Here is a 57,671-nt window from a genome sequence, read left to right on the forward strand (position 1 = left end):
GCAATCCAATATACGACTGATATTAACCTGTTTAGTAATTTGGTTTGTGGTGTCGTTTGGCTGTGGCATTTTATTCGTCGAAGAATTGAATGAATTTAGACTCGGTGGATACAAGCTTGGTTTCTGGTTCGCACAACAAGGTTCTATTTATACCTTCGTTGGTTTGGTTTTTTGGTATGCCGTACAGATGAATAAGCTGGACAAAAAACATAATGTTGAGGAAGAATAAATGAGCGAATTAAAACTCTATACCTATATCGCCGTATTTGGTTCATTTGCCATTTATTTTGCTATTGCCTGGTTCGCTCGCGCTAAAACAACCAGTGATTTCTATGCTGCTGGTGGTGGTATTACGCCATTACAAAACGGTATGGCGATCGGCGCCGATTGGATGAGTGCAGCGTCATTCTTATCAATGGCAGGTCTTATCGCTTTCATGGGTTACGGCGGTTCCGTCTTCTTAATGGGTTGGACAGGTGGTTTTGTACTCCTTGCGACCCTACTTGCTCCCTACATGCGTAAACATGGTAAGTTTACCGTTCCCGAGTTCATTGCCGACCGTTATGACTCCAAAACGGCTCGTGTCGTGGCGATTGTCTGTTTAATTGTAGCGTCAGTCACTTATATCATTGGCCAAATGAAGGGTGTTGGTGTTGCCTTCTCTCGCTTCTTAGAAGTTGATTACGACCTAGGTTTAGGCATAGGTATGATTGTGGTATGGGTTTATGCCGTACTTGGTGGTATGAAAGGGATCACATATACGCAAATCGCGCAATATTGTGTCCTTATCTTTGCTTATACCATTCCAGCAGTATTTATTTCATTACAACTCACAGGTAATCCCATTCCTCAACTTGGTTTAGGCAGTACCCTTGCTGATGGTAGTGGTGTGTATCTACTCGATAAAATCGATATGGTTGTTACCGACCTTGGGTTTAAAGAATATACCACTGATAACATGGGTGGCACATTAAACATGTTCGCTTACACCATGTCACTGATGATCGGTACAGCTGGTTTACCCCATGTAATTATGCGCTTCTTTACCGTACCGACAGTGAAAGATGCACGTGCATCAGCAGGTTATGCATTAGTATTCATCGCGTTACTTTATACTGTAGCACCAGCGGTAGGTGCAATGGCACGTTTCAATCTAATGAATACGATTGAACCAAGCGCTGGACAACCGCTCGAATATGAGAAACGTCCACAATGGTTTAAAGACTGGGAAAAAACTGGTCTATTGAAATTTGAAGATAAAAATGGCGATGGTAAAATCCAATATGTTGCAGACCCAGTCAAAAATGAAATGGTTAAAATTGACCGTGACATTATGGTACTGGCAAATCCAGCCATTGCAAATTTACCAAACTGGGTGATAGCACTAGTTGCTGCGGGTGGCTTAGCGGCTGCACTATCAACAGCTGCGGGTCTATTATTGGCTATTTCATCGGCCATATCACACGATTTAATGAAGGGCATATTAGTCCCGAATTTATCGGAAAAAAGTGAGTTAAAAGCCAGTCGTATCGTCATGACGATTGCCGTCATTATCGCTGGTTACCTCGGGCTCAATCCGCCTGGATTTGCCGCGGGAACGGTTGCCCTCGCCTTTGGTTTAGCGGGTTCATCTCTGTTTCCAGCGCTCATGATGGGTATCTTCTCGAAGAAAATTAATGGTCAAGCCGCTGTTGCAGGTATGTGCTCTGGTTTAGGTGTCACTATGATGTATGTATTCCAACATAAAGGCATTATGTTCATCCCAGGTACATCATTCCTCGGCGGTATGGAACAAAACTGGTTCCTTGGCATTTCACCAAATGCATTTGGTGTGGTTGGTGCAATTGTTAACTTCTCAGTTGCTTTCATTGTCACCAAAGTAACAGGTGATGCACCATTACATATTCAACAACTGGTTGATAATCTGCGCTACCCGCGTGGATCTGGTGCAGCGTCTGATCATTAAACTCTAACATAATAAAATTAAGGTAATAAAAATGCCGTTCAGATATGAACGGCATTTTTGTATTTACACTGTTTAATTCCAGCTATAGTTATCTACAAACCGATAGAGTTATCCACAAATAGCAATAAAACCAGTTTGTTACAATACTATTAACCAGTTATAGCTTGCTGTGCACTCACAATATTACGAACAACAACAAGGTCTTCTGGTGTATCAACACCTGCAGCAGGTGCTTCAAGCGCTTCTTCAACATGAATTTTCTCACCATGCCAAAGTACACGTAACTGTTCTAATGATTCGATCTGTTCAAGTTCAGTTTCTGCCCACTGAACGTAATCACGAATGAAACCAGCACGGTAAGCGTAGATACCAATATGACGTTGGTAAACTGGCTTAATCTCTGTCACCGGCTCGTGCATAAAATTATCACGATGATAGGGAATTGGCGCACGACTGAAATACAGAGCATAACCTTGCTTATCCGTCACCACTTTTACCGCATTCGGATTAAAGACTTCTTCAACATCGGTAATAGCAACAGACAAGGTAGCCATCCGCGCTTCGCTTTGTTTACCTAGGTTAGTTGCTACTTGTTCAATAATACGTGGCGGTATAAGCGGTTCATCACCTTGAACATTGACAATAATATCATCATCATTAAAGCCTAGCTTACTGCATACTTCAGCTAAACGTTCAGTACCTGAGTTATGTGTAGGTGACGTCATACACACTTCATAACCGAGTGCTGTTACCGCTTGTTCAATACGCTCATCATCAGTAGCAACAACAACACGTGAAGCACCACTTTGCAAAGCTTGCTCGGCAACGCGTTGGATCATTGTTTTACCACATATATCAACTAGCGGCTTACCCGGTAAGCGACTTGATTGATAACGTGATGGGATGATGACAATAAAACTCATTTAGCTAACTCTTCTGAGGTTAACTGGCGCGCTTTAACTTGAATTAATACTGGGATACCTTCCGTGATAGGGTAAGCAAGACGGTCTGCATTACAGATAAGTTCGTTATTGCTTTTGTCAAAATGTAATTTACCTTTACATACAGGACAAGCAATAATTTCAAGTAAGTTATGATCCAGAGTCATGGGTTAATTCCTTTAATTTTAATAATAACTGCGGTAAAAAATCGCTATCTAAACTTGCGTTTACCGGTAAATAATACCAATTATCCTGAGCAAAAGACTGACACTTAACAGCATCTTTTTCGGTCATAATAACGGTTCGCCCTGCTGCAAACTGTTCAATTTCAGCGGCAGTAAAAGCATGATGATCAGGAAATGAGAGATGTTCTTCAATCACATAATCGTGTTGTGCTAACGTAGTATAAAAACGCTGCGGATTACCAATACCGGCGATTGCAACCATCGATATAGACTTATCCGATGTCGCCACTGCATTATTTGTTACTTTACGTAATGGCGCAGCCACTAATAACATATTGAGCTCACCAGCCAAGCCGTTACCACCATTACAGATCACAAAATCAGCCGTATCTAAACGCCACGGACCTTCGCGTAACGGCCCCATCGGTAATAAATGTCCATTACCAAGCCGGCGTTTTCCATCGATGACGATTAATTCGATGTCTCGTTGCATGGCATAATGTTGCAAACCGTCATCAGTAATAATAACGTCTACATCAAAGTTGGCTAATAAGTGCGCAGCAGCATCGGTACGCACAGGGCTAATAACTAATGGACACTGCGTACGTTGCTGCAACATGAATGGTTCATCACCACTATGCGCAACAGGTGAATCCGAATTAACAATATAGGGATATTGTGGCGCTTTCGAACCATAACCCCGACTAATAATACCGGGTTTATAGCCAGCCGCCGTCAATTTCTCACACAAATAGACAACCAGCGGCGTCTTGCCCGTACCACCAACCGTAATATTACCCACCACAATCGTCGGTACGCTTGGTTTTATACTGGCTTTAATGCCCGATTTAAATAGCGCACGACGACAGCCAGTTATCGCTGCAAAAGTAATACTAAGCGGTGCCAGTAACCATTTTGACCAATGGTTACCATACCAAATATCCTCTTCTATTTTCACGTATAGACCTATTTGCCACCAAGTTGTAAGCGATGAAGTTGAGCATAATGATCACCTTTAGCAAGTAACTCGCTATGTGTACCACTTTCAACAATCGCGCCCGCTTCAATAACCAAAATACGATCTGCCGCTTCAATTGTTGATAGACGATGTGCAATCACTAACGACGTTCTATCTTTTTGCAATGTTTCGAGTGCTTGCTGTACTTTTTTCTCAGATTCCGCATCAAGTGCAGAGGTCGCTTCGTCTAAAATTAAAATCGGTGCGTCTTGTAATAGCGCACGGGCAATGGCGATACGCTGGCGTTGACCACCTGATAACATAGCGCCGTTTTCACCAACGATCGTATCAAAGCCATTATCAAAGCCTTCAATAAATTCTACTGCGTTAGCTTTACTCGCGGCCTCAATGATCTCCTCACGTGTCACTTCGTTAATACGGCCATAAGCAATATTAGCGGCAATCGTATCGTTAAATAAATGTACATGTTGCGATACTAAGGCAATCTGGTTACGTAACGATTTCAATTCATAGTCATGAAGAGGTCTATCATCAATACTGATCTCGCCTTTCTCTATTTCATAAAAACGCGTAATCAAACTAGCCAATGTTGATTTACCACTACCCGAACGACCAACAAGAGCAATCATCTCACCAGGTTGTGCGGTAAAATTCATATTTTCAATTAATCGCTTAGCTGCTGTCGGATAAGTAAAATCAACATTTGAGAAGGTGATTTTACCTGCTACACGTTCCGGTATATAGGTGCCTGTATTCTTCTCTGCTTGGAGGTCAAGAATATCAAATAAGCTGTTACACGCCGAAATTGCTTTTTGGATTTCAGAGTTAACGTTAGTGATGTCACGTAATGGACGTAATAACGCCATCATAGAACCGACAATAGCTACGAATTTACCCGGTGTAAGTTCCGCACGAATGGATTCAAAAGACGCAAGGTATAAAACAACACCGAGTGCAAATGAAGCTACGATTTGTACTAACGCATTACTTGCTGCACTGGTTGTTGCCATTTTCATTTGTTGTTGACGAATATGATTACTTACAGAACCAAAACGTTCGCGCTCTGTTTCATGTCCTGCAGACATTAATACGTCTTTATGACCATGTAACATTTGTTGCGCTGTTGATGAAACATTACCCATTGCTTCCTGTAGGCGTCGACTGATCACACGGAAACGACGACTCACAGAACCAATAATGATACCGACCAGTGGTGCAATAAATAATAAAACAAGGGATAACTGCCAGCTTTGGTAGAACATCCAAATAAGTAAACCAAAAATAAACGCACCACTACGGAACACATTCACGATTGTTTTAGATGCTGCGCCTGAAACTTGGGTCGAATCATAAATAATTTTTGATACTAATTCGCCCGATGGGGTTTTATCAAAAAAGCTCACCGGTAAATGCATTAGATGATCAAATAACTGACGTTGTAAACGCATTACCACGGTATGACCAGCTTTCGCCATGCAATAGCTTGAGCCAAACGACGCTAAACCACGTAAGGTTACCATGCCGACCACAAATAATGGCATCCACTTTAAGAATGCTGACGTTTCAGCGTTAAAGCCATCGTCGACAAGCGGCTGTAGAATATTAAGTAACGTTGCATCGACAATACCGTAACCAAGCATTGCGAGAACACCAAAACCTAAGGTGGTTTTTAAATCGAGGACATAAATAGAAAATCGCTTAACTGTCTGCCAAGCTGTACGCTGTTGATCCATGAAAACTGTCTTGTTATTGAGATAGACGGACATTTTAAACCTAGGTGAGCTAAAACGCCAAACTTTAAAGCATAGATCCAACGAATAACTGTTTTTTAACCATTTAAACGAAAAAAGGTTAACCCAAATGGATTAACCCTTTTCATGACAACAATTTAATTAATATACGTCTGCAGTAACTTGGGTATAAATCATAACTGACATGATTTTATGCCGCGTTACTTTTTTCTTCTTCCAATTTAGCCAGTTCCGGTGACGCGACAACTTGCGCATTGCCACCAATTTTTAACAACCAGGCTAGTGCAGGTAAGAAACACAATGCCCCAAGCATATTCCAAATAAACATGAAGGTGAGCATCAAGCCCATATCCGCTTGGAATTTAATTGGGGATAATACCCAAGTACATACACCAATGGCTAAAGTGACACCGGTAAACGCAACCGCTTTACCTGTACTTGATAATGCATATTTATAAGCATCTTGTAAGTTATCACCCATTTTCAAACGGGCTGATAATTGGCTGTAAATATAGATACCATAATCCACACCAATACCCACGCCAAGCGCAATCACAGGTAAGGTTGCCACTTTAACACCTATGCCTAATGTCGCCATTAATGCTTGCCCTAAAATAGAGGTCAGTGCTAATGGTAAAATTATACATATCAAGGTTTTAACCGAGCGGAATGTAAGGAAACACAGTAATGCCACGACACCATAAACCCACATCAACATTTGGTATTGGGCTTTTTCAATCACACTATTGGTTGCCGCTTCAATACCCGCATTACCGGCTGCCAGTGCAAAATTAACACCTTGTGTTTTATTCGCGGCAGTATAAGCAGTAATATCCGCAATCACAGTTTCTAAGGTATTGGCCTTATGGTCATCAAGATAAATAATCAGCGGTAACATACTGCAGGTATTATTCATAAACGCTGCAGGTGCACGCCCTACAGCAGCATTTAGCACCAGCTGATTAGGACTTAAACCTTGCCATTTAGGGTTACCTTCATTCATACCGACAATGGCTTTTTTGGCAATTGTCGCCACTGATAATGTTGATTGAACCCCAGGAATACCTTCAATATGTGCTTGCAACTGATTCACCGCATTTAATGTATGGTAACTACTACATTGCTCCGCAGGTGTTTCAACCATTAATACCATAATGTCGGTACTCGCTTGGTAATTATTTACCACATAAGCATTATCTAGATTATAGCGACTGTCAGCACGTAACTCTGGTGCACCCGCATCCAGGTCGCCAATTTTTAGCGATTGGCCTTGGTATAAACCGACCGCAAGGCAAACCACACCAAATATCAGCGCCGACTTAGCCCATTTCGCATCTGCAAAACGACTAAATACAGTCACGATTAACGGCGTTTTAGATTGTTCGGCTATCAAGTATTTTATGCCAGCGGGAGATACCCCCGTCCAAGACATCAAAATAGGTAGCAGTATCAAGTTAGTTAACAAGATAACCGCGACACCAACACTAGCCGCAGTGGCTAAATCCTGAATCACCTGAATTTCAATCACGTTTAAAGTAATAAAACCAAGTCCATCACTTAATAGTGCAATCAAACCAGGAACCGCTAACGCTCGAAACCCAAGACGCGCAGCCTGTTCTGACTTATTGCCTGCCGCCATATGCTGACCAATCGCACTAATTAACTGCACACCATGACTCACGGCAATCGCAAACACTAAAAATGGCACTAACATAGAGTAAGGATCAAGTCCCTGCCCCATTAAATTAAGCAGACCTAATTGCCAAATAACCGCGACTAGCGCACAGGTCACAGTAACAATCGTGCTTCTTAAACAACGACTATATAAATACAGTAATACAAAAGTAATGACGATAGCAGTTAAGAAAAAGATAACCACTTCAGCGGCACCAGCAATTAAATCGCCCACCACTTTAGCAAAACCAGTAATGTGAATCTTAACGCCATTCACTTCATACTTACTGCGAATTTCTTCTAATGTGATAGACAGTTGATTGTAATCTAATGGTTTACCAGTATCAGGGTTTATGCTCATTAACGGCAATATGAATACTGCCGATTTAAAGTTATCACCGACTAAATAACCAACTTGACCAGATAACATCACATTACGACGTAATCGGTCTAGGGTACGCTGACTACCGTCATAATCACTCGGGATCACAGTGCCACCGACAAACCCGTCTTCAGTAACTTCAGCCCAAGTTACATTTGCCGTCCAAATTGATTTCATCCCCGAACGGTCCACACCAGAGATAAAAAATAATTCATCATTCAATGTTCGCATCTGTTCTTGAAATTTGGCATTAAAAATATCACCATTCTCGTTTTCAATAACAACACGCACGCTATTGCCTAAACTGGCTAACTCTTGCTTATAATTTAAGTAGTTTTGAACATATTCATGCTGCACTGGGATCATTTTTTCAAATGACGCACTGGGTCTCACTAAACTCGCGTTATACGCCAAAAAAGCGGTAAGCAATACGATCACTGCAAACACAATATATTTAAAACCAAATAACTGTTTCTCGATCCAAATAGTAAGCTTTTCCATATTACTTCAGACCTCCCTGACCTAATTTACTTTTGCTACTGGTTTGCCAACCACGTAATCCTGTCGTGATCACATTATCATCGACAATTTTAACTGACGTGATATCAATACGTTGATTACTTTTTGAAATATTTTCGAAGGTATTGCCGTTATAGACTAGCTTTAATCCACCAGCACCAACTAATAACAGTTCTTTGTTATTGAGCCAATCTGCAGAAAAAATATGATTAGTCACACCAGTATCGAGGTGCTGCCAAGTCTCGCCTTGGTCTTGTGAAGCAAACATATTGCCTCGTAATCCATAACTATAAAGCGACGGACCGTTAACTTCGATACCAAATAAAGAACCAAGATAATCGATGTTTAATGAACGCCAGCTCTGGCCTTGATCTGAGGTTGCCATGCCCAAACCAGCTTCACCGACGATATAAATATTATTGTTATCATCTATCGTTAACGAATTAAGGTGAAACCCTTCTGGATTAGGTACTTGAAAACCTATATATTCCCAGTTATTACCACCATCTTTAGTCTCCAACATCGCGCCATAAGCACCAATAACAAGACCATAGTCTGCAGCGTTGAAGAGCACATCAAAAAACGCAATTTCAATACCCGAAGTAGCCGTTAAATCTTCTAATTTATACGACGCATCATCGAGTTGCATTTCAAGTTCATCAAGACTATCTTCATCGATACTGGCACTCTGAACCTGTTCAAACTCAGCCGTTAATAAAGTAACTTGAACCTCTAAACTGGTTTTAAGCAAACTGGTTAATTGGATACCATCAAACACCTTACTCCAATTATATCCACCATCTATGGTTTTTAATATGACCCCTTGATGACCTACTGCCCAAGCCACTTTATCATCAATAAACTCCACAGCCGTAATTGTCGTTTGCACGGGAACGTTCGCCTGAATCCAAGCTGAATCAGCATTCTCACGCACTAGAATACGACCGTATTCACCGACCATAACCTGACGCTGCAGGAAATGATCAATCTCTAAAAACAAACTTTTCTCTACAAGGTTATTCATTTCTGCTGCAACCTGTAACACATTATTGTTAACATAGCTGGTTGCTTTATTTGTCGCTTGTTCTTCACTGGCACTATGCACTAGTAATGGTACTGGTAAACTTAATGCACATAACAGCGCAAGCGATTTTTTATCCATACTTGGCATTCTTATCACCCTAATCCCTTAAGTTTACGAAGGTCTTCTCACTAAGACCTAAATTTTGTCATCAAATGGCAATCCATTTACCGCTTGGTATAACCAATTCTATCGTGCATATTAACGGCTATTTACGAATGGCAATGTTCTCCTCGATAAACGCCGGGAGTCACGCCTTTCCAACGTTTAAAAGCACGTGAAAAATTAGCCACATTAGAAAAACCTAACAGGTAGCTTATTTCCCCCAGCGATAAACGATTTTGATTTAAGTGTTGCTCAGCGGTTGTTTGGCGAATATTTTCTACTAAATCTTTATAACTTGTACCAGAATCATTCAGTTTACGCTGTAAACTACGTTGACTAAAGTTCAACTTCTCCGCCACAAAATCAATATTGGGTACACCCGTCGCCATTAAAGATACCACTTCTGAACGAACTTGGCTGACCACATTATTACAATCAAGACTAGCAAGATAATCATCAGCCGCTTTATCACTAAGCGAAATAAGGTCAGGTGCAAAATTTGGTAGTCGTTTTAATAGCAGTTTACGATCCATCACTAACATAGATTTACTTGAGCTAAATTCAATCGTACAGCCCGTATGGGCTTCAAATTGTTCAACACAGCGAGCATCAGCGGTAGTATACATTTTGACTGGAGAAAAGCCCGGATTAGAAAGATCTCGGCATATTTTGATGATAGATAGCAACATAGTTAATTCGAGTTGCGAGCCAATACGATTGATACTATCGGCAGACTCATTGAGGTTTAACCCAAGGTAACAGTACTGCTCATCTTCAGTTAAATTAATCCGACAGGTACTACTAAGCACCCGGTCATAATGAACTAAACGGATAAATGCGTCTTGTAATGATGAGGATGCTTGCAGTGCATAGCCTAACGCATGAAATGTGGTCGCTACGATGCATTGACTCACTTTAATCGGTAAAAGTGGATCATCCGTCAGTGTGACGGATTGTTCGAAGAGTTTATTACACAGGCTAACAGGGACACGACTGCCTACGTTGGTTATTTCATCAATGCAAACATCTGATTTTGATAGCAGTTCGAAAGGTTCTATGCCCTTCCACAATAGCGCCTTATATAAGGCAACTAACCAGCCTCCAATAACATCCCCTTGACCATCCATTGTCTGCGCTCCTTTGCTTATATTCCTGTCAATTCATTAATAATGGCTTAAAAATAGGACATACATCTTGATTAAACCAGAAGGCATAGAACAAATATTTCACATGAACAACATCTTAGCAACAAATTTAATGCAAAAGTAGGAGCTTCGCATCATAATAATTCAAACGTTTAATTGAATTGCCATAAAGTATTAAATACTGATTAGATTTAATCCCGTTATTTACATTAAATAACTAAAGGATCTCGCTAAATACATCCGCCGCTTCAATATCAAGAATACCAGAACGGTTCACTGTTATCTTATGACGTTGATAAACAACTTTAGCGCTGTCATCGTGCAAACCAACAACGACATTAACTTGATAACGTCTTTCAATCTGTTCTTTGCTTATTTTACCGTCGTTTTCTGCATATACAGCGCCTGTACCGCGTTCTAGAAAACGGATCAAAGGTCTAACACTAAAATAAATCTGTTCTTGAATGCGATCATAACCCGCTTGGAAACCTTTATTACTTACCTTCGTATCTAATCGATAGTGTAACAAAATTGATTCTTGCTTATTCTGCGGTCGACGACGATACAAAACGTCACGCACAACCGCAGGTAAATTACTCTGCTTAATATAATCAAGCCATACACGTTGCTTTGAGATAACCTGCTTATTTGATGTATCAATTAGCAACCTTGACCACTTTGGTCGACCTTTACGGATCCAACGCCATAACGTATTGTTGAATTCATCTTTAAAGATCTCCCTGAAGCCATAAATCACCGACAACACGGCAATCAACGCATAGGTCAGTCCTTTTAACTCACCTTGAGCAAAAAGTATGAGCGTTAATACGATCACCATCACCAAGGACGTTGCTGCACCTTTAACGATTTTTTTCTGATGTTTACCCAACTGTTGAGTTTCTTCTTTAAAAATCACGCCATGCTCGATCAATCGACGTAACAAACGCATTTTATTAGCGATTCGATTTGGGTCTAATACGGTATTTGCAGAATTATAACCATGTTCTAAGCGATACTTAGCTTCACCTCGACAAAAGCCAATAACTTCCGCACGTTCATCAAGAAAATCATTGCTCTTTTTACGCTTGGATAATGCCTTATAACAACACTGCTCGCTGAACCATGAAAGGTAGTTGTCAACGTTGTTAAAGTAAGCTCTTAGTTTTTCATCGGCAGGTGCATTACGGCGAAATTTTTTGATAATTGATTTAGCGACTTCAATTAATTCGATCAAGGCTAAATAAAATAATTGCGGCTCAATTTGCTGCTGAATATTTTGGATGTCTTTTTCAAATGCTTTAGCAAATTGATAAGCAAACAAATTCAAATTAACACGATACTCATCAGGAGAACGTTTCATTCGACTGGCAAAACGGCTTTGCACTAATGGCAGGTGTAAACCCTCTGAATAATACGCCCGCTTACCTTGAATTCCACGGTAAAAATAATCTTCTTCCGTTAACGTTTGCGGATTAATGCCCATCTCGTTAGGTAACAAAAAATACACGTCTACACGACGATAATCACCTTGTGGGATAAGGTGATTAAGTTTAAATGATAATTTATCTTCTTGTTTTAAAACAATCTTAGCCACGCCTTGTCTGTCCTTTAATTATTACACGTACTCCCTGCATTACGTCATAAATACCCACTAGTAAATATAGCTTGGGTATCTAAGTATTATGGGACATGTTATGACTAAGTATATTATCCCTTACAACGACAAATAAGAAGTTAAATCCAAATAGTTAGCTGAATTTTCATTTTTCTCATCTATTGATGAAAAATAAGGCATTTCACCCATTAATGGGGCTGATAATGCCACCGTTAATGTATCGATCATTTCATCATAATTAGCAATATCCGCGGTGAGACTGTTGGCAATCCAACCAACAAAATTTGCGTTTGAATGCAGGATCGCTTGTGCTGATAATATCGCATGGTTCAAACAACCTAACTTAATCCCTACTACAAGAATAACATCTAACTTATTTTCAGCTACCCAGGATGAAAAATAGTTCCGGTTATCAATAGGAAGGTGCCAGCCACCAGCGCCCTCGATCACCGTTACGTCAATGTCATCTGGCACTTGATTAACTGACGCATCCACTAACGCCAAATCAATAGACTCACCACGTTTAAGTGCGGCGATATGGGGGGCAATCGGTTCTTGATAAGCAATAGGGTTAACAATTTGATAAGCTAATTGATGCGATGCATGCTGTTGTAATAACAATGCATCTTCATTCCGTAATCCCGTCGATGTTAATTCACACCCCGCAGAAATTGGCTTCAAACCAACCGTTTTTAGACCTAAATTATTCGCGTAGTCCAGCACGGCACAACTAATCACTGTTTTACCAACATCAGTATCTGTACCGGTAATAAATATTTTCTTTGTCTTATTTGTCTTATTTGTCATCAATGACCTTTATACTATTTCTTAAGTTCAAATTTTATGTCTTAAATTCAGCGGTGTTAACGTTTACGCAGTAAGCAATAAGCGAGTTTATAGCTAAGTGGTAACAAGCCTTGATTGTCACGCAATGTTTCATAGTGAGCTTTAAATTCTCTTAGCTCACCTTGCGTCGTCGGTTTTGAATTTTTATCATGTACGTGATTAGCGCCAATACCTTTAAGGCTGTGCATGACTTCTTTTACACTGGAGTAATACATAGTTTGTATTTCCACGTGGAAGGTTTCAACACTTAGACCTGATTTTAATAACGCCGCTTTAATTTCGCCTTCCGACAGAAAACGATTTACATGGCGATGTGCGTTAACCGTTGACCACGATAGTGTTAATTCATCAAGGCTACCCGCAACTAAGGTGCTAAATAGCATTAAGCCCCTTGGTTTTAAACAACGCGATACTTCAATTAACGGCACAGCTAAATCATCACACCACTGCAATGCCAGATTAGAGACACACAAATCAATACTATTCGACGGTAATGGTAACGCCTCTGCATCACCATTCAACCAATAAGTCGGTGTCGTTAATTGATGATGTGCTTGAGCGTGAGCAAGCATGCCAAAGGACAAATCAACAGCAATTAACTGCTTACTACACTTCGCTAATACGGGTAATAATGCGCCGCTGCCACAACCGAGATCGACCGTCGTGTTATAAGCACGATCATTAACACTATGGGGTAAATAGTGTAATAAATTATCACTGGACAAGCGCTGTAATATAGCGTGTTGATCATAACTTGCCGCAGCTTTACTAAAACAACGTGCGACAGCATTTTTGTCAATCATGAAGCACCTCCACTATTTATATTTAACGCTTCCTGCAGCCGAGTCAGTAATAAATCAATATCTTCAATACTATGATTCGCAGATAACGTAATACGTAAACGTGATGTACCTTGTGGCACCGTCGGCGGTCGAATGGCTTTTACTAACAAACCTTTACCCGCTAGATATTGACTGATCTTCATTGCCTTATTTGCATCACCAATAATAAGTGGTTGAATGGCTGTATCAGATGGCATTAAGGTAATGTTACGTAAAAAACATTGTTGCTTAAAATAACAAATAAGTTGATTTAAATGCACAACACGCCATGTTTCTGTCATCATGATCGTTAACGCTTTATCTATACATAGCGCCATTGCAGCCGGCATTGCGGTCGAATAAATATAAGGTTTCGAAAAGTTAACTAAATATTCGATAACATCTTTCGAAGCAGCAACAAATGCCCCTGATACCCCCACCGCTTTACCAAACGTCGCCATATATAAATCAACATCACTGGCTAGTAAACCGTGCTGTTTAAGGCTATGTTGTCCTTGCGGTAAGACCCCAAAACCATGTGCATCATCGACCAACAACCAGCTGTCATGGGCCTTGCATTGCTGACTAATAGCACGCAAGTCTGACATATCACCATCCATGCTAAACACACCTTCTGTAACAACCAGTGCGTTAGCATGCTTAGGGCGATAATGAGTTAGGATTTGAGCCAGGTGTCCACTGTCATTATGCTTAAAGCGTTTCATGGTTGCTGGTGAATAACTCCCCGCTTCAATTAATGAAGCATGGTTGAGCTTATCCTGGACCAGCAAATCATTTTTATTTAACAAGGCTTTGATTAGCGCTTGATTGGCACTGTAGCCAGAGTTAAATAATAAACTTGATTCATAACCCGTTATGTCAGCTAACTTTTCTTCTAGTGCAGCATGAGCATGGGTATAACCCGTCACTAACGCAGATCCACCGCTACCAACGCCATGTTCGCTTGCGCCACGCTGCCATGCCGCAATAACATCGGGGTGTTTAGAAAGCCCTAAATAATCATTAGCGGAGAAATTAATCGCCTCATTACTTACCGCCCGCGTGCGTAACAGAGATTGTGTTTGCTGCTGGCGTAATGCTTGTGTAATGAATTCAAAAGCCATTAAAGTACCGCACTTTTCGCGCCAACATTATTTTTATTAACAGCTGTCGCGTCATAAAACAGTGACGGTGACGCCTGCTCTGCTATTTCATCGAGTAGCTGCGCGGATTGTGCTTCATCACTGGCTTCACGGATACGTGCAGGATGCAATCCAAGTTTCTTAAATAAACGCTTATCACTGCCTTCATCCGGATTGTCCGTCGTTAACAATTTACAACCATAAAAGATTGAATTAGCACCAGCCATAAAGCAAAGTGCTTGCGTTTGTTCGCTCATCGTCTCACGGCCAGCAGATAAACGGACATACGATTTAGGCATTAATATACGTGCAGTAGCAATGGTACGTACAAACTCTATTTCGTCTAAATCGGGTGTATCTTCAAGCGGTGTTCCTGCCACTTTAACTAACATGTTAATTGGCACACTTTCAGGGTGGTGCGCTAAGTTAGCCAGTGATTTGAGTAGACCAATACGATCAAGTTGTTGCTCACCCATGCCAACGATACCGCCCGAGCATACTTTCATGCCAGCGTCACGAACATGATCTAAGGTATCTAAACGGTCTTGATAAGTACGCGTGGTAATAATTTGTTCGTAGTATTCTTCTGACGTATCAAGATTATGGTTGTAGTAATCTAAACCCGCTGCAGAAAGTGATTGTGCTTGTTCGGGCGCTAACATGCCTAACGTCATGCAAGTTTCCAGTCCCATGGCTTTAACGCCTTTAACCATATCAATTAAATACGGCATATCACGCTTATGTGGATTTTTCCAAGCCGCCCCCATACAAAAACGACTGGCGCCATTCTCTTTCGCTTCGACAGCGCGTTTAAGCACTGTTTCTACTTGCATCAAGCGTTCTTTCTCAATACCCGTTGTATAGCGTGCGCTCTGTGGGCAGTACTTACAATCCTCAGGACAAGCACCGGTCTTGATTGATAACAGCGTACTGATTTGCACACTGTTTGGATCAAAATTCTGACGATGCACCGTTTGAGCCTGAAACATCAAATCATTAAACGGTTGGTTAAATAGTGCTTCAATCTCATCAATTTGCCAGTCATGGCGAACGCTGTTAGTCATCTAAAATCCTTTATTTGAATTTGTGCTTAAACTCGATTAGTCTATCCAGCATAGCCGCAAGGTCAACCAAATGCTAAAACCAAGGTTTACAATGACTCAAAAAACACACAGCGAATCAATGAAGTTCGACCAGCAACACATCTGGCACCCTTACACATCGATGACAAAACCATTACCTTGCTATCACGTTGATAGTGCTGAAGGTGTTTATCTAACGTTGAATGACGGTACGCGATTAATCGACGGCATGTCTTCTTGGTGGGCATCTATTCACGGCTACAACGTCCCTGCGCTCAATCAAGCAATGCAGCGACAAGCAAGTAAAATGTCCCATGTCATGTTTGGTGGTATCACCCATCAGCCAGCTATCAATCTGTGCCAAAAATTAGTTGATATAACACCCGACGGTCTAGAGTGTGTGTTCCTCGCAGATTCAGGCTCAGTCAGTGTCGAAGTGGCAATGAAAATGGCGATTCAATATTGGCATCATCAACAACCGACCAAGAAGAAGTTTGTCACCATACGCAATGGTTATCACGGTGATACTTTTGGGGCAATGTCGGTATGCGATCCAGATAATGGCATGCACGAATTATTCACGGGTTTCTTAGCGCCACAATTTTTTATTGATGCACCGAGCATCAAATTTAACCAGCAATGGCAGCAAAGTGCCATGCAAGACTTAGAGCAAACCTTAGTAGACAATCATCAGCAAATAGCAGCATTTATATTAGAACCGATTGTGCAGGGTGCAGGCGGGATGAAGTTTTATCACCCGGAGTTTTTACGCCAAGCAAAATTACTGTGCGAACGTTTTGAGGTGTTATTGATTGCAGATGAGATAGCGACGGGTTTTGGTCGAACCGGAAAACTATTTGCTTGTGAGCATGCAGGCATCACACCTGACATTATGTGTTTGGGTAAAGGCATCACCGGCGGTTACATGACACTGGCAGCAACATTAACCACCCGACACGTGGCAGAGACTATTAGTAACGGGCCAAGCGGTGTATTAATGCACGGTCCTACCTTTATGGGTAATCCCCTTGCCTGCGCGGTCGCCAATGCCAGTATTGATTTATTAATGACAAGTGACTGGCAACAACAAGTCGCGCGCATTGAAAAGCAACTGCAACAGGCAATACTGCCTTTAGTTGAACATGACAATGTCAGCGATGCGCGTGTGCTTGGCAGTATTGGCGTTATCGAAACCAAACGATCTATCGATCTGGCAAAAGCCCAAGTGCTGTTTGTTGAATTGGGTGTATGGATCAGGCCTTTTGGTAAGCTGCTGTATATCATGCCTCCTTATATTATTTCAGAGACCGAATTGGACACATTATGCAATGTGATCAAACAAGTACTTGATGCCGACATTTGGGCTAAATAACTTATTACCAAAAAATCAATTTAGCTTTATCTTGGTTTGACTTGCAATATCATCAAAATAGTCTTTGCTAAACTATGGGTACCACGTCTACATTTGTGACATGTGTACTTAATAACAATTAATGTAACAAGCTTAATGGCGAGTTTGTTACATTAATTACTTTAGTTTATGGAGTCATCTATGCTCAATAATTTATTAATTTTCGGTTTAACAGTCATTAGCTTGTCGGCGATCTCATATATTATCTATATTAAAATAATTGCACCGCTTGCAAGTATCACGGGTTATATTCGGGAAGCCACATTTGAGCATAGCATCATCAATAAACTTGAACATGCAACAGACACGCATGGCTTATCCGAGCGCTATAATTTAATGCTCGATAACAATATAAGTGAATCGAACTATTTCGATAAATTAGAACAAAGCTTAAAACAGCGTAACGCAAGTCAAACAAATAGCCCCCTAATCAAACCGAGCCGTAGCATGCTAAATCAACTAAGTTTGCTGCAACAAAAGAAAAAGCAAATCAATTACCATTAGAATCCTTAATTATTTGCGAATATTGGTGTTAATTTACTAAATAATAAGCAAACAAAATGATTTTTCATTGTTTTTACTTGTATCCTGCAACTGCAAAGGTAATATAACCTTACTTAAATAATCATCATTCGCTCAGCAAGAGCTTTTTATGCTGGAGAGCAATAATCCTATGACGCATACGTCAGTTAAAGATATTTTTGCCGGTAAATTCCCGGTAGGCAGCACAGTTACAACGAAAGGCTGGATCCGCACACGCCGTGATTCTAAAGCTGGTATCTCTTTTCTAGCTGTTTACGATGGTTCGTGTTTCGATCCTATCCAAGCAGTTGTGAGCAAAGATTTACCGAACTACTCAGACGACGTATTAAGTCTTACTGCAGGTTGTTCAGTTGAAATCACAGGTACAGTAGTTGAATCACCTGGTAAAGGTCAAGCATTCGAAATCCAAGCAACAGAAGTTATTGTGCTTGGTTTAGTAGAAGACCCTGATACTTACCCTATGTCAGCAAAACGCCACAGCATCGAATACCTTCGTGAACACGCTCACCTTCGTGGCCGTACTAACGTAATGGGTGCGGTTATGCGTGTTCGTAACTGTTTATCACAAGCTATTCACCGCTTTTACCATGAAAATGGTTATAACTGGTTAAGCACGCCAATTATCACAGCAAGTGACTGTGAAGGTGCGGGCGAAATGTTCCGTGTAAGCACACTGGATATGAATAACCTGCCTTTAACTGATAAAGGCGAAGTTGATTACAACCAAGATTTCTTCGGTAAAGAAGCATTCTTAACTGTATCGGGTCAATTAAATGCTGAAACTTATGCTTGTGCAATAGGTAAAGTATATACGTTCGGCCCAACTTTCCGTGCAGAAAATTCAAACACAACACGTCACCTTGCAGAATTCTGGATGGTTGAACCTGAAATTGCATTTGCTGATTTAGACGATGCTGCAAAATTAGCTGAAGATATGCTTAAGTATTGCTTTAAAGCTGTACTAGAAGAGCGTATGGATGATATGCAATTCTTTGCACAACGTATCGATAAAGACGCTATTACTCGCTTAGAAAGCTTTGTAGATTCTGACTTTGCTCAAATTGATTATACTGACGCAATTAAGATCTTAGAAGAATGTGGTAAAGAATTCGAATTCCCAGTTTCTTGGGGTATCGATATGTCTTCTGAGCACGAACGTTACCTTGCTGAAGTACACTTCAAAGCACCTGTTGTTGTTAAAAACTACCCGAAAGATATCAAATCTTTCTACATGCGTATGAATGATGACGGTAAAACAGTTGCAGCAATGGACGTACTTGCACCAGGCATCGGTGAAATCATCGGTGGTAGCCAACGTGAAGAGCGTTTAGATATGCTTGATAAACGTATGGAAGAAATGGGCCTAAACAAAGAAGATTACTGGTGGTACCGTGATCTACGCCGTTTTGGGACAGTGCCACATTCTGGTTTCGGTCTAGGTTTCGAACGTTTAGTGTCTTATGTAACTGGTATGCAAAATATCCGTGACGTAATTCCTTACCCACGTGCGCCACGTACAGCGGAATTCTAATTTAAGTGTATTGTTAGTTTTTAAAATAGAAAGCTAACCACTTAAAACAAAAAGGCTGGTGAGATAATTTTTTATCTTACCAGCCTTTTTTTTGACTGTTATTTATGGTCAGGCAATAAATAAGTCATCTATTAGTTAACCGTCATGGCGATTAACCTTCGATATTAATCAAGTTCATAACCATCAATTTACGGATAACGCTTACGTACATAACATTGATTTTAGCAATCTTAGTTACATCCGTTAAAGAGTGGCCTTCTTTTAATAATTCAATTGTTTGTAATACTTGTTCTTTGTTCATAATAGCCTCTATATGCTGCTTCACTTGGTTTATACAGCTATAATAAAGGTTTTTATAATATGACATATATCATATTAGGAAAACATTCCGAATATGATATATTTCATTAAAATCTTTATATGTTTTTATATAAACGCTTGTGAAATATTGCGTAACTAGGTTATTTAAGATGTTTTTTTATGAAGTCGATAATTTGAATCAGCGCAGCCTTACTTTCAGGAAGCTGTTCAAACAAGGGGAAAACATGCGGCATTTGGTGCCATATTTGTAAATGGGCATCGACACCCTTAGCCTGCATAAATGCAGCCAATCGAGTAGAGTCATCACGCATTAGTTCGGTACTACCGACATGGAACATAAAAGGAGGGAAACCAGTGAAATCACCAAATAACGGTGAAATCTCGTCATTGTGTAGATCGGTATTATCACCACCTAAATACCAATTTCGGCAACGTAACATAACTTCTAAACTGAACAGTGCATCACTATAACGGTTTTCCACAGAAGACATTCCACTTTGCGTCATGTCTGCTACGGGTGATAATAACACGCAACAACTCGGCATTGGTAAGCCATTACGTTTAGCACGTAACAATAGCGATAAAGCGATATTACCACCAGCAGAGTCCCCGCCGACGATAATATCTTCAGGTAAAGTACCTGAATCTAATAACGACTTGTAAATATCATAACAACAATCAACCGCAGCAGGAAAAGGCTGTTCAGGTGCCAGTGGATAATCGGGGATAATGGCATGTAAATCGAGTGGTTCAGCTAAACGCGCTATAAAATTGTTATGTATTGCTGGGGTTTTAAAAACGAAGGCACCGCCATGTACATATAATAATTTTTTCTTCGTATTTGAAAATTTAAGCTGTATTTCATCACATAAAGTACCAGCACGCACTAATTGCGAGTGTTGAATATTAGCGCTAGTGCCAAATACAAATTTATCTAGCGCGAGCATCTGAAAACGCAATTTATTCACGTCTTTGGTATTTTCAATCGAACGTTTCACTGTTTGCTTCAAAAATAAATTCAGCGCTTTGGCTTGCCAACTAATCAAAATAACCTCGAACAATATTTATACGTATAACAAAAACTAACCATACAAGTTAGACGTCCCCTTCTAAGCCACAAAGATGGCAGCCCTGAGCCACCACTTTTATTTTAGCGTGAAGAGATTAGTACTGAATGCTGCTTTGCATTATCAAGAATTTCATTTGATAGGATCTCACAAGCGGCTTCTACATGACGGGAGAGTATATCTAAATCAGGCAGTTCATTTTTGCAACCCACTAAGCCGAAAAACACGTCGTCGTGATAACTATACAAGGTAATGTTGAGTGCAGTGCCCGCAGAGAGTACTGATACAGGATACACTTCGGTCAACTTCGCACCAGCAAGGTAAGCAAACTCTTGCTGACCACGCACATTCGAAACAATCACAGAACCCAGGGGCGGCAAAAACTTAGAAATGCCTAACCATTCAGAGATCGACGCGCTTGCTTGGATCAATAACGAAAAATTAACTACCGACTCTGCTGGTAAACTAAACAAATCGTCTTTGACACTGCTGGTACGCTTAAAAATTGTTTCTAAATGGTCCAATGCATCGGCATCAATATTGCCAAGTTCTACCCCAGTTAATGCATTTCTACGTCCATTTCCGATTCTTACGGGCACTTGAGCAACTAATGGCTTACGTAATAAAATACCTTTTTCTTTCAAATAACGATTAAGGCCAATATCGACACAACATAAAATCACGTCATTTAATGTTACACCCGTTATCTTGCTAATCGAGCGCATTTTTTCAAACGGTAAACGGCCAAAAGAAACAATACGCGACCGTGTAGCAGGTACCGAAAATGGTGTTCGAGGTGCGCAAAATGGTAACGCCGGTCCTTGATCTCGTAGGTTGAGGAATTTTAATCCCATCCGCGTACCTAACCGAATGATGCCGGGAATCGATTTAAGCTGTTTGAGTCCACTCATATAAGTCGATAACGCGCTTTCAATCACACCCGCAGATTCTTTATAACCAGGACGGAATGATGGGATCTGCCAAAATGGGCGATAATCATTGACCGATTGGTCACTTTGTAAATATCCTGACAACCAACTATTTGCCATCTTACCATCTGCCATCGCATAATGAATTTTAGTAAAGATAGCGAAGCGACCGTCAGATAAACCTTCAATCAAATACACTTCCCATAACGGACGCGTTCTATCAATTAAGTGTGAATGTAAACGTTCAACTAAATCACGTAGTTGTTCATCAGTACCATCACCGGGTAACATTGACATACGAATATGATAGTTAAAATCAAACTGACTATCATGTACCCAGTAATACAGGCCACCCATACTTTTTTTAAGCTTAAAGTTAAAAGGGGTCGCTACAGCGGGATCCATGATTAACTTTTGAAATAGATCGCGGGCAAAGTTGCCTTCATAGTCCTTTGGCGGTTCAAAAATTTGCAAACCTGAAAAATGCTTAGGACTTGCTGTACTCTCACTTAATAAAAATGAGGTTTCAACCAATGATAATTGTTCCATAATTTCGAGCCTTAATCGTACTTTATCTATACGAGCATGCTGCCTTTGGCAACAGTTCATCCAGCGTTTCTTCAATGCTTTGCTTCAATACAAAACTCACTGGAAACAGCAGGATCCCTAATTTTAATTTGATTCTGATACTTTCCGCATCCGCATGTAAATACCCTCTGGTATGTGCATGCTGAATATGAAGTTTATCACCCCGCCATTCTAATTTAAGGTCATATTCTTCCGCTATATCAAGCATTAATTCGTCTGCTAGACGAATAATTTGATGATGCGGTAAACTATGATCGCGGATGATTTCAATACTGCCCATAATTAACTCCACTCGCTAGTTACAACTTGACGAGTTTTAAATCTAATGGACGATATTATAGGGAAAATAACTAGAAAGCGCTTACTAAACCACTAAGCGCTATGAAGGAATAAAACTAAACATAAAGAGGTATAAATTACGTGTTTTCATCGTCAACATCTTGATTACTATTAGTTAATAGCACTAACCAAAATCCTGTTGAAGTAAAGATTGCATGCTTCCACCAAGACAATGACGCTTCATTTAAATGTGATAATTGCGAGGCGATACTCCAAAACAATGCCGAGCGTAAACGACCACTTGTGTATTTGTTAACTAACAATGTGGCAATCAACACTAAAGCGCGGCGTAATTGTGGACTCGACACTTTCACACCACAAACTTCATGCACGAAATGTTCACAGTTGTTCTTCAACAAATGATAACGCTTTTTATCTGCTATCAGTTGTTCCGCATTTTCAACGATATTTTCGGCCGGTAAACTTCCAGGCAAGAAACCATGATCGATAATGTCTTTATCATCAGAAAAATCTTGTAGGCTAACTAAACCACGACCTGAACGCGCTCTAGAATTTTCAAAAACATAACCACACCCATCCGAGATCCCAACATGATGGTAAAGTGGGAATTGTACACTGAGTAAATGTCCTTTTGGATATGGTGTCGTCATCTTATGCCCTCAGTTCTTATTGAATGCTAATTCCAAATTAAGCCGTGTTAATTATCCATACGGGTAACAAAGCTGTCGGTATTAAGTTCGCGTATTTTTTTACACGATACATCAGGTGTGCCTAAATATAAAAAACCAACAATTTCATCTTTATCTTCAAGTTCAAGCTTTTGTTTTATATGACTATCATAAGCAAACCAACCGGTACGCCAAATACCATTAAATCCTTGTGCTTGCGCCGCCATTTGCATGGCCATTACCACACAACCTGCCGACATTAACTGCTCAGACTCCGGGATCTTGGGGTGATCTTCAATTCTAGCAATAACAGTAATAATTTGTGGTGCACGAAACGGTGCATTCGCGGCTTTTAATACATCTTTCTCTGTTTTCCCAAGGTTAAATGCCGCATCTTGAAAATAACGTGATAATGTTTTTAAACCTTCACCTTCAGTGATAATAAAACGCCAAGGGGTTAATGCACCGTGATCAGGTGCCCGTAATCCAGCATGAATAATATTATCTAATGCCTCACCACTTGGGGCTGGTGAGATAAGCTGATTACAAGAATGACGATTTATTAATAGGTCAATTGCGTCCATTATTTACTACTTTGAACAATGAGTGATAGCTAAAGTATTCAATGTAGGTGATAAAATATCAAGTGATTAATTTATTAAGATCAAAAAAGCCCATACATGGTATGGGCTATTTTTGATAATAATAGTCGTAATAACAGTCATCATTATTGTCGCAATAATAGTGACTTTTATTGTCTTATATTTGTATTAAATTAGTATTAGCTTCGCGTTAAATAGTCGCAGCTAACTCAGCACCTTGACGAATTGCACGTTTCGCATCGAGTTCACCTGCTTCAAACGCACCACCAATAAGGTGAGTTGTAATTTTCTCAGATTGTAACTGCTCGAACAATTCTCTAAATGGTTCTTGCCCTGCACATAAGATCACATTATCAACATCTAACACTTTTTTAACACCATCAACGGTGATGTGTAAACCTTGATCATCAATAAGGTCATAAGAAGCCCCTTTGATCATTTCTACATTCTTCTTCTGCAATGTTGCTCGATGTACCCAGCCGCTAGTTTTACCTAGGCCAGCACCGACTTTAGTATCTTTACGTTGCAATAAGAATACTTCACGCGCTGGTGCGGTATTTTTAGCAGGCGTTAGACCACCAACAGTTTGGCTATCATCTGTAACGCCCCACTCACTTAACCACTGCTTAGTATTGGTCGATAGTGACGCACCTTCTTCTTCAACCAAATATTCTGAAACATCGAAGCCAATGCCACCAGCACCAATAACAGCAACACGTTTGCCAACCGGTTTGTGGTCACGCAATACTTCAATATAGCTGAGGACTTTCTCATGTTTAATGCCTGGAATGGCCGGTGTTCTCGGTTTGATACCCGTAGCTACAACAACATCATCATAGCCTTTACCGGTTAGTGTCTTAACCGTCACTAACTGATTTAAATGTAAGTTAATGCCAAGCACTTCGATTTGTTTCGCATAATAACGCAGTGTTTCGTAAAACTCTTCTTTGCCCGGTATTTGTTTTGCATAGTTAAACTGACCACCAATTTCTGAACGGCTATCAAAAATATCAATTTTGTGACCACGCTCCGCAGCATAACAAGCAAAGGCTAAACCTGCAGGGCCCGCGCCAACAACCGCAATACTTTTTGATTTAGTCACAGTTTCAAACTTCAGTTCCGTTTCAAAACACGCTTGTGGATTGACCAGACAAGACGCACGTTTCGCTTTAAACACATGGTCTAAACAGGCTTGGTTACAGGCGATACAGGTATTGATCTCATCGGCTTTACCCGCTATCGCTTTCACTACAAAGTTAGGATCGGCCAACATTGGACGCGCCATCGATACCATATCCGCTTGCCCTGAAGCTAAGATCTGTTCTGCAACCTCAGGTGTATTAATACGGTTAGTTGTCACTAAAGGAATACTGACGTGATCCTTCATTTTTTCGGTTACCCAGCTAAATGCACCACGCGGCACACTGGTTACAATTGTTGGTATACGCGCTTCATGCCAGCCGATACCCGTATTAATGATAGTCACGCCGACTTTTTCAAGCTCTTTGGCTAATTCAACCGCTTCTTCGAACGTACTACCGTCTTCAACAAGATCTAACATTGATAGGCGGAAAATAATAATAAAGTCATTACCGACACGCTGACGGATTGCTTTTACAATTTCAATCGGAAAACGCATACGATTTTGATAACTACCACCCCATTCATCGGTGCGCTTGTTACTGCGACGACAAATGAACTGGTTAATGAGATACCCCTCAGACCCCATCACCTCCACACCATCATAACCAGCAAATTTAGCCAAGTCTGCTGTTTTAGCAAAATCCGAAATAGTGCAGCGAATAGAACGCCTTGACATCGCTCTTGGGGTAAACGGGTTAATCGGTGATTTCTTCTTACTCGCACTCACGCTAAATGGATGATAGGCATAACGACCGGCATGCAGTATTTGCAGCGCGATCTTACTGCCATTATCATGCACAGCTTTTGTCACTATTTGGTGTTTCTTCGCTTGCCATTTATAAGACAACTGCATCCCGTGTGGCATTAGACGCCCACGTAGGTTAGGCGAAATACCACCAGTAACAATTAAACCAACGCCGCCTTTGGCACGCTCGGCATAAAATGCAGCCAGTTTTTCAAATCCATTTTTTTCTTCTTCTAAGCCAGTATGCATCGAGCCCATTAAAACTCGGTTTTTCAATGTTGTAAAACCCAGATCTAACGGCGCCAACATATTTGGATAATTGCTTGCAGACATAACTCCACTCCCAGTGGTTACACAATTGCTACTTGATTGCTATTTATTTGCTATTTGTTTGATACGTGGTTGTTATCTATTTATGATTTAGAGTAATTAATTTAATCGTTCATTTCAAACGCTATTTTAATCAATACAGCGTACAAGTGTAGTTATAAATTAATGATTTCGTTGAATTTCAACACTTAACAATACATTTCGTCGTGTTTACACTAAGCTTAATTTGTCATTATTTATTATTTATGAGAACTAGATCCGCTACGTAGTGTCACACTTTCGTATTCTAAGTGCTTTAATCTAAACTAGATTTATGGCTTAATATACAAAATAACGTCTATACCATTGTGTTTACTAGGAATATAATAATGAGAAAATTATTCTCACTACTCGGATTCATTCTTTCTAAAATAGGTCGTTCGATTACATTTACTCGTAATTTGATCTTGAACCTGTTTTTCATTTCTTTTATAGCAATTATTATTATTGCTTTGCAGCAGCAAAAAGAAACGCCTGTCGCATTCGCAGACAACACTGCGTTGGTTCTCAACTTAAACGGCGTCTTAGTTGATCAGCCTAAATTAGTTGATCCATTCGACCAAGTGATTGGTGAGCTAGTTGACGCGAACAATGTCGTCAATGAGATTGCGATTTCAGACGTCGTTAACGTCATTATCAGCGCAAAATCGGATGATGCCATTAGCGCGCTTATCTTAGATCTCGCCCAGCTAAAACCGGCAAGTTTGACTAAATTAACGGATATTGCGGATGCATTAGTCGAATTCAAAAAAAGTAACAAACCAATTTATGCTTACGGTGATTACTTTAGCCAAGAGCAATACTTACTGGCTTCATTTGCTGATGAGATTCTATTAAACCCTGCAGGCGGCGTTTTACTGCAAGGCTACGGTAGCTACAGTCTTTATTTCAAAGATGCCATTGATAAGCTAAACCTGTCTTCGCATGTATTCCGTGTTGGTACTTATAAGTCATTTGTTGAACCCTTTACCCGTAGTGACATGTCTGCTGAGAGCAAAGAAGCCAAATTAAACTGGTTAAATCAACTTTGGGATACCTACACCAGTATTGTTGCTAACAACCGGTTAATTAACGCTGACGACGTCGCGCCTAAAGCAGATGTATTTATTAAGCAACTACAATCAGTCAATGGCAACATTGCGCAATATGCTTTAAAACAAAAACTGGTAGACAAGTTATTAACGCGTGAACAAATCACTGAATACCTAGCTAACAAACTCAACGGCGAATCAGATTCATTTGCAAAAATTGAATTCTTAGATTACCTTGCCCTTCAATCCACCCAGTTTGAACAACAAGGCTTTGCTAGCAAGCCTGGTGTCGGCATCATTTTCGCCAATGGTCAGATCCTGGATGGTAATCAACCTCCCGGTGCTATTGGCGGTAAATCGCTGACTAAGCTGTTACTGCAAGCGAAAGACGATGAACAAATCAAAGCCTTAGTTTTACGCATCGATAGTCCAGGTGGTAGCGCCTTTGCCTCAGAACAAATCCGAACGGCATTATTAGAACTCAAAAAATCGGGTAAACCCGTCATTGTGTCAATGGGCAGCGTCGCCGCATCCGGTGGTTATTGGATAGCCTCTGCTGCTGATGAAATTTGGGCTAAACCAACCACAATCACAGGTTCAATTGGTATCTTTGGTCTATTTGCTACCACAGAAAAACTACTCGCTAAAATGGGTATTTACAGTGATGGTGTCGGTACCACTGATTTCACAGGACTGTCTGTTAATAGAGAACTGCCAGAGCACATGGCACAGATCATTCAAATGACGGTTGAAAATGGCTATAGCAACTTCTTAACTGTCGTTGCCGAAGGTCGAGGCATGACAACAGAAGAAGTGGATAAGATTGCACAAGGCCGTGTTTGGACTGGTCGCGATGCGCTTAACCTGGGCCTTATTGATAACCTTGGTAACCTTGATGATGCGATTGCTTCTGCAGCAGCAAAAGTAGATGTATCAACTGACTCATTAATTTTGATTCAAACACCCCGTAGTGAGCGCGATAGATTACTGTCAATATTCACTCAATCGGTTGCAATGCAAGTACTAAGCGAGCTCAACATCAGCCCGAATGGTAATGTGGCGACTTGGTTAGCAACAATAACTCAACAAGCGGCACAACTAAATAACTACTCAGATCCGCAAGGCCTGTATGTAGAATGTTTGGTCTGTGACATTAGATAACTAGGTAACCAACCTTAATCAATCTTCTAGTCGAGCGGTAAACACGTCAATTTACCGCTCAATTCAAATTTCTGTCTTAATAACCCTATATTATTGCAGTTTTATTAAGCAATCTAGTATCAAGCTATTCCATTAATCGATTTCAGCACTATAATCCTCCTTAAAAACGCACAGGGAATTTATTAATGGCTAAGAAATCAATCTATATCGCATATACTGGTGGCACGATCGGTATGCAACATTCAGAACACGGTTATGTACCGATGGAAGGATTCATGACGGATTGCTTAGCGCGTCTACCAGAATTCCACCGCGAAGAAATGCCTGATTTCACCCTCCACGAATACTCGCCGTTAATCGACTCTTCTAACATGTCACCTTCTGATTGGCAGCAGATCGCAGAAGATATCCAAAGCAATTATGACGACTACGATGGTTTTGTGATCTTACATGGTACTGATACCATGGCGTACACAGCATCAGCATTATCATTTATATTAGAAGACCTTGGTAAACCCGTTATTGTTACTGGTTCACAGATCCCACTTGCTGAGATCCGCTCAGATGGTCAAAGCAACTTACTGAACTCGCTTTACCTTGCTGCTAACTATCCTGTACACGAAGTCTGCTTATTCTTTAATAACCAGCTATTACGTGGCAACAGAACCACCAAAGTGCATGCCGATGGTTTTAGCGCATTTGCGACACCAAACTGCGAAACGCTATTAAAAGTTGGTATCAATATCGAAGTCATGTTGGGTGATGTAAAACCGATTATTGAAAAAACACTGACCGTGAGTAGCATTACACCACAGCCAATTGCGATCGTGACACTTTACCCTGGTATTTCAACAGAAGTTATCTTCAACATTCTATTACAACCCGTTAAAGCGTTAATCTTGCTAAGTTATGGCGTAGGCAATGCCCCACAAAGTGCAGAGCTATTGAATGCGCTTGAAGCCGCTAACCAGCGTGGTATCGTGGTGGTCAATCTTACCCAGTGCATTAAAGGTAAAGTTAACATGGGCGGTTATGCGACAGGCGATGCTCTGGCGCAAGTTGGTGTTATCTCGGGTTATGATATGACAACAGAAGCTGCATTAACTAAGTTGCATTATCTCATCAGTAAAAATCTACCAAGCGAAGAAATCAAAGTATTAATGCAACAAAATATTCGTGGTGAATTAAGCCATTAAGCTTTAGATAAATATTACAGATACAAAAACGGGAAAGACAGCGATGTCTTTCCCGTTTTTTTATCGTTAAATTGTCACTTCAGGCGAGCCCTGATATCACTAAGCTACGATCATTAAGCACAATCACCAAGCCGCTATAACTAAGCTACAACCGCATCACTTGCAGTTGCATTCGTTGTTTTATGCTTCGTTAATACATAGCCAGCCATAATCACCAAACCTTGGAACAACATCACTGCAGTCACTGTATAAAGGCCATGTTCAGAGAATGCCGAGACCATACTACTTGCTAAGAAACAAAACATCGTCTGTAAGAAGTTAAGTAATCCTGCCGCAGTTGCACTGCAATTTTTAAAGTCAGCAAGTGCAGCATTAATCACCAATGGATAAATCGCACCATTAGCCACAGCTAAGAAACAAAATGGGATCAGAATAGGCCAAATAGTGGTTGGTGATGTCGCAAACGCAATCACGAACATAGTCACCACAGTGGTGATAAACAAGGTAATTAACCAAGGCAATAATTGCTTCGCACTAAAGCGTGTTAACAAGCTACGACAACCATAACCACCAACAAGGAAAGCGACTGTCTGCGGCAGGTAACTCAGACCAATGTCCGCACCTGAATAGCCCATAGCAGTCATAATGAATGGTGAACCGGTTAAATATGCGAAGAATGCAGCGGAGCACGCCGCAAAGATCAACATATTACCCATGAATATTTTTGATTTGATAATCTGCTTATAATCACGGGCCAATTGCGTCGACATTTTTTCTTGTTTTTTACCGAGTGGTGCACTTTCTTGTTGACGACTTGTTGCAAAAACCAGCGCTAAGCCAATCACGACCAATACCACAAAAATACTGCGCCAGCCGAAATACGCTTCAAGGCCAGCACCCAATAATGGTGCTAACGCTGGAGACAAAGCAACTAATGGCATAATAGTCGCAAAAATACGCTCTGACGCTTTACCTTGATAACGGTCGATAACAACCGCCTGCCAAATAACGGTACCGCAACACGCGCCTAACGCTTGGCCGAATCGGGCGAATAAAAACAGCTCAATACTGTTAGACACTGAGATCACAACCGTTGATAGCACAAAGATAGTCATGCCCACGAACAGCACTTTCTTGCGACCGATACGGTCAGATAATGGTCCGTAAACTAACTGACCAAGTGCCATCCCTAATAAAAAGATACTCAACGACAAGCTAATCAATGTTTGCGACGTACCAAACTCAGCGCGGATTGTTTCGAATGCAGGTAAATACATATCAGTGGCAAGGAAGCCCAGCATACTTAATCCAGAAAACCAGATCATAGTACTCATTGAGGCGTGCTTTTGGTTATTGATGGGGGTATTGCTTTGAATATTGTTCATTGCTTAAACTACATAATATTAATGATGATGTTGATAGTTTAATACTGGCGATTCCGTTTGAGAAACGCTAATATTTCACTATTGCTTTCAAAAAATTTGATGTGTATGTTTTCCCAACAAGATCTGCAAGTTATCGACGCAGTTGCCAGGCGCGGAAGTTTCACCGCAGCTGCAGATGAATTATGTAAAGTGCCCAGCGCAATTAGCTATACGGTACGAAATATTGAAGAACGGTTAGCCGTTAATTTATTTATTCGTCTACATCGTAAGGTAAAGCTAACGCCTGCAGGCGAATATTTTGTCGTTGAATCACGTAAATTACTCAAGCAAATGGCGCACATGAAGTTTCAAACCCAACGTGTGGCAAATGGTTGGAACCAAAGTGTGTCCCTGGCTTTAGATAACGTCGTGCACGAAGGTCGAATCAATACCATGGTTGGCGACTTTTACAACGCATTTCCAGATGTAGAACTGTTGCTTACCATGGAAGTATATAACGGCGTCTGGGACGCATTGGTTGATGCACGTGCTGATATCGCCATTGGTGCGACTGCAACCATCCCAGTGAGTGGCGGCTTTGATTACCGCAGTATGGGTGAACTGAAGTGGACGTTTGTGATCAGTCCCAATCACCCACTCGCAGAGGCTGAACAAGCAATTAGTAACGAAGATCTAGCCAAATACCCGGTTATTTGTTTAGAAGACACGGCTCGTAAGCTACCCAAACGCACAACTTGGTTACTCGAAAACCAACGCCGCCTAGTTGTACCAAACTGGCACAGTGCGACACAATTACTCAAAGGCGGTTTAGGCATTGCCATCATGCCCGCCCACATGGCAAATAAATTATTACTCACAGGTGAGCTAATAGAGAAAGAAGTCATCACCACCTTACCCGTGAGTGACTGTTGTTTAGCCTGGAATACCAAGCGCATGAGCCCCGCGGTGCAATGGTTGCTGGATTATTTAGGGGATAGTGACCAATTACATCAACAATGGTTAGAATAATAACTGTTATGCTTGCCGTTGATATTCTATAATTAAGTTTATTGATTGTATTTAAAAGGATTTACATTTCCGATGGCAACTTCATTCTCAAACTTTCGTCAACGTTTTACACGTGCACCGCGCTATCAGCGCATCTGTAGTTATGCACTCGTTGCTTATCTGATCTATGCCTTATTGCTCGGGTTGCTTGTCCCTTATCTCACGAAAAGTATTGCCCCAGAGAAAGTAAGTGCATTACTTGGTCGTCCAGTACTCATTGAAGATGTAACCATTAATCCATTTACCCTCAGGTTTGAAATTAAAGGCTTTGAAGTTAAAGGAATTAATATTCAAACACAGGAACAACAAGATTTCGTTGGCATTGGCCGGTTAACGGTACAAATTAATCTATGGAAGAGTTTATTCAATGGCAGTATTAATCTTCAGACGATAGAAATTGACCAAGCCTTTGCCAATATTGAAAAATTCAATGATAATCAATTCAACTTTTCAGATATTCCAGAACATATTGCAATACAAGCCACGCCATCAGAAACACCAGAACTGGTCGCGGAAGAAAGCAACGACGCTAGCGGATTGCCGCACATTCAAATTGCTAATATCGGTATCACTAATTCTGCATTCAACTTTAAAGACCAGCCAACCGGCGCGGTATTAAATTATCCTGCTATCAACATTGGGCTAACTAAGTTTAATAGCCTTGCCATGCTGGTTAATCCAAAACAAGCGAATGCGCCGACACCAACATACAACCGCTTCAATTTAAGTATTGAAGGTGCTGACGAAAGTGCCGTAACAACCACGGGTCGATTCCAGTTAACGCCTTTGGAAGCGCAAGGTAGGCTGGCACTTAAACACATTAAACTAACGACATTCTGGCCATTTATCGCCCAACAAATCACTGCCGAGTTAGAGTCTGGCATTGTCGATTTCGCCACTAATTACCGCTTTATTGGTGATACAACCCCAGCTGAAAATACCACAACGCCACAATTTATCACTGACACGGGACAATTTGCGTTACGCTCACTGATATTAGCCTCGGCAGATAACGAACTTATCAACCTACCCTTGTTCACGGCGGCTGGTATAGCGCTAGATTTACAACAGCAACTGGTGTCTATCGATAATATCAGTACTGACGGCATGCAGCTCCATGCCAGCGTGCATCAAGGCGAGGTCGATTTAGCCACGTTATTAACACCAAAATCATTAACTGATACGCCACCACCACCTAGCGTAGTTGTTGTTGCGCCAACCGTCACTGAAAAAGCCATCGCAGAACAAGATTCAGTTGTAGATTCAGTCATCGATGTAATCGAGACCGTATCTGAAATAGAGGTAGAAACAGTAATAGAGCAAGTCGCGGCGATTGAAGCCAGATCAGACGCTCGGGTATGGGTAGTTAACCTTGGAGAATTTAATCTAACTAATTATGATATCAACATCGTCGAATCGTGGATAACGAAAGCAACAAAATGGCGTATATCACCACTAAACTTCAGCACCAAAGCAATATCAAGTAGCTATAACGCGCCTATCGACTACGAACTTGCGCTGAGTATTAATGATAACGGTAGTTTTGCTTCACAGGGTAGCATCGACATTAAACAGCAATCCATTGCCGCTCACATCAGTCTAGAAAAACTGAATTTGACTCAATTTCAACCTTACATCAGCTCTTACCTGAATATCATCATGAAAAGTGGTTTTTTCACCACCAAAGGGGACCTTTATGCTGATAGCAAAGGTACCACGCGTTTCAACGGTGCAGTGCAAGTCGAAAAACTGGTTATTAATGACAAAAAACTCAATAAATCGCTGCTTAAATGGCAAGATTTTACCATCAACAGTATTGCGCTTGATCAACAAGCCAATAGTTTACTCATCGATCACATCCAATTGACCCGACCTTATGCGCAAGTGATCGTCGCAGCAGACAAAAGTTCGAACATATCTAACTTAGTGATAGAGCAGGAATCAGCGAATAAAACATCAAAGGTAACGTCAAAGGTAACGGCTACAGCAGAACAAAAACCAGCCACCACAGCTGAAAACGCCATGCTCATTGAAATAAACAAGTTCACCCTAGTCGGCGGTAAGGTCGACTATACCGATAACGTGCTTAAACCTAGTTTTGCAGCTGTCATCGAAAATATAGAAGGCCATGTCGGTAAACTATCTTCGACAACAACCAAAAATGCAGAACTTGATATCAAAGCTGTCGTCAATAAATACGCACCTATGACCTTAAGAGGTGTGGTTAACCCATTAATCCCAGAACCTTTTATTGATGTTGAATTTGTATTTAATAACTTCGAATTACCATCTATGACACCCTACTCTGGCACCTATGCGGGATTAGATATTGATGAAGGTCAGCTTTCGCTTGCGCTTAAATACAAGCTAGAAAAAAATCACTTAGAAGGCAGTAACCATATCTTTATTGACCAACTGGATATGAATGATACCAAAGACAGTGACGCAGGCAGTTTTCTGCCAATTACCCTCGCTATTCCACTGCTAAAAGACAGCAGCGGTGCAATTGACTTAGGGGTTAACGTGTCAGGTGATCTTAACGATCCAAGTTTTAACGTCGGTGAAATTGTACTCAAAACATTAAGTAACATTATTCTTAAAGCAGTAACATCGCCATTTACATTATTAGCAAGCCTTGTTGATACCACCGAAGATTTAGATAAAGTCAGTTTTGCTAATGGTTCTACTACACTCGCGCAAACAGAGCAGAGTAAACTAGATGCATTAGCCAAAGCGTTAGCACAACGTCCCCAAATAAAACTGAACATCAAAGGCAGTTATGATGAAAGCGCAGATAAAGAAGCACTACAAAATAGCGCGTTAAATAGCAAACTGAGTCAATCAACAGGCAGTATCATTGAACAAAGTACCAACGCAGAAGACCTTCCTGTATCGGCAGGTATGACAAATGCGCTGATTGACTTATACGAATTAGAAACCAAAGGTAAAGCGGATGCATTACGTAATGCCATTGCGACCCAACAACCCGCACTCGCTGAACCTGATTTGGAACAAGTTTGGCTTCGCAGTTTATATACAGAAACCAGAAAGCTTCAAGTCGTTACTGAAGAGCAATTAAGAGGACTCGCAAAATCTCGGGCAAATACCATTAAGTCACATTTACGTGAAGTCAGTAAAGTGGATGCGGGCCGCATTTTTATACTAAGTCATCAAAGCAATGTACCATCAACAAGTACCGAAACAACCCTGACTTTGGTTGTAAAGTAAGCCATACAAATAGCCTCATTGAATTATATACTCGAAGTAACTTGGGTATACTATCAAAATCAATGAGGCGAATAACGCCTCCCCACCCCCATGGTTAAGTGTATTGCTGATAAATATACAAATCACAGATCATGACTTATGCTTAAAACAAGTTTGAATTAAATATAGCTAATTTGAATGCCAAGCTGTTTACAGTTTACGGATGAATCAGTCTTCAGTGATATGTAATTGGAGGTCGATTTATGCTGGAAGGTAATTTCATTGCGGTAAAATCAGAACTGTTAATCAGACATATTCATGAATTTATGAACCACAAGGTCAGCTACCGGATACTAACCGATTATATTTGGGAAATATTACAAGATTGGCAGCGTTTAAACGTTGTCGACAACAACATAGCAAGCCCCAAAGAACAAGTGTTCTGGTACTTAGTTTTTGAACTACAAATTCGAGATGAAGTATCGTTATTGCATGATAAAGAACTCAATTCCAAACTAAATCATTGCATACTGTTTTTACAAGGACGGCTTGATATGCCTGACAACTGTATTGGCATCAGGCCCAATTAGCTATTACTGTTAGTTGTTTATTGGTAGTTGTTTACTGGTATTTCTTCGCCGTTAACTCCGCGAGTCTGACAATAACTCGCACCGATTTTTCCATGCCTTCTACAGTGATAAACTCATGGATACCATGAAAATTATAACCCCCAGTGAAGATATTTGGGCAAGGTAATCCCATAAAGGATAATCGCGCCCCATCAGTGCCACCACGAATAGGTTTAATATCAGGTTGTATATCGCACTCAATCATCGCCTGCTTCGCGAGTTCAATGATATGTGCGTGAGGCTCTACCATTTCACGCATATTGTTATAACTATCGCTTAGTGTAAGCACAATGCGTTCACAGCCCAGTACCTCATTTAACGCGGTGACCTTTTGTTGCATAAATGCTTTACGCCGCGCTAATCCAGCGGTATCGAAGTCGCGAATAATATAACTTAAGGTGGTTTTGGCGACACTGGTTTGCATTGCATTTAAGTGATAAAAACCTTCGTAGCCCGCGGTGCATTCTGGCGTTTCATCCGCAGGCATCATCGCTTGGAATTTGGCAGCAATGCCCATGCTATTAACCATCTTATCTTTTGCAGACCCAGGGTGTACGTTAACACCATGACATATTACAGTTGCAGAACTGGCATTGAAGTTTTCAAACTCTAATTCACCAACAGGGCCACCATCGATGGTATAAGCCCACTGTGCATTAAAGCCTTCGACGTCAAACAGATCAGCACCGCGGCCAATCTCTTCATCTGGGGTAAAGCCAATACAAATGTCGCCATGTTTGATGTCAGGATTAGCTTGTAAATAGGCGATCGCCGTCATAATTTCAGCAATCCCGGCTTTATTATCCCCACCAAGTAATGTCGACCCATCAGTAGTAATGAGCGTATCGCCATGTAACAGATTAAGTTCTGGATACATAACTGGTGATAACACCTCTCCATGGCCTAAACTAATATCACCACCTTGATAATTGTTGATGATTTGTGGATTAACATTTTTACCCGATGCATCTGGCGCAGTGTCCATATGGGCAATAAAACCGATGGCTGGAACCGTTGTGCTAATATTACTCGGTAGGCGTGCCGTTAAATAACCATTGCTATCGAGTTTTACGTTACCTAAATTTAAAGACATTAACTCTTGCTGTAGTTGTTTCGCGAAGACAGTTTGACCTGGCGTACTTGGACAAGTAGCAAGGGTATGATCGGACTGGGAATCAAAACTTACATAACGTAAAAATCGTTCTATCAATGTAGTCATAATAAAGCCTTAATGAGTAAATAAATAACATAAGTAAACAGGTAGTTATGATGTACGGCTATTATGCATAATAAAAAGTGACCAGACGTTGTCCTTAATCATAAATGGGTATTTATTTTACTTCCAGGATGTTAACAAGCACAACGCCCTGTATAAATCCCAGTAGTAGTGAAGAGGTTTAGAATGCGAAATACCACTGTACAATGGCCTATATTATTCCGTTACTGTCTGCTGTTTATTTTTTTATCGGTATTTTCCACCGCGATAATCTTGCTTACGTTCAGTCAAGATTGGCGGATTATGTTTGACCTAAGAATACAAATGGTCGCACTTAAACTCGCGTTTATTGCTGTTATTTATATTGCCTTTCCATTTTTAATGGTGCGTTTTTGCTATTATTTCTACCAATTAATTAGCCACGGCAGAAAGGAAGGTATCTCACTGTTTTGCTATCAAACCTTATTTAATCCTATCAACTTTATATTCCGACCTAGCTTGCTCACTCCTGGGGGGCTTACTCACCGCCGTCGCTGTATCATTTCGATCATTCTCATGGGTTGTTTATATAGTTCAATTTTTGCCATGGGTGAAATTATAATGTAAACGTTGAAATCCAACCTTTTGGTTGTCACAGCCAAATTGTCACTTAAAACTTCCATTTCCACCACAATCGCTATATCATGCTGCTCAATAGCGTAGTTAAATTAACTATAGTACTTAAAAGACAACAAGTTAGTGAATTATCATTTGTTTGACCACCAAATTTATAATCAATTAATAGGGAACTGTTATGTTAGGTACTGCCAACAGCAAAAATGCAACACGTGTATTATTATTAGGCTCAGGTGAACTGGGCAAAGAAGTCACTATTGAGTTTCAGCGCTTAGGTGTCGAAGTAATTGCAGTGGATCGTTATGACAATGCTCCAGCGATGCAAGTCGCGCACCGCAGTCACACAATTAATATGCTTGATGGTGATGCGCTTAGACGCGTTATTGAACTTGAAAAACCAGATTATGTTATTCCAGAAATCGAAGCTATTGCCACTGATACCCTGCTTGAATTAGAGCAAGAAGGTGTCAATATTGTGCCAACAGCACGCGCAACTAAACTCACGATGGATCGTGAAGGTATTCGCCTTCTCGCCGCAGAAACCCTGCAACTACCAACCTCAACGTATATTTTCACCGATAACAAGACAGAATATCTTGCCGCTGTTGCAGAAATTGGTATTCCGTGCGTGATCAAACCGGTGATGAGTTCATCAGGTAAAGGTCAAAGCATTATTCGTGAGGACGATGATATTGACCAAGCTTGGGACTATGCGCAAGAAGGTGGTCGTGCAGGTGCAGGCCGTATCATTATTGAAGGTTTTGTTAAGTTCGATTTCGAGATCACCATGCTGACCATCAGTGCTGTTGATGGCATCCATTTCTGCGACCCCATTGGTCATCGTCAGCAAGATGGTGACTACCGTGAATCATGGCAGCCACAAATAATGTGTGATGTCGTCCTTGCTAAAGCACAAGAAGTATCTGCTAAGGTAGTTAAAGAATTAGGCGGTTATGGTCTATTTGGCGTCGAACTCTTCATTCGTGGTAAAGACGTGTTCTTTAGTGAAGTGTCACCACGTCCACACGACACTGGTATGGTGACCTTAATCTCGCAAGACTTATCTGAATTTGCCTTGCATGTGCGCGCTATTTTAGGTCTACCTATCACCCAAATCCAACAGTTTGGTCCGTCTGCCTCTGCGGTTATTTTAGCTGAAGGTCATTCGACTAACATCGGTTTTAATCACTTAGCACCCGCATTAGCTTGTGTACCAGGCAGTCAAATCCGTCTATTCGGTAAGCCCGAGATCGCAGGTCAACGCCGTTTAGGTGTGGCTCTGGCTCGTGGTATTAATACCATCGATGCGATTGATAAAGCCAAAGAAGTAGCGCAAACAATTGAAGTGACGTTTGACTAAGACTTTTGACTAAGACAAGGTGGTTTTAGTTAACAGCTAACTACCTTGAAGTAGTTTGGGTATATAAAGTACAACGATCAAAAAAGGCTAACAAGTTATTACTCGTTAGCCTTTTTTGCATCAACTATTAACTACAAACTTAAAATCACACCAGCAATTGCGGCGCTCATCAAGTTAGCCAATACACCAGCGAAAATAGCGCGGAAACCATGCTTAGCGATGAATTGACGACGTTCTGGGATCATGCTGCCTAAACCACCGATTAAGATAGCCATGGTGCTGATATTGGCAAAACCGCATAACGCAAAAGTGATAATGGCTTGTGAATGTTCACTTAACTGATCTTTAACTTCCATCAACTGAATAAACGCCACAAACTCATTAACCACGATCTTATTACCAATCAACGAGCCTGCTACAATCGCTTCATCCCACGGCACACCAATCAACCAAGCAACAGGTGCAAACACATAGCCTAAAATTATTTCAAAGCTTAACGTCAGATCAAACCAATTACCGATACCGCCTAGCATACCGTTGAGTAACGCGATAACACCGACAAAGGCTAACAAGGTCGCACCAATCGCAGTCGCCATGCTTAAACCAGCCATCGCACCGTCAGCAAGTGCTTCGACCACATTGGTTGCACGCGGTAATTCTACTTTGGTGATCTCGTCTGCGCTAATTTCATTTTTTGATGGTGGGAACAAGAACTTCGCCATGAGTAAACCAGCAGGTGCCGACATAAATGACGCCGCAACCAGAAACTTAATTTCAACACCAATCATGGCGTAACCCACTAAGGTGCCACCAGCAACCGAAGCAAGACCACAAGTCATCACCGCAAAGAACTGTGAATCGCTCATGCCTTTCAAATACGGTTTAACCACTAAAGGTGCTTCAATCATACCCACGAAGATGTTTGCCGTCGCCGCCAACGATTCCGCGCGACCTGTGCCTAATAACTTCTGCAAGCCACCACCAACAATGTTAATAACTTTAGGCATAAAACCAATATGATACAGCGCTGAAATCAACGCCGAGAAGAACACAATAATACCTAATACATTGATAGCGAATACAAAGCCGCCCTGAACTAAACTGCCAAATAAGAACGAGATACCTTCCTGACCATAATCAATCACGTTTGATACGCCCGCGCTAAAACCATTTAACGCGTCTTTGCCTGCTGGAAAATATAATACGATGAAAGCAAACGTGATCTGCAAGGTAAACGCGAGTGAGACTGTTCTTAGGGGGATATTACGGCGATCGTTAGAAAATAAATACGCCGTTAATAGGATCACTATTATGCCTAAAATAGATATCATGGAACAAACCTGTTTAATGGTTAAAATTATAAAGACGCATATTGTAGTTCGCGCCATTTTTACAGCAAGGCCAGTAAGTTGCCTGCTTGTTACAATTAAATTCAACAGGTTTGTCGTGATAGCTAGTTACTTGTTTTATAACGAATCCATAAGGATATTTATGGCATTATTTCCATATGGAAAAGATCTTTCCGCATCAGAAGATAAGTTGTCAGGGTTAGATTTTAATCTGTGACTTTAATTGCCGATCCCAGTATGAAGGTTGACCAATATATTCTTTGAAAAAGGTGATTGCCGCGCTGCTCTTCTTAGGTAAATGCTTACGGCTTGGGTAAACAGCATAGAACTGCATGCTTTGGCTCGCTTGCCATTCCGGTAACAGTTGTATTAACTTACCCGTTCTAAATTCATCGGTTAGCAAGTACGTCGCTAAATAAGCAATGCCCCACCCAGATATAGCGGCATCACGGATCGCTTCGGCTAAATCAACACGGTAATTACCATTCACATTGATGTATAACGCGTCATCGCCTTGTTTAAATGACCACAAGCCATAGTTACGCTCACGGCTTTGGTAAATAAGGCAGTTATGATGTTCAAGATCGTTAGGATGTAAAGGTGTAGTGTGATTCATCAAATAATCCGGTGACGCCGCAAGCACAAAGCAGGTATCAGCCAAATGCTGAGCCACATAACCTTCGGGAATATCTTCAATGTTAGTCAACCACAAATCAAAACCATCCTCAATCATATTGGTTTTATAGTCGAACAAACTGACTTCGACATGCAGGTCTGGGTGCAGTTTACGAAACTGTTCAATAGCCGGAATTATATGGATAGTGCCAAATGACTGCGAGACACCTAACCGCAGAATACCGGTCACTTCATCTTGTAGATTCGTCATCATCACATCAGCGTTTTGCACACTGCTCACCACTTCCGCACAATACCCAGCAAATTGTTGCCCTGCATCTGTTAAGGTAAAACTGCGGGTTGAACGCTGAACCAGCTTGACGTTTAAATCAGCTTCCAAACATTTGAGTTGTTTACTGACATGAGAAACCGACACACTTAGTGTATGCGCTGCAGAGGTAAAACTTCCGGTTTGCACCAAGGTATGAAAAAGAGCCATTTGGCTAGCGCGATCTTGAATCAAATGAAAAGTACCGAGTAACGTCCGATCCGTGTGACTAGGTAATAAAAATAAACACCGTTATTGATGTTTAATACCGGCAAGTGTATACAAAAATTACTAGGCAATAAAGCGGTAAGCCATGGTGGGATTAAACTGCTGGCTTACCGCTCAATTACATCACGGTTTATGCGTTAAAATGCCACGCACATAACTGCGGGTATTGGCATTATGATCTAACATAAACTCAGCCAGTAAATTGGTCATGTTGGTAATGCCCGCTTCTCCGTGCTGCTCACGTATCATCTGCACAATCATTTTTATCTCTTTGCTACCATCGACTTCAAAGCTTGGGTCGCTTACTAGTTGCTCTGGTACCCAGCGTTCTAAGTAATCAGCAAGCTTGGCTGATTTGTCATAGGAATTTTTGGCAAATACCTCAACAAAGGTGTTGTCGGTATATTCAAGCACAGCAGTCTCTTGCGTTAACGCCTTAAATAGCGCGCTGCTAAAGTCGTTATTTTCATAAGCTTGCTTGGTAATAATTGCTTGGAACTCTTCTAATACCAAATGACGATTAGAAAGCAGTTGGATCGCATCAATCTTAGCTTGCGGGAAACCCATCATGTCTTTGACATTGGTCCAGATACTCGAAGCGGTACTCACACCCGGTTGCAATGTTGAATGGTAAGACTGTGCAATATCACCAACGTAATGCATGCCCCACCCCATAAAGCGCCAGCCCCAATAATCATGGCCAGTGCTAAAGGCATATTCAGATAACGCTTTGTACATATGTACACGGTAATCAGGGAAGGTATCACGTAAGAACGGTGCTAACGTAAATAACACACTTGATTCATGGTAGAAGCCCATATGGAACGGCGCTTGCGTACTGTATTCCAATGCAGGATTACCAAAGGCTTGGTTACCAAAACCATACAGCTTACCGGCTTCAGTGTTGCTGTCTTCAAACAAACCAATATCCAGGCCGTTATCCGGATCGTCATTCGCCGATACTAAGACTTCGATTGGCGTTACCATTTCGCCACTTTTGACTTCCACAAAGGTCATCTTGTTATAATTATCGAGGTTAGTGAATACCGCAACCTCTGACGCATCCAGGCGACGACGGCCTTGCTTATCCTGCCCTGGTAATAACTGAATGTACGGATTAATACGGGCATTCGGATTAATACGTATGGCATGAATGAAACTTGTTAGTAAGTTTTGGCCAGCGGCGTCAAATGCTAACGTATCCGGACGCGGTTTATAATGCGGGAAGTTTTGGCGTAACCAGTCTTCATTGGTTGCTAATAACGTTTCTAACCCTTGCGCTTCTGCTGTCACAAATTCAGCTAAGGTTTCGACCTTGATCGGCGTTTGCGCTGCCACTTCTGGCATGGTGTTCAATATGGGATAGGTAATGAGGCTGTGTTCAGACCATGCATTGGCGTTACTCACCATCATACTGCTACACAGTAATACGCCCAATGTGACTTTAATCTGGCTTTTAAGCTTGCTCTTATGTTTTAAAAAAGTCGGGATCAACATAACATTCCTTTGAAATCGGTCGTTTATGGGTATTAACAATTGATTATAAATGAATTATGGCTGAAGGTTGGTATAAAAGTGTAAGTTTATATGAGGATGTACGTTTGTCGCCGCTTAAAGGTTAGAAGCAACTATTAAGCAGCTATGAGTCTTGTTTGTAAGACTACGATTCAACATTAAGTTCCATTGGCACATAACGAATGCTATTCACACTCAGTTCTTCCGACATGGCCTTAAACCCGACTTTCCGATAAAAGCCGAGTGCATAAATAGATGCTTTGACTCGAATCACCCCTGCGCCACTCATCTTTATCATTGCTTCAACGAGTTGTTTCGCGACACCAAAGCCATGATAGTCAGTTTTGACATAAAGATGACCAATATAGTTCTCTTCACGCCAACCTATATACCCTATTATGTCATTATCAGCACTTGCTTTAATCACTGAATAAATTTCGGGATCTTTGACCTTATCGATATCAGATTTAAACGCAATTCTAATGGCTTGCTGACCTTCTGCATTAAGTAGAGGCACAACATGTTCTTCGTTGACTGACTCACCTAATTTAAGAATTGCATCGAGATCTTTGTGAGTCACTTTTTCAAGAATAAATTCCATTTCTTCTCCATCTGCATGACATTTTAATTACCTTTATTACCAACATCTTAGCAACTAAATTCGGTAAGGTAAACGCCTGCACAAGAACTTGAGACTAGCCTAAATAAGTAAATTATCAACGTAATGCAAAACTGTTTTCAACTCGATCTCTGCCCTGTACTTTCGCTTGATAGAGTAAATCATCAACACGTTTAAATAATTGCACTATCGACTCATCTGCGATGTATTGGGTGACCCCGATACTGGTGGTAAATGAGATCTCTTGTTGTTCATCTGTCATCACTGACGATTTACGGATAGCCTCGGCAACGCGTAACGCCACTTGAGTTGCTTGCGCTAATTCTAAATGCGGCATCACGACCAAAAATTCTTCGCCACCAAAACGCGCAATAACGTCGTAATTTCTTAGCTCTTGCTTTAGCAATGACGAGACTTTGACTAAAACCTTGTCTCCAACCATATGGCCATAAGTATCATTAACACGTTTAAAATAGTCTAAATCGAACATCATTACACTAAATGAGCCTTGCGCAGCATTACTATTTTTTGCTATTCCTGTTACTTGGCGCATCAATACCCGGCGATTGATCAAGCCTGTTAGTGAATCTACTGTGGATTCGCGATAAAGTTTCATTAGCATGACCATCTGCCCAGATTGTAGCCATAAACAAATCCCGCCAAACAACACGAACAGCCATAGTTTATCGATAACTGCAGTATAATTTCCTGAGTATTGGATATACTCAAGCATTGCTAATGGTAATGAAATGACACTCAACAGCGCAACACCACCAGAGACTGTCAATGGAAACAGACCTAGCATGGCAATTATTAAGTACGGTGTGAGAGTAAATGACAAAGGTATGTCTCTATAGGCCATTGTTTGAGTCAATAATAGCTCTGTTGCCGTATAAGATAATACGGGTAATAAAAATGAGAGTGTTAATACCAATCGAGTCATATTAACCGTATGGGAACGACGAATAAGTTGGTAAAGCCCAATGAGAACACCTGATACTAATAACCGATTAACTAATAATAATTTGGCCTGCGTGCTGTCAAAGACAAGAAAATCAAGGAAAGATGATGCAGGTACGCTAATAGCAAAAAATAAGCAGACTAATTTAAGCCGTTCGACAATATATTGGTTACGGGTTTGAATAAAGTCATTTGAATGATTATGTGTTGAAACGACGTCTTCAATGGTGCTATGTCTGGCACAGAATGATTTGCCAGAATTGAGCCATTGTTGTGATTGTGGCTTATTTACCTGCTGACGACGATCATCATTGTCTGCGTACGATGAATTAGACATTCCTTCTTCCTTGATATTATGCACAAAATATTATGAACAATTATATTTCGCAATAATAAGCCAACGTCGATTTATAGTTTTGATCTAGTTCAATAAATACCCATGGTTAGGTATCCGACCTAAGAAAGACCCACTCACGAACTTTTGCTTGCCTAATAGCATCGGTATATTCATTTTATGCTACGAGGATCCTAACTAAGGGGTATCTTATAGGGCTAAGACTAGATGAGTCAGTTTTCACAGGCAGGCGCGACAGTCTTTCGACGAAGTCGCTACCAGCCCGCAACACTTGTGACAACTATTATGACAGCAAGCAACACTGCGCCTTTAAGTCGAGCGTGCTCTTAAATAATCTTGGATCATCAATTTTATCTAGCATTTCAATACTCGGTAAACACGCATCATCGACGTAGTCGGCAAAGTCACCCTCTGGATCAAACACTAAGATATCCAGCGCTAATCTGTCCATGCCATATAGTCCGCGGTGGATCATATCCGCTGAAAAAACCAGTAAGTCGCCCGCTGCTAAGTTAATAACCTGACCGGTAGAAAGACTGTCGCTACTCACTTTGCCTTTGATTTCCTGTCGTACATTAAATTCTTCTTCATTATCCCAGCGCTTATGCGTACCAGGGACGAGTTCCATGCCGAGTTCATCAAACAAAGGCACGCGAAGATGTACTACTTGCGTCTCCTGAACGGCTATTTTTTGCTGTTCAACCTCATGGTCGTATTGACAGTCACGATGCCAAAAGTCTTTTTGTTGAGGATTAACGGGATTGAAAAATAATTGGGTATTCATAAATGCGGGATTAGCCGGTATCACCGATTCGACCACATCCATCATTTTTTTTGAACTGATAAAATTAAACAGTTTCAGTCTATCGTCGCACTCTAAATACTCAATACCGGTAATGACAGAAGAATTAAACGCTTCTTCCCGATAGAATTCGGCGTTGTCTTCTTTCCACAACTCATGAAATTTAGATACGACGTCTCTCAGTGCTAAAATCTCAGCCGCATTAAAATAATTTCTAATTACAAAGTAACCTTGCTCGTCATATTCGCTATTCAATTGACTTCTATTACTCTCTTCAACACCCATTACCTTTAACACCCATTACCTCTATTTTATGATAACAACTCGGCGGTCTATGCTTTGATAAATACCAGACAAGCTATAAGGATTGAGCCGAGTTTAATTTTGTTTAGTTACACCAACTACACCAACACTTGTCGTGTATTTCTGATGTAGTGATGGATCTGCCCCTCGACTTTAACGTCAATCATTTCATCTGGTCGGCGATCATTGGGACAAGGCATTTTCGGTGTGGTGCCAAACAGTCGGCAGATCAACGGTCGTTCCTCGTACACAGTGCATCCTTTAGGTCCCAGATGTACGCAGTTATACTCATCTAATGCAGCTTCATGCTCAGCATCTGTTTTATATGGCAGGCGCGACATTTCTTCAGCAGACGTCGTTACGGGTCCACAGCAATCATGGCAACCCGGCGTACATTCAAACGTCGGGATCTCTTTGCGCAGGCGTGCAAGGTCCTCTTTATTATTGTTATTGTTCTTGTTCATTAACAATAATTTTATTTTTTCGTATTCCGAAACCATGATAGTTTTCTACCTAATGTCACTCGAAGATGACAATGCCTGTAAATTTACGGCGTATGTTAACATTTGTAAGTGTACCACGCCTTGATTTCCGACATCCTTCACCTTACTTAGACTCTAATAGTTCACGAAATGATGTTGGTAATATACTTTGCGCTTTACTGGTAATACATTGTTCATGTTTTTGCCAAAGGATCCCGAGATAAATAATGAATAACCCCAGCAGTGTTAATGAGATTGGAAATAACCAACTGTCTTTAAATATATCCGCCGCTAAGTGACCAATGTAACCAGTACAGCCTATCGCGCCGAAAACAACAAACACTCTGCGAACAAGTAATACGCCAACAGCGATCATGAGTAGATTGATACTAAAGTAAATAAATTTAGAGAGCTCACTATCAGAATATTGCAGGGACATTCCGCACCAAAAGGCGAGCACCCCAAATAAATATATCCAAAATGCATAGTCAGCTGTGTGTCGAGATCTAATATCTATCCAAAAGGCTAAGGCAATCATGAGTAGTCCTGTGTACATAGACACGAGTTTTCTGAGCGCCCAATCAAAATCTCCGCCCGAAATCATGGCTGTAACATCCATGGTTAAATACCAGAGTGTCACCGCAATTGGCATCATTAAAAATGGATACCTATATTTCCAAGCGAGAATTGCACCAACGGCTAACGTACTCAGTTCCATATACAACCAATGCCATTTGATATAGCGATGATAATCTCGATATACACTTTCATCCGGCCAAATACCCAATGCATGTTGTAATCCATATACTGCCAATGGGGTCAACGCAATAACAAAGGTGACACATATACCAGCAGGTATCGCATACCCTTTTGCTTGAAATGTGTTGGTCAGTTTAAGGCCAACAACCGCATAAAATAAGGAGATAACAACAATACCGACACCACCGAATGACTCCCAGCCTAAATTCATAAACAGCGTCATCGCACCGATTGCAATTAAACCGCCTACATAATAAAGAACATGGGTAAAATCAAATTTAGGGCCTGTATTAGGCTGCTTGTTTATGAATTCAATTAATTTCTCAGACTGTTCAAATGATAAAATCTTCTCATTTACTGCGTCTTCAAGATTTTTCTTCGTTAAGTTCAATTTAGACTCCTTCCTATGACTTTATGCACAATACATTATCAATTTAAGGCAGCAAGGTAAACGGCCAGCGCTTATGCCGAACCTAATTCGAATAAACAGAACTCTGCTAGACTCACTGAGTACCGTTTGACTGCTATTTACGAGCAAGTTTAAGGAAGGAATTCGACTATGAACAAACTATTTCCCTCATTTATTATAGCTACATTCCTTTGTCTGACCTACGTCGTATTAGCCGAGGATCATAATGCAGATAAAAAGATGTTTAAAGTAACTGAGCTCAAACCTGGCTTTCAGTTTTTGCAAGGCAAAGGCGGCAATATCTTATTATCTGCAGGTAAGGATGGTCTGCTTATTGTTGACAGTGATTACAGTGAGATGACACCAGCATTGCAAGAAGTACTAGCGCAGCATAAAAGTTATTTAAAATATGTGCTTAATACTCACTGGCATGGCGATCACACGCAAGGTAATAAGGTGCTGGGTAAAAACGCAGAGATAATTGCGCATGATAATGTCTACCAACGGCTAAATAGTCGTCAAGAAGTTAAACTGTTCAACATGGTGTCAAAACCTTACCCTGCACATGCATTACCGGATATTACCTTTGACCATTCGCTCACGTTACGCTTCAACGACGAGACCATTAAAGCGCTGCATCTACCGAACGGTCACACCGACGGCGACAGCATTATCTTCTTTGAAAAAGCCAATATCGTACATATGGGCGACCATTTCTTTAATGGCATGTTCCCTTTTGTTGATGTGGGTACCAACGGCAGTGTTCGTGGTGTGGTGAAAAATATTAATGGGATCCTAGATAAAATAGCGGATGACACCATTGTCGTCCCTGGTCATGGCGCGATATCTAACAAACAACAACTGATCGCGTTTAAAGACATGTTAGTCGGTACTATCAATGAAGTTGAAGTGATGATGACCCAGCAAATGAACCTAAAGGCTATTCAGGAAAAAGGCTTGAGTGAGCAATGGAAAGTCTGGGGCCAAGGCTTCTTGAATGAAAAAGTATGGATCGGTATTGTACACAGTAGCTTGACGAAGGATGCCGTTAAAAATTGACTGTAGCGGCGAACAAAACTGAAATGTTGATGTCTCACACCGCGATGAATTCTTAAAGATATTCAGAGACAGGTAAAAACATGAAACTTTATTTTAAAAAACGGTATTAAAAATCACATGAAAAAGTTAAGCCTTATATTTACAATTCTAGTCCTTTCCATGCTGACAGCTTGTTCGTCTAGATCCACGTTGACAACCGGGTCACCTAAAACCATAGCCTACTCAAGATCTCATGATCTTGTCGGTCAAGCGTCTTGGTATGGTAAAAGATTCCACGGGAAGCTTACCGCGAGTGGAGAGACATACAATATGAGGGCATATACTGCCGCGCATAAAACCCTACCATTTGGTACCGTCGTTAGGGTTATTAATACGGCTAACAGTAAGTCTGTCGATGTCAAAATTAATGATAGAGGGCCATTTGTTAGAGGCCGAGTAATAGACCTTTCTCAAAAAGCATTTGAACAAATAGGCAATACAAATCAAGGGGTCGTTCCTGTCAGAATAGAAATTCTGGATGACAGTAATACCTTTAGATACAAGCATTAAAAAATAGATGTCTGTGGTCTTGAAAAACACCTCAAGGCACCTATTTCAGTATAAAAAATCATTAAGCCACAACAAACGTCATGTGATGTTGATGTTATTCTTTATTTTTTTCATCTTCATTTGCCACTTTTTTCTCTAGACAACGCCCTCTCGGTTCGTCGCCCTCATGCAGCACGATGTCAGTATGCAGAAACTCAGCAGCCTCCGCAGAACCTTTCACTTTCTTCGCGCTACGCTCCAACATTTCGGTTTCAAACTCAGTTAACACACGGTCTCTCAAGCCAGCTTCACGCCATTTAGACAAGGGTCTACATTCTTTGGTAATAACCCTAGCCAGTGCCAGCGCATCCAACAGCGCTTGATTCGCGCCCTGTCCTTTGAATGGACTCATAGGATGTGCAGCGTCTCCGATCAAGGTCACGTTAGCCCCTTGCTGCAACAATTCAGGCTCGAGTAGCGCTCGGTCATACACCGGATAACCAGAAACCATCACTTCCTGCGTCGCCGTTAAAATCTGTGGAATGGGATCGTGCCACTGACATCGACGCAACGCTTCTTCTTTTAGTGCTTTAGTGCCTTGCGCACTTAACGCCTTGGCTTCGTCTTCTGGCATTGGAAAACTAAGTTGCCACATCACCGAGTCCGCGTCATAAGGCATGATGTAGATACGCTCATGGCCATTAGCGGTTTGGAATACCGTGGCCGAGTCGAGCAAAGTACGATCAAGCCCTTCATCTTCAAGATCGGCCAAAGGACAGATCCCCAAGATCACGATACAGCCTAAATAATTTAATGGCGAAGCATCCTCACCCACCAGCAACTGGCGCACCGAACTGCGAATACCATCCGCCCCAACCACAAGATCTGCATGGGCGTACTTCATCTCACCATCAACCTGAAAACTCAAATCAACACCTTCACCCTCAGATTGTTTAAAGTCGACCAACTGATGCCCCCACTGCACCGCATCATGTCCACCGAGTTGCTCAAGCAAAGCTAAACGCAACGACTGCCTTGCGATATGGACATTGGTGCGTGTCGGTAACTTTCTCTCGTCTGACGGCACCCATTTTCTGATCCCCCATTCACCGAGTACTTTGCCTTCGGTGGTATGCACCACATGTCTGGTTGAAATTATGCCGTCCTCTAACGAGAAAATGCCCAACCCCTCAATAGCTCGACTCGCTTGTTGCAGCGTAAGCCCATAACCTTGAGATCGTGCATCGAAGCCGCTATCGCGTTCATAAAGCGTAAAAGGAATGCCACGGTGCAAGCAAGCCACAGCAAGGGCCACACCACCGATGCCACCACCAATAATGGCAAGGTGTGGGTAGTTTTCTGTATCTGGCCCATCAACAAAGGATGGGATAGCGGAACGGATCAGCCCGGACCCTTTACAATTCGAGCAGGCATCAAGGTGCGGCTTAGGGCGGACAGGCGCGATGCCTTCGCAGTTGGACTTTTCAAAGTGCTCTAATTCTCGCTGGTAGCGGAGTCTTACTTTCTTGCGCAGGCGTTTACTTACTTTCCCACGACCCTTACATTCAGCACAAATATTCCAGTGGTTCTCTTCAATCTTCAACTTTTCTACCTGCCCTTTATTTAACCCGCGATTGGTTACACTCAAATAAGAAAACTCTCAGCTGTTAAAACTCATATTGAGGCCGATGTTGAAGCCTAAACAGTTAAGCTGAAAGTTAAGATGTGATTATAACGGTCATTACGGTCTATTACTGTTTAACTGGAGAAAACTTAGATTTTTATTGATACAGGCTGTATTTGCGGCGAATTATGGTGCTTTCTACAGTTGGGGGAGACGAGCGTGGTTGTTCACCAAGCCAAATTAATGGCTCAGCGATTTACCTGAAAAACTTACTTATTACTATCTAAACGTTTTTTGAGATTAAGTGCGGCATCTGCAGCTAACAAACGCATGAATTCAGAACCATTACTCTGCGCATTCCCGCCTCCGATCACAATTTCAGGTACCAGACGACTGTTGCCCAGACTGTTGAATAGAGCCGTTTGGATTTGTACTTCCGCCTTTAATGTTTCATCGAAAACATATTTAGGATCCAGTGCCGCAGACTTAGCCCTTTGACGTGCTTCGGCTAATACATCCATACCCTGCGCCTCGAGGCGTTGCTGTTTCAATATTTCTGCTTGTTCTTTAGCAAGTTCAGCTTTAACTGCCACACGTTGCTGCGCAGAAATAATCGCATTGGCTTTCACCCTTTCAGCGTCTATCTGTTCCTTAATTTTGAGCTTTTCTGATTCAGCTCTCTGCTTGGCAATGGCTTGTTCACCTAAAGCGACTTCGGTACGGGCTTGTTGTTCAGCCTTCTTTAGATTTTGTCGCGCAAGCGCTTCATCGGCAGCGGCCTGCTTTTGGGCTTCAAGCCTGGAGTTCACTTTACTCTCGTAGTCAATATCGATAATACTCGCATCAACGACCGTGATCCCATAGGCACCTAAGATAGGCGAATTACGCAATAAGTTGCCTTCTTGATCTTCTTTTATTTTAATCGTGACACGCTGCTGTTTACTTAAATTATTAAACTCACCCTTTTTAGCACGGCTGTTGGAACCAAAAATTTGCTCGGTCACAAAAATACCATTGATGAGTTGATCAGAAAAATCTTGGCTTAGTTGGCCATTACCACCTGAATAGTGTTGTTCTACTGACATCATTCTAGCGGATGCTTTGACATTTTCAGTTGTCGCACGCATCAGTAAATTTGAGATTAATGTTTCTTGCGAGCCAAACTCTTCGTGGATTTTAAGTAATCCCCGTAATGCGCCAGAATCACTGGCAGATACATTACCAGGTAATCTAAAGCGTGCTACGCCTCTGGCCCCCCCAGTCGTAGTATCAAGGAATCGAATTGGGATTAATGGTGCCAATGCACTCGCCGTTGCCGCTTTATCACCGGTAAAATTAATCGAAATCACTTTTTTATAGGCTGATACGGTGCCAAAAGCTTTGAAATAAGGCCCGGCTTGACTGATCACCGTGAGATTACCGGTAAATGCCGATTGATGAACCAGACGTTCGTCTGCTTCATTCCAGGCGACCATCTGTGAGATTAACGTCGCAATGACCACCAATACGATGATAAAAGCTGAAATTAAAATCAAATTACGACGCCCAATTCGGGCAATTAAAGAATTAGTTGTGACTTGTTGAGCTGGTTGAACATTACTACTCATGTTTGTTAATCTCCATATTTAACTTCTTCCTGACAAAGTAGATGATCTCTTGCTCACTTAACTGAGCGCAGAAACTACCGGATCTGTGCAACTCTATAAAAGTCGCCAGTATGTCTTCTTTACTTTGTGTTAATTTATCTGCATTTTCTTGATTTTGATTCTTTTCGATAAGCTGGGTGATTAATTCATCCACTATTGTATCTTCATCAAATAACACATTATATTCTTTAGATTTGCTGATCCGCCCCTTATGTATGTTGCGATAAATCACATAAAATGCTGCGCACAAGATAATAATGAGCACACTTAACCCTGTAATATATAAAAACATAATATCTACTTATATTGTTTTGAGTGTTAAAGACAGGGTGAACACGACATGCAACGCTACATTACGTGGGTAGAAATACCAACCTAACCTGCGCCAGTAAAAAACGTCCGGTGATGGTTCTTGTTGGTTTTTTTGCTAATGTCGCACATAATTACGCCTATCCGACTGAGTTGCTTCCCACTCTGGAATAGTTCCCTCTTCTGCACATTCTAGGATTCCCAGCCAATGACATGACTGGACACCCTCTTGTTAGCATACTTATATATTAGCGTTGTTTTAATGCTGCAACAGCTAAGCCCGATGTAATAAAGGTTAACCCGGCTCCAATATTTAATCCGTTAATAATTCGAGGTTTTTTCTGTAGCCAACCAGTAAGTCGTGATGCAAAAATCCCCATTAACGCAAAGCCTACTGCCGTTAACAAAGCAAACCATACACCGTAAACAAGCATTTGGGTAGTGACTGAGCCCAGTTCGGGATTAACAAATTGTGGAATAAATGCAAGTACAAACATGCCTGGTTTTGGGTTGAGTGCAGCTGATAAAAACCCTGTTGTGAAGATGCTAGTAAGTGGTTGTTTGTCAGTTGGTGTTAAGTTTATAAGACTTCGTGATCTTAATACTTTAATACCTAGCCAAATTAGATAACCGGCACCGATGAGCTTTACAATGATAAAGGCTAGCTCAGAAGTTTGTATTAATAATGTAAGTCCAAATGTTGCGGTTAGTATATGAAATAAAATACCGACTCCGGATGCGGCGCCGGAGAAACATGCTGCAAGTTTACCTTGGCTGAGACCTCGGCCAATTGCCAAAATATTATCTGGTCCCGGTGATACAACTAAAACCAAACACGCTAATGTATAAGTGATCCAAACTTCTATCGGGAACATAAATCCTCCTTGAGTATGCTAACGCCAAAATAAGGTCCCGACTGCACGACACCTATTCTTATTTGCTAGGTAATACTTTTTGCCTTAATTAAATAGAAAGCAAATAGTGCGATTAAAATTGAATCGAATATTATTGTTACGGCTGATTTTTCAATATACTGTTCGCCGAAAATAACAATTAATGAGATAAATGCAATTTTGCTGATACCTACGATAACCAGGGATAAATTCCGATACACAGGCTTAAATGCACCATAAATCAATAATACCCCCATTAAGAAAATCAAAAAGCCCCAACTCCTCACAACAACCTCGCCCAATGGATCGCTAATAGCTTCTCCAAACATACTTATTAGCGCTGCTTGAGGTGCAAAAACCGCAAAGATCATTGAACAAGTCAGTAAACCTGCAATAACCATAATCCATTTTATTTTAGTAATAATGATGTTCATATAAACTCCTAATTTTTTGTGTCAACTAACGCCTTGCTATGCCTAATCCCACTTATTTAGGCTTTTCTTTGTGAACAAGCATGTTCATGAATTTTGCAAACCGCCTTAGTCTGGTTTCGGGTTTCTTTGCACTTATCAATCCGTACGCGATAGCATAACGACTCGATTTATTGAGAGTTTCAAAAAACACTTTAACATTCGGCTTGCTCTCCAGTGCAGCTAGAAAGTCCGCGGGCACTTCCATTTCACTTACTACATAGGCGTTTTCCCAACGACCGTCCGCTTTTGCAGCACGAATATGCACGAGCCCTGATTCCATCATCCGGCCCTCATTTATCAAACGTTCCGCATGCTCTGTGTTCCTTTTAGACCAGTTGCTTCGCGTTTTTCTGGGCGTAATGCGCTGAAGATAGGCTTGGTCATCGATTGACTTTTTAACACCGTCGATCCAACCCCAGCATAGAGACTCGATCACGATATCATTCCAAGTCACGCTCTGAATCCCAGTATTGTTCTTGTATATCTTCACCCAGAGTTCACTTTCAGAGCCGTGATTAACCTTGAGCCACTGGCCGAAATCTTTCGGTGTTACAAATGTCATCGTTCTCAATGGATCAGGTTCAGGCATAAAATCAGATTCTCTTCGGCATCGCGCCGCAATAAGTGGCAATTTATTTTTTGCCTAAAATTCGCTGTAAACCTTGTGCGACAAAATCAATTTTATCAGCACGAATAGCTCGGCGTAATGCTTTCAGCAGCTCTCTTCGCATTCTCAGTTTAGTGCGTTTATGCGCTTTTAAATCCAGAGATGCAAACTGTTTAGCCAATTTTAGCGCCTCTTCGTAGAGTGCTTCTTTCGGCACTACCTTGTCCAAAAACCCAGCTTCAACGGCGGTTTGTGGATTGTACAATTCAGATAACAATACCGCTCTGTCAAAATGTGCGGGTCTCAAACGTTGACGACAAATTTCAATTGCTGAATGCGGCATTGCTAAACCAATTTCGACTTCGTTAGCAACAATTTTAACTTGCCCTTCAACACCGATACGATAATCACCAGAAAGTAATAAGAAAGATCCCATTGCCAGTGTGTGTCCATTACAAGCGATCACAACGGGTGTGGGGAAAGATAACAATCGCTTTGACAGCTCAAAGCCGCCGATCAACATAGCAAATGTATTTAATACACCGGTTTTTAAAATCTTTAAGTCAAACCCGGCACAAAAAATATCATTACTACCCGTCAATAGCACAACGGCATTTTCTTTCTTGGCTTTATCTAAGGCTTGATTAAGCTGGCGTAACATTTCCGGTGAAATCACATTGCCTTTGCCATCGTCCATGACAATAGTGGCGACTGCATTTTCTATATTGCAGCTAACTATGGTTGGTTTTACTTGTTGCATTTGTCTTCCTTAACGCTTGAATAGGAACTCATTACCAACTCAGCAGAGCCTTAATTTGTTAAGTGCTTACTGCACTAGTGAATATTAGTCGGTTACCAAATGGATCAGCAATCGACATATCCTTACTACCCCAAGGCATTTCTTGTATTTCAGGCCTAGCATGTTTATATTTTTACCAAGTAACAGATCATGATATTGCTCTAAATTTGTTACTTGAATACGAAGAGCCGCACCAGGACTACAATCTCCATGATGTTCAGTTATATGAAGCACACAGCCATCTTTAGAAACCTGCATATATAGAGGTAGGTCATCCTCAAATCTATGTTCCCAATCTAAATTAAACTCTAGAAATTCCAAATAGAATTCCTTGGCTTTAATTTCATCAAAGCTTCTTAAAATTGGTGTTGTATTTCCAAACTTCATTTCGACTCCTATTTACTAAAAACATTTATCGACCACTTAAGCGGACTAAACAAGCCAGTGTGCATACTAATAGTAGTAGCAGCAACAACGCTTTAATATTCTTTATGAACAACACCTTATCAATTTAATACTGCAAGGTAAACGTCCTGCAAGCATTGATGGTTGTTCTCGTGCGGTTCGACACATTTCGAATTACTTTGATCGTAGTCCTGACACCCGTAGAGCCAAAGTTACAGCTATCGAGAGTGCCTTCATGATAAAAATCATGAGTTAGCGTATAGAACCAAGTATCGGGGGGGGGGGGGCGACGGCGTTAGGATGGTAGTTAATGAAAATTAGCATGATAACGGACGAATATACTAGCTTCATTCTTACGTTAACTAACTTTATTTAATGAAAGTGAATTTATGGCTGATTTTTTATGAATTATTTTGTGTAATACTGTCGCGCAGCGGCAACACAAAATGCGTAGCTAAAATTTATCCTTGTTGACAAACTTGTTATAAGTCGCCTACTCAATACACATTTCTGTAACTAACTTAGATATTTTTCGCATACCATCCTCCATAGTTGCACTCAGAGTTTTTGATTCGACATAGTATGGAATGGCTAGCCCAAGTTTTGAAAAATCATTATGGTTAGAAATAATTATTAAATACTCTTCAAGAAGCTTAGTTTTTGTTGTTTTTCGAGATAGCTGTTTTTTTAATTTTGATTCAAACGTTTTTACTGCTGAAACTTCATCTTCAGCTTCGTCATCATCAAATTTTTCAACATAAATGACTTCGGCAAGTTTAGGTATTGACCAATCAAGCTTTGTTAATAGTATTTTTATTTCTTGCTGAATATTTTCAACTTCCATTGTCCCTAATTGTCCCTATGTCGTTTGCTACTTTATGAATGTCCCAGCGGGGACAGAAATTTAATTTAAATAAGGAAAACAACATGTCTAAAAATTCAATGTCTACAGCCGCGGCTGCTCGTATTCAGTCTGCAAGTGCAAAATCTAACGGTGGTTCAGTTTCAAAGGGAACATTTGCCGCAAGAGCTCAATCAGCAGCAAGCAACTCAGGTTCAACTCCACCACCTAATGGACCCAGTACAACTGGCAACCCATCTGGTGGTGGCAGAGGCAATAACCCACCTAAGGGTAAGTAGCTGAACAGTAGCCCTCTAGCGAGGGCTACTTACATGATTTAGCATTGCTTTCAAAGGCTTTTAAAAATCCTTCCTCATTCACTTTATATCTTATATATGAGATTTCATTCATAGTATCTTCTAAAGCACAAAGGCAAAGCTCTGATTTTGAACTACGTACTCTGTA

Annotated in this window: 52 protein-coding genes and 1 pseudogene; 15 read left to right on the plus strand and 38 right to left on the minus strand. The window is 41.0% G+C overall.

Going from position 1 to position 57,671, the window contains the following annotated elements:
- Both PE36_RS12555 and PE36_RS12560 read left to right on the plus strand, forming a co-directional pair.
- On the plus strand, positions 1-229 hold a 229-nt coding region (locus tag PE36_RS12555; protein WP_006032412.1), incomplete at its 5' end, for a DUF4212 domain-containing protein.
- On the plus strand, positions 230-1,966 hold the full coding sequence (locus tag PE36_RS12560; RefSeq protein ID WP_006032413.1) for a sodium:solute symporter family protein: 1,737 nt from the start codon (positions 230-232) through the stop codon (positions 1,964-1,966).
- Between the two features lie 149 nt (positions 1,967-2,115).
- On the opposite strand, the gene kdsB is transcribed toward PE36_RS12560, so the two are convergent.
- From kdsB to bioB, 12 genes are all read right to left on the minus strand, one after another.
- Positions 2,116-2,889 carry a 3-deoxy-manno-octulosonate cytidylyltransferase gene (kdsB, locus tag PE36_RS12565; RefSeq protein WP_006032415.1) on the minus strand — a complete coding sequence of 258 codons (774 nt, stop codon included), beginning with the start codon at positions 2,887-2,889 and terminating at the stop codon, positions 2,116-2,118.
- Positions 2,886-3,074, minus strand: a complete 189-nt coding sequence (locus PE36_RS12570; protein ID WP_006032416.1) for a Trm112 family protein — start codon at positions 3,072-3,074, stop codon at positions 2,886-2,888. Before PE36_RS12570 ends, kdsB begins: the two co-directional genes overlap by 4 nt.
- Complete coding sequence (lpxK, locus tag PE36_RS12575) at positions 3,058-4,050, minus strand: tetraacyldisaccharide 4'-kinase (RefSeq protein ID WP_006032417.1); 993 nt, start codon at positions 4,048-4,050, stop codon at positions 3,058-3,060. Before lpxK ends, PE36_RS12570 begins: the two co-directional genes overlap by 17 nt.
- Positions 4,051-4,058: 8 nt before the next feature.
- The gene (gene msbA, locus PE36_RS12580) at positions 4,059-5,804 is read right to left on the minus strand and encodes a lipid A export permease/ATP-binding protein MsbA (RefSeq protein WP_006032418.1); all 1,746 of its coding nucleotides are present in this window, start codon (positions 5,802-5,804) and stop codon (positions 4,059-4,061) included.
- Positions 5,805-6,012: 208 nt separating this feature from the next.
- A complete protein-coding gene (locus tag PE36_RS12585) occupies positions 6,013-8,379 on the minus strand; it encodes an RND family transporter (RefSeq protein WP_006032419.1) in 2,367 nt (788 codons plus the stop codon).
- Between the two features lies 1 nt (position 8,380).
- Positions 8,381-9,559: a YCF48-related protein gene (locus tag PE36_RS12590; RefSeq protein WP_006032420.1), complete on the minus strand. Its 1,179-nt coding sequence runs from the start codon at positions 9,557-9,559 to the stop codon at positions 8,381-8,383.
- A 131-nt stretch (positions 9,560-9,690) separates the two neighbouring features.
- Entirely contained in the window at positions 9,691-10,710 is a 1,020-nt protein-coding gene (locus PE36_RS12595) for an AraC family transcriptional regulator (protein WP_006032421.1), read from the minus strand.
- Between the two features lie 235 nt (positions 10,711-10,945).
- Positions 10,946-12,322, minus strand: coding sequence for a hypothetical protein (locus PE36_RS12600; RefSeq protein WP_006032422.1), 1,377 nt, complete (start codon positions 12,320-12,322; stop codon positions 10,946-10,948).
- A gap of 120 nt (positions 12,323-12,442) precedes the next feature.
- A complete protein-coding gene (gene bioD, locus PE36_RS12605; protein ID WP_006032423.1) occupies positions 12,443-13,150 on the minus strand; it encodes a dethiobiotin synthase in 708 nt (235 codons plus the stop codon).
- A 56-nt stretch (positions 13,151-13,206) separates the two neighbouring features.
- Positions 13,207-13,992, minus strand: coding sequence for a malonyl-ACP O-methyltransferase BioC (gene bioC, locus PE36_RS12610; RefSeq protein ID WP_006032424.1), 786 nt, complete (start codon positions 13,990-13,992; stop codon positions 13,207-13,209).
- The gene (gene bioF, locus PE36_RS12615) at positions 13,989-15,134 is read right to left on the minus strand and encodes an 8-amino-7-oxononanoate synthase (protein WP_006032425.1); all 1,146 of its coding nucleotides are present in this window, start codon (positions 15,132-15,134) and stop codon (positions 13,989-13,991) included. The genes bioC and bioF overlap by 4 nt, the downstream gene beginning before the upstream one ends.
- Positions 15,134-16,216: a biotin synthase BioB gene (gene bioB / locus PE36_RS12620; protein ID WP_006032426.1), complete on the minus strand. Its 1,083-nt coding sequence runs from the start codon at positions 16,214-16,216 to the stop codon at positions 15,134-15,136. The genes bioF and bioB overlap by 1 nt, the downstream gene beginning before the upstream one ends.
- 91 nt (positions 16,217-16,307) lie before the next feature.
- Here bioB and bioA point away from each other — a divergent pair, with 91 nt between their 5' ends.
- The 3 genes from bioA (at position 16,308) to asnS (ending at position 19,719) form a co-directional block, all read left to right on the plus strand.
- Positions 16,308-17,606, plus strand: coding sequence for an adenosylmethionine--8-amino-7-oxononanoate transaminase (gene bioA, locus PE36_RS12625; RefSeq protein ID WP_006032427.1), 1,299 nt, complete (start codon positions 16,308-16,310; stop codon positions 17,604-17,606).
- Positions 17,607-17,786: 180 nt separating this feature from the next.
- Positions 17,787-18,149 carry a hypothetical protein gene (locus tag PE36_RS12630; protein WP_043994493.1) on the plus strand — a complete coding sequence of 121 codons (363 nt, stop codon included), beginning with the start codon at positions 17,787-17,789 and terminating at the stop codon, positions 18,147-18,149.
- A 169-nt stretch (positions 18,150-18,318) separates the two neighbouring features.
- Entirely contained in the window at positions 18,319-19,719 is a 1,401-nt protein-coding gene (gene asnS / locus PE36_RS12635; protein ID WP_006032429.1) for an asparagine--tRNA ligase, read from the plus strand.
- Positions 19,720-19,870: 151 nt separating this feature from the next.
- Here the strand turns inward: asnS and PE36_RS24585 are convergent, their stop codons facing one another.
- From PE36_RS24585 to PE36_RS12665, 7 genes are all read right to left on the minus strand, one after another.
- On the minus strand, positions 19,871-20,020 hold the full coding sequence (locus tag PE36_RS24585; protein WP_198138613.1) for a hypothetical protein: 150 nt from the start codon (positions 20,018-20,020) through the stop codon (positions 19,871-19,873).
- 160 nt (positions 20,021-20,180) lie between these two features.
- Positions 20,181-21,086, minus strand: coding sequence for an alpha/beta hydrolase (locus tag PE36_RS12640; protein ID WP_006032431.1), 906 nt, complete (start codon positions 21,084-21,086; stop codon positions 20,181-20,183).
- Between the two features lie 104 nt (positions 21,087-21,190).
- A complete protein-coding gene (locus PE36_RS12645; protein ID WP_006032432.1) occupies positions 21,191-22,585 on the minus strand; it encodes a wax ester/triacylglycerol synthase family O-acyltransferase in 1,395 nt (464 codons plus the stop codon).
- 22 nt (positions 22,586-22,607) lie between these two features.
- Complete coding sequence (locus tag PE36_RS12650) at positions 22,608-22,904, minus strand: polyhydroxyalkanoic acid system family protein (protein WP_006032433.1); 297 nt, start codon at positions 22,902-22,904, stop codon at positions 22,608-22,610.
- Positions 22,905-23,040: 136 nt separating this feature from the next.
- Positions 23,041-23,574, minus strand: coding sequence for a lecithin retinol acyltransferase family protein (locus tag PE36_RS12655; protein WP_006032434.1), 534 nt, complete (start codon positions 23,572-23,574; stop codon positions 23,041-23,043).
- A 47-nt stretch (positions 23,575-23,621) separates the two neighbouring features.
- On the minus strand, positions 23,622-24,176 hold the full coding sequence (locus PE36_RS12660; RefSeq protein WP_006032435.1) for an NAD(P)H nitroreductase: 555 nt from the start codon (positions 24,174-24,176) through the stop codon (positions 23,622-23,624).
- 208 nt (positions 24,177-24,384) lie between these two features.
- On the minus strand, positions 24,385-26,415 hold the full coding sequence (locus PE36_RS12665) for an NADPH-dependent 2,4-dienoyl-CoA reductase (RefSeq protein WP_006032436.1): 2,031 nt from the start codon (positions 26,413-26,415) through the stop codon (positions 24,385-24,387).
- Between the two features lie 365 nt (positions 26,416-26,780).
- On the opposite strand from PE36_RS12665, the gene sppA reads away from it, so the two are divergent.
- Both sppA and ansA read left to right on the plus strand, forming a co-directional pair.
- Positions 26,781-28,643: a signal peptide peptidase SppA gene (gene sppA / locus PE36_RS12670; RefSeq protein WP_006032437.1), complete on the plus strand. Its 1,863-nt coding sequence runs from the start codon at positions 26,781-26,783 to the stop codon at positions 28,641-28,643.
- Positions 28,644-28,828: 185 nt separating this feature from the next.
- The gene (ansA, locus tag PE36_RS12675; RefSeq protein ID WP_006032438.1) at positions 28,829-29,839 is read left to right on the plus strand and encodes an asparaginase; all 1,011 of its coding nucleotides are present in this window, start codon (positions 28,829-28,831) and stop codon (positions 29,837-29,839) included.
- A gap of 140 nt (positions 29,840-29,979) precedes the next feature.
- Here ansA and punC read toward each other — a convergent pair whose 3' ends face one another.
- On the minus strand, positions 29,980-31,173 hold the full coding sequence (gene punC, locus PE36_RS12680; protein ID WP_157517785.1) for a purine nucleoside transporter PunC: 1,194 nt from the start codon (positions 31,171-31,173) through the stop codon (positions 29,980-29,982).
- Positions 31,174-31,329: 156 nt separating this feature from the next.
- On the opposite strand from punC, the gene punR reads away from it, so the two are divergent.
- The 3 genes from punR (at position 31,330) to PE36_RS12695 (ending at position 36,068) form a co-directional block, all read left to right on the plus strand.
- A complete protein-coding gene (punR, locus tag PE36_RS12685) occupies positions 31,330-32,232 on the plus strand; it encodes a DNA-binding transcriptional activator PunR (RefSeq protein ID WP_006032440.1) in 903 nt (300 codons plus the stop codon).
- A gap of 72 nt (positions 32,233-32,304) precedes the next feature.
- Positions 32,305-35,499: a DUF748 domain-containing protein gene (locus PE36_RS12690; RefSeq protein WP_006032441.1), complete on the plus strand. Its 3,195-nt coding sequence runs from the start codon at positions 32,305-32,307 to the stop codon at positions 35,497-35,499.
- A 242-nt stretch (positions 35,500-35,741) separates the two neighbouring features.
- Complete coding sequence (locus tag PE36_RS12695) at positions 35,742-36,068, plus strand: hypothetical protein (RefSeq protein ID WP_006032442.1); 327 nt, start codon at positions 35,742-35,744, stop codon at positions 36,066-36,068.
- A gap of 31 nt (positions 36,069-36,099) precedes the next feature.
- Here the strand turns inward: PE36_RS12695 and pepT are convergent, their stop codons facing one another.
- Positions 36,100-37,326, minus strand: a complete 1,227-nt coding sequence (gene pepT, locus PE36_RS12700) for a peptidase T (RefSeq protein WP_006032443.1) — start codon at positions 37,324-37,326, stop codon at positions 36,100-36,102.
- Between the two features lie 183 nt (positions 37,327-37,509).
- Between pepT and PE36_RS24590 the strand changes: the two genes are divergently transcribed.
- Together PE36_RS24590 and purT are read left to right on the plus strand one after the other, a co-directional pair.
- Complete coding sequence (locus PE36_RS24590; protein ID WP_006032444.1) at positions 37,510-37,929, plus strand: hypothetical protein; 420 nt, start codon at positions 37,510-37,512, stop codon at positions 37,927-37,929.
- Positions 37,930-38,116: 187 nt separating this feature from the next.
- Positions 38,117-39,298: a formate-dependent phosphoribosylglycinamide formyltransferase gene (gene purT, locus PE36_RS12710; RefSeq protein WP_006032445.1), complete on the plus strand. Its 1,182-nt coding sequence runs from the start codon at positions 38,117-38,119 to the stop codon at positions 39,296-39,298.
- A 131-nt stretch (positions 39,299-39,429) separates the two neighbouring features.
- Here purT and PE36_RS12715 read toward each other — a convergent pair whose 3' ends face one another.
- The 8 genes from PE36_RS12715 to PE36_RS12755 form a co-directional block, all read right to left on the minus strand.
- The gene (locus tag PE36_RS12715) at positions 39,430-40,629 is read right to left on the minus strand and encodes a NupC/NupG family nucleoside CNT transporter (protein WP_006032446.1); all 1,200 of its coding nucleotides are present in this window, start codon (positions 40,627-40,629) and stop codon (positions 39,430-39,432) included.
- 217 nt (positions 40,630-40,846) lie between these two features.
- Positions 40,847-41,785: a LysR family transcriptional regulator gene (locus tag PE36_RS12725; RefSeq protein ID WP_043994494.1), complete on the minus strand. Its 939-nt coding sequence runs from the start codon at positions 41,783-41,785 to the stop codon at positions 40,847-40,849.
- A gap of 156 nt (positions 41,786-41,941) precedes the next feature.
- Positions 41,942-43,315, minus strand: coding sequence for a hypothetical protein (locus PE36_RS12730; RefSeq protein ID WP_006032449.1), 1,374 nt, complete (start codon positions 43,313-43,315; stop codon positions 41,942-41,944).
- A gap of 163 nt (positions 43,316-43,478) precedes the next feature.
- A complete protein-coding gene (locus tag PE36_RS12735; RefSeq protein WP_006032450.1) occupies positions 43,479-43,934 on the minus strand; it encodes a GNAT family N-acetyltransferase in 456 nt (151 codons plus the stop codon).
- Positions 43,935-44,049: 115 nt separating this feature from the next.
- On the minus strand, positions 44,050-45,249 hold the full coding sequence (locus PE36_RS12740) for a diguanylate cyclase (protein ID WP_006032451.1): 1,200 nt from the start codon (positions 45,247-45,249) through the stop codon (positions 44,050-44,052).
- Between the two features lie 301 nt (positions 45,250-45,550).
- Positions 45,551-46,354, minus strand: coding sequence for a phytanoyl-CoA dioxygenase family protein (locus PE36_RS12745; RefSeq protein WP_006032452.1), 804 nt, complete (start codon positions 46,352-46,354; stop codon positions 45,551-45,553).
- 116 nt (positions 46,355-46,470) lie between these two features.
- The gene (locus PE36_RS12750) at positions 46,471-46,836 is read right to left on the minus strand and encodes a YkgJ family cysteine cluster protein (protein WP_198138614.1); all 366 of its coding nucleotides are present in this window, start codon (positions 46,834-46,836) and stop codon (positions 46,471-46,473) included.
- A 142-nt stretch (positions 46,837-46,978) separates the two neighbouring features.
- Positions 46,979-48,004 (minus strand): hypothetical protein, encoded by a 1,026-nt coding sequence (locus PE36_RS12755; protein WP_006032454.1) that lies wholly within the window; start codon positions 48,002-48,004, stop codon positions 46,979-46,981.
- A gap of 168 nt (positions 48,005-48,172) precedes the next feature.
- On the opposite strand from PE36_RS12755, the gene PE36_RS12760 reads away from it, so the two are divergent.
- The gene (locus tag PE36_RS12760; protein WP_043994495.1) at positions 48,173-49,081 is read left to right on the plus strand and encodes an MBL fold metallo-hydrolase; all 909 of its coding nucleotides are present in this window, start codon (positions 48,173-48,175) and stop codon (positions 49,079-49,081) included.
- A gap of 117 nt (positions 49,082-49,198) precedes the next feature.
- Positions 49,199-49,630, plus strand: coding sequence for a septal ring lytic transglycosylase RlpA family protein (locus tag PE36_RS12765; protein ID WP_006032456.1), 432 nt, complete (start codon positions 49,199-49,201; stop codon positions 49,628-49,630).
- Between the two features lie 94 nt (positions 49,631-49,724).
- Here PE36_RS12765 and PE36_RS12770 read toward each other — a convergent pair whose 3' ends face one another.
- From PE36_RS12770 to PE36_RS12810, 9 genes and pseudogenes are all read right to left on the minus strand, one after another.
- Positions 49,725-51,212 (minus strand): NAD(P)/FAD-dependent oxidoreductase, encoded by a 1,488-nt coding sequence (locus PE36_RS12770; RefSeq protein ID WP_043994496.1) that lies wholly within the window; start codon positions 51,210-51,212, stop codon positions 49,725-49,727.
- A gap of 290 nt (positions 51,213-51,502) precedes the next feature.
- Positions 51,503-52,840: an SPFH domain-containing protein gene (locus tag PE36_RS12775; protein WP_006032458.1), complete on the minus strand. Its 1,338-nt coding sequence runs from the start codon at positions 52,838-52,840 to the stop codon at positions 51,503-51,505.
- On the minus strand, positions 52,833-53,171 hold the full coding sequence (locus tag PE36_RS12780; protein ID WP_006032459.1) for a hypothetical protein: 339 nt from the start codon (positions 53,169-53,171) through the stop codon (positions 52,833-52,835). The genes PE36_RS12775 and PE36_RS12780 overlap by 8 nt, the downstream gene beginning before the upstream one ends.
- A gap of 265 nt (positions 53,172-53,436) precedes the next feature.
- On the minus strand, positions 53,437-54,063 hold the full coding sequence (locus PE36_RS12785) for a LysE family translocator (protein ID WP_006032460.1): 627 nt from the start codon (positions 54,061-54,063) through the stop codon (positions 53,437-53,439).
- 65 nt (positions 54,064-54,128) lie between these two features.
- Positions 54,129-54,515: a hypothetical protein gene (locus PE36_RS12790; protein WP_006032461.1), complete on the minus strand. Its 387-nt coding sequence runs from the start codon at positions 54,513-54,515 to the stop codon at positions 54,129-54,131.
- 52 nt (positions 54,516-54,567) lie between these two features.
- Positions 54,568-55,143, minus strand: a complete 576-nt coding sequence (locus PE36_RS12795) for a YdeI family protein (protein ID WP_006032462.1) — start codon at positions 55,141-55,143, stop codon at positions 54,568-54,570.
- Between the two features lie 43 nt (positions 55,144-55,186).
- Entirely contained in the window at positions 55,187-55,921 is a 735-nt protein-coding gene (locus PE36_RS12800; RefSeq protein WP_006032463.1) for a crotonase/enoyl-CoA hydratase family protein, read from the minus strand.
- A gap of 58 nt (positions 55,922-55,979) precedes the next feature.
- Positions 55,980-56,347 (minus strand): annotated as a pseudogene (locus PE36_RS25015) (glyoxalase superfamily protein).
- 511 nt (positions 56,348-56,858) lie between these two features.
- On the minus strand, positions 56,859-57,209 hold the full coding sequence (locus PE36_RS12810) for a hypothetical protein (RefSeq protein WP_006032465.1): 351 nt from the start codon (positions 57,207-57,209) through the stop codon (positions 56,859-56,861).
- 83 nt (positions 57,210-57,292) lie between these two features.
- Between PE36_RS12810 and PE36_RS12815 the strand changes: the two genes are divergently transcribed.
- Positions 57,293-57,505, plus strand: coding sequence for a hypothetical protein (locus PE36_RS12815; protein ID WP_006032466.1), 213 nt, complete (start codon positions 57,293-57,295; stop codon positions 57,503-57,505).
- The last annotated feature ends 166 nt before the right edge of the window (positions 57,506-57,671 follow it).

Origin of the sequence: Moritella sp. PE36 (genome assembly GCF_000170855.1) — a bacterium.
Lineage (GTDB): Bacteria > Pseudomonadota > Gammaproteobacteria > Enterobacterales > Moritellaceae > Moritella.

Bases quoted from the DNA above. Each gene is read 5' to 3' on its own strand.
- PE36_RS12690 (WP_006032441.1), top strand. From the start codon at position 32,305: ATGGCAACTTCATTCTCAAACTTTCGTCAACGTTTTACACGTGCACCG.
- PE36_RS12695 (WP_006032442.1), top strand. From the start codon at position 35,742: ATGCTGGAAGGTAATTTCATTGCGGTAAAATCAGAACTGTTAATCAGA.
- PE36_RS12645 (WP_006032432.1), bottom strand. From the start codon at position 22,585: ATGGAACAATTATCATTGGTTGAAACCTCATTTTTATTAAGTGAGAGT.
- PE36_RS12775 (WP_006032458.1), bottom strand. From the start codon at position 52,840: ATGAGTAGTAATGTTCAACCAGCTCAACAAGTCACAACTAATTCTTTA.
- asnS (WP_006032429.1), top strand. From the start codon at position 18,319: ATGACGCATACGTCAGTTAAAGATATTTTTGCCGGTAAATTCCCGGTA.
- PE36_RS12765 (WP_006032456.1), top strand. From the start codon at position 49,199: ATGAAAAAGTTAAGCCTTATATTTACAATTCTAGTCCTTTCCATGCTG.
- punC (WP_157517785.1), bottom strand. From the start codon at position 31,173: ATGAGTACTATGATCTGGTTTTCTGGATTAAGTATGCTGGGCTTCCTT.
- msbA (WP_006032418.1), bottom strand. From the start codon at position 5,804: ATGGATCAACAGCGTACAGCTTGGCAGACAGTTAAGCGATTTTCTATT.
- PE36_RS12735 (WP_006032450.1), bottom strand. From the start codon at position 43,934: ATGGAATTTATTCTTGAAAAAGTGACTCACAAAGATCTCGATGCAATT.
- pepT (WP_006032443.1), bottom strand. From the start codon at position 37,326: ATGACTACATTGATAGAACGATTTTTACGTTATGTAAGTTTTGATTCC.
- PE36_RS12665 (WP_006032436.1), bottom strand. From the start codon at position 26,415: ATGTCTGCAAGCAATTATCCAAATATGTTGGCGCCGTTAGATCTGGGT.
- ansA (WP_006032438.1), top strand. From the start codon at position 28,829: ATGGCTAAGAAATCAATCTATATCGCATATACTGGTGGCACGATCGGT.
- bioC (WP_006032424.1), bottom strand. From the start codon at position 13,992: ATGATTGACAAAAATGCTGTCGCACGTTGTTTTAGTAAAGCTGCGGCA.
- PE36_RS12750 (WP_198138614.1), bottom strand. From the start codon at position 46,836: ATGAACAAGAACAATAACAATAATAAAGAGGACCTTGCACGCCTGCGC.
- PE36_RS12785 (WP_006032460.1), bottom strand. From the start codon at position 54,063: ATGTTCCCGATAGAAGTTTGGATCACTTATACATTAGCGTGTTTGGTT.
- bioB (WP_006032426.1), bottom strand. From the start codon at position 16,216: ATGACTAACAGCGTTCGCCATGACTGGCAAATTGATGAGATTGAAGCA.
- PE36_RS12630 (WP_043994493.1), top strand. From the start codon at position 17,787: ATGCTCAATAATTTATTAATTTTCGGTTTAACAGTCATTAGCTTGTCG.
- PE36_RS12730 (WP_006032449.1), bottom strand. From the start codon at position 43,315: ATGTTGATCCCGACTTTTTTAAAACATAAGAGCAAGCTTAAAAGCCAG.
- PE36_RS12590 (WP_006032420.1), bottom strand. From the start codon at position 9,559: ATGGATAAAAAATCGCTTGCGCTGTTATGTGCATTAAGTTTACCAGTA.
- PE36_RS12595 (WP_006032421.1), bottom strand. From the start codon at position 10,710: ATGGATGGTCAAGGGGATGTTATTGGAGGCTGGTTAGTTGCCTTATAT.
- PE36_RS12740 (WP_006032451.1), bottom strand. From the start codon at position 45,249: ATGTCTAATTCATCGTACGCAGACAATGATGATCGTCGTCAGCAGGTA.
- PE36_RS12650 (WP_006032433.1), bottom strand. From the start codon at position 22,904: ATGGGCAGTATTGAAATCATCCGCGATCATAGTTTACCGCATCATCAA.
- PE36_RS12760 (WP_043994495.1), top strand. From the start codon at position 48,173: ATGAACAAACTATTTCCCTCATTTATTATAGCTACATTCCTTTGTCTG.
- bioF (WP_006032425.1), bottom strand. From the start codon at position 15,134: ATGGCTTTTGAATTCATTACACAAGCATTACGCCAGCAGCAAACACAA.
- PE36_RS12655 (WP_006032434.1), bottom strand. From the start codon at position 23,574: ATGACGACACCATATCCAAAAGGACATTTACTCAGTGTACAATTCCCA.
- kdsB (WP_006032415.1), bottom strand. From the start codon at position 2,889: ATGAGTTTTATTGTCATCATCCCATCACGTTATCAATCAAGTCGCTTA.
- PE36_RS12795 (WP_006032462.1), bottom strand. From the start codon at position 55,143: ATGCCTGAACCTGATCCATTGAGAACGATGACATTTGTAACACCGAAA.
- purT (WP_006032445.1), top strand. From the start codon at position 38,117: ATGTTAGGTACTGCCAACAGCAAAAATGCAACACGTGTATTATTATTA.
- PE36_RS12800 (WP_006032463.1), bottom strand. From the start codon at position 55,921: ATGCAACAAGTAAAACCAACCATAGTTAGCTGCAATATAGAAAATGCA.
- PE36_RS24590 (WP_006032444.1), top strand. From the start codon at position 37,510: ATGCGAAATACCACTGTACAATGGCCTATATTATTCCGTTACTGTCTG.
- PE36_RS12810 (WP_006032465.1), bottom strand. From the start codon at position 57,209: ATGGAAGTTGAAAATATTCAGCAAGAAATAAAAATACTATTAACAAAG.
- PE36_RS12570 (WP_006032416.1), bottom strand. From the start codon at position 3,074: ATGACTCTGGATCATAACTTACTTGAAATTATTGCTTGTCCTGTATGT.
- PE36_RS12780 (WP_006032459.1), bottom strand. From the start codon at position 53,171: ATGTTTTTATATATTACAGGGTTAAGTGTGCTCATTATTATCTTGTGC.
- punR (WP_006032440.1), top strand. From the start codon at position 31,330: ATGTTTTCCCAACAAGATCTGCAAGTTATCGACGCAGTTGCCAGGCGC.
- PE36_RS12715 (WP_006032446.1), bottom strand. From the start codon at position 40,629: ATGATATCTATTTTAGGCATAATAGTGATCCTATTAACGGCGTATTTA.
- PE36_RS12560 (WP_006032413.1), top strand. From the start codon at position 230: ATGAGCGAATTAAAACTCTATACCTATATCGCCGTATTTGGTTCATTT.
- PE36_RS12660 (WP_006032435.1), bottom strand. From the start codon at position 24,176: ATGGACGCAATTGACCTATTAATAAATCGTCATTCTTGTAATCAGCTT.
- PE36_RS12790 (WP_006032461.1), bottom strand. From the start codon at position 54,515: ATGAACATCATTATTACTAAAATAAAATGGATTATGGTTATTGCAGGT.
- PE36_RS12585 (WP_006032419.1), bottom strand. From the start codon at position 8,379: ATGGAAAAGCTTACTATTTGGATCGAGAAACAGTTATTTGGTTTTAAA.
- sppA (WP_006032437.1), top strand. From the start codon at position 26,781: ATGAGAAAATTATTCTCACTACTCGGATTCATTCTTTCTAAAATAGGT.
- PE36_RS12745 (WP_006032452.1), bottom strand. From the start codon at position 46,354: ATGGGTGTTGAAGAGAGTAATAGAAGTCAATTGAATAGCGAATATGAC.
- bioD (WP_006032423.1), bottom strand. From the start codon at position 13,150: ATGACAAATAAGACAAATAAGACAAAGAAAATATTTATTACCGGTACA.
- PE36_RS12815 (WP_006032466.1), top strand. From the start codon at position 57,293: ATGTCTAAAAATTCAATGTCTACAGCCGCGGCTGCTCGTATTCAGTCT.
- bioA (WP_006032427.1), top strand. From the start codon at position 16,308: ATGACTCAAAAAACACACAGCGAATCAATGAAGTTCGACCAGCAACAC.
- PE36_RS24585 (WP_198138613.1), bottom strand. From the start codon at position 20,020: ATGAACAAAGAACAAGTATTACAAACAATTGAATTATTAAAAGAAGGC.